The 57,671-nt window shown below is 51.8% G+C and carries 36 protein-coding genes (2 of these 36 only partly in view); 10 read left to right on the top strand and 26 right to left on the bottom strand.

From position 1 onward, the window contains the following. From ACFOLF_RS07565 to ACFOLF_RS07590, 6 genes are all read right to left on the bottom strand, one after another. Positions 1-599 carry the 5' portion of an extracellular solute-binding protein gene (locus tag ACFOLF_RS07565; protein ID WP_210037835.1) on the bottom strand. It extends 22 nt beyond the left edge of the window, so only the first 599 of its 621 coding nucleotides appear in the window; it begins with the start codon at positions 597-599; its stop codon lies beyond the left edge, outside the window. Between the two features lie 411 nt (positions 600-1,010). Further along, the gene (locus ACFOLF_RS07570) at positions 1,011-3,086 is read right to left on the bottom strand and encodes an S-layer homology domain-containing protein (protein ID WP_210037836.1); all 2,076 of its coding nucleotides are present in this window, start codon (positions 3,084-3,086) and stop codon (positions 1,011-1,013) included. Between the two features lie 77 nt (positions 3,087-3,163). After that, entirely contained in the window at positions 3,164-7,213 is a 4,050-nt protein-coding gene (locus ACFOLF_RS07575) for a fibronectin type III domain-containing protein (protein WP_210037837.1), read from the bottom strand. Between the two features lie 50 nt (positions 7,214-7,263). Further along, positions 7,264-10,341 carry a hypothetical protein gene (locus ACFOLF_RS07580; protein WP_210037838.1) on the bottom strand — a complete coding sequence of 1,026 codons (3,078 nt, stop codon included), beginning with the start codon at positions 10,339-10,341 and terminating at the stop codon, positions 7,264-7,266. 373 nt (positions 10,342-10,714) lie between these two features. Next, the gene (locus tag ACFOLF_RS07585; protein WP_210037839.1) at positions 10,715-11,671 is read right to left on the bottom strand and encodes an NAD-dependent epimerase/dehydratase family protein; all 957 of its coding nucleotides are present in this window, start codon (positions 11,669-11,671) and stop codon (positions 10,715-10,717) included. Between the two features lie 73 nt (positions 11,672-11,744). Beyond that, positions 11,745-12,488: an MBL fold metallo-hydrolase gene (locus tag ACFOLF_RS07590; RefSeq protein ID WP_210037840.1), complete on the bottom strand. Its 744-nt coding sequence runs from the start codon at positions 12,486-12,488 to the stop codon at positions 11,745-11,747. A gap of 153 nt (positions 12,489-12,641) precedes the next feature. Between ACFOLF_RS07590 and ACFOLF_RS07595 the strand changes: the two genes are divergently transcribed. Beyond that, entirely contained in the window at positions 12,642-13,589 is a 948-nt protein-coding gene (locus tag ACFOLF_RS07595) for an NAD(P)-dependent oxidoreductase (RefSeq protein ID WP_210037841.1), read from the top strand. 51 nt (positions 13,590-13,640) lie between these two features. Here ACFOLF_RS07595 and ACFOLF_RS07600 read toward each other — a convergent pair whose 3' ends face one another. The 3 genes from ACFOLF_RS07600 to ACFOLF_RS07610 all read right to left on the bottom strand — a co-directional run bounded on the left by ACFOLF_RS07600 (position 13,641) and on the right by ACFOLF_RS07610 (position 16,316). Continuing rightward, positions 13,641-14,033 (bottom strand): MerR family transcriptional regulator, encoded by a 393-nt coding sequence (locus tag ACFOLF_RS07600; protein ID WP_210037842.1) that lies wholly within the window; start codon positions 14,031-14,033, stop codon positions 13,641-13,643. Positions 14,034-14,095: 62 nt separating this feature from the next. Then, positions 14,096-15,049, bottom strand: a complete 954-nt coding sequence (locus ACFOLF_RS07605; protein WP_210037843.1) for a cation diffusion facilitator family transporter — start codon at positions 15,047-15,049, stop codon at positions 14,096-14,098. A 253-nt stretch (positions 15,050-15,302) separates the two neighbouring features. Next, entirely contained in the window at positions 15,303-16,316 is a 1,014-nt protein-coding gene (locus ACFOLF_RS07610; RefSeq protein WP_210037844.1) for a serine hydrolase domain-containing protein, read from the bottom strand. Between the two features lie 268 nt (positions 16,317-16,584). On the opposite strand from ACFOLF_RS07610, the gene ACFOLF_RS07615 reads away from it, so the two are divergent. Both ACFOLF_RS07615 and ACFOLF_RS07620 read left to right on the top strand, forming a co-directional pair. Beyond that, a complete protein-coding gene (locus ACFOLF_RS07615; protein WP_210037845.1) occupies positions 16,585-17,733 on the top strand; it encodes an NAD-dependent epimerase/dehydratase family protein in 1,149 nt (382 codons plus the stop codon). Between the two features lie 19 nt (positions 17,734-17,752). Next, positions 17,753-18,916 (top strand): glycosyltransferase family 4 protein, encoded by a 1,164-nt coding sequence (locus tag ACFOLF_RS07620; protein WP_210037846.1) that lies wholly within the window; start codon positions 17,753-17,755, stop codon positions 18,914-18,916. Between the two features lie 137 nt (positions 18,917-19,053). Here ACFOLF_RS07620 and tatC read toward each other — a convergent pair whose 3' ends face one another. From tatC to ACFOLF_RS07675, 11 genes are all read right to left on the bottom strand, one after another. Next, positions 19,054-19,782 carry a twin-arginine translocase subunit TatC gene (tatC, locus tag ACFOLF_RS07625; RefSeq protein ID WP_210037847.1) on the bottom strand — a complete coding sequence of 243 codons (729 nt, stop codon included), beginning with the start codon at positions 19,780-19,782 and terminating at the stop codon, positions 19,054-19,056. Beyond that, positions 19,782-19,997, bottom strand: coding sequence for a twin-arginine translocase TatA/TatE family subunit (tatA, locus tag ACFOLF_RS07630; protein ID WP_210037848.1), 216 nt, complete (start codon positions 19,995-19,997; stop codon positions 19,782-19,784). The genes tatC and tatA overlap by 1 nt, the downstream gene beginning before the upstream one ends. A gap of 20 nt (positions 19,998-20,017) precedes the next feature. Next, entirely contained in the window at positions 20,018-21,658 is a 1,641-nt protein-coding gene (locus ACFOLF_RS07635) for a PhoX family protein (protein WP_379114030.1), read from the bottom strand. Positions 21,659-21,868: 210 nt separating this feature from the next. Beyond that, positions 21,869-22,390, bottom strand: a complete 522-nt coding sequence (locus ACFOLF_RS07640) for a DoxX family protein (RefSeq protein ID WP_210037850.1) — start codon at positions 22,388-22,390, stop codon at positions 21,869-21,871. A 365-nt stretch (positions 22,391-22,755) separates the two neighbouring features. Beyond that, positions 22,756-27,780, bottom strand: coding sequence for an InlB B-repeat-containing protein (locus ACFOLF_RS07645; protein ID WP_210037851.1), 5,025 nt, complete (start codon positions 27,778-27,780; stop codon positions 22,756-22,758). 208 nt (positions 27,781-27,988) lie between these two features. Then, positions 27,989-29,500, bottom strand: coding sequence for an MGH1-like glycoside hydrolase domain-containing protein (locus ACFOLF_RS07650; protein ID WP_210037852.1), 1,512 nt, complete (start codon positions 29,498-29,500; stop codon positions 27,989-27,991). A gap of 364 nt (positions 29,501-29,864) precedes the next feature. Further along, on the bottom strand, positions 29,865-30,782 hold the full coding sequence (locus tag ACFOLF_RS07655; RefSeq protein ID WP_210037853.1) for an NAD(P)/FAD-dependent oxidoreductase: 918 nt from the start codon (positions 30,780-30,782) through the stop codon (positions 29,865-29,867). A gap of 227 nt (positions 30,783-31,009) precedes the next feature. Beyond that, entirely contained in the window at positions 31,010-32,434 is a 1,425-nt protein-coding gene (locus tag ACFOLF_RS07660) for an apolipoprotein N-acyltransferase (protein WP_210037854.1), read from the bottom strand. An 80-nt stretch (positions 32,435-32,514) separates the two neighbouring features. Beyond that, on the bottom strand, positions 32,515-33,411 hold the full coding sequence (locus ACFOLF_RS07665; RefSeq protein ID WP_379219431.1) for a helix-turn-helix domain-containing protein: 897 nt from the start codon (positions 33,409-33,411) through the stop codon (positions 32,515-32,517). Positions 33,412-33,529: 118 nt separating this feature from the next. After that, on the bottom strand, positions 33,530-33,916 hold the full coding sequence (locus ACFOLF_RS07670) for an iron chaperone (protein WP_210037856.1): 387 nt from the start codon (positions 33,914-33,916) through the stop codon (positions 33,530-33,532). A gap of 155 nt (positions 33,917-34,071) precedes the next feature. Continuing rightward, positions 34,072-34,911: a MurR/RpiR family transcriptional regulator gene (locus tag ACFOLF_RS07675; protein ID WP_210037857.1), complete on the bottom strand. Its 840-nt coding sequence runs from the start codon at positions 34,909-34,911 to the stop codon at positions 34,072-34,074. A gap of 187 nt (positions 34,912-35,098) precedes the next feature. On the opposite strand from ACFOLF_RS07675, the gene ACFOLF_RS07680 reads away from it, so the two are divergent. The 4 genes from ACFOLF_RS07680 to ACFOLF_RS07695 are packed head-to-tail and all read left to right on the top strand — an operon-like array spanning position 35,099 to position 39,273. After that, positions 35,099-35,959: a cell division protein FtsQ gene (locus ACFOLF_RS07680; protein ID WP_210037858.1), complete on the top strand. Its 861-nt coding sequence runs from the start codon at positions 35,099-35,101 to the stop codon at positions 35,957-35,959. Then, on the top strand, positions 35,956-37,758 hold the full coding sequence (locus ACFOLF_RS07685; RefSeq protein WP_210037859.1) for an ABC transporter ATP-binding protein: 1,803 nt from the start codon (positions 35,956-35,958) through the stop codon (positions 37,756-37,758). The genes ACFOLF_RS07680 and ACFOLF_RS07685 overlap by 4 nt, the downstream gene beginning before the upstream one ends. After that, positions 37,736-38,500, top strand: coding sequence for an energy-coupling factor transporter transmembrane component T family protein (locus tag ACFOLF_RS07690; protein WP_210037860.1), 765 nt, complete (start codon positions 37,736-37,738; stop codon positions 38,498-38,500). The genes ACFOLF_RS07685 and ACFOLF_RS07690 overlap by 23 nt, the downstream gene beginning before the upstream one ends. Positions 38,501-38,523: 23 nt before the next feature. Beyond that, complete coding sequence (locus ACFOLF_RS07695; RefSeq protein ID WP_210037861.1) at positions 38,524-39,273, top strand: PHP domain-containing protein; 750 nt, start codon at positions 38,524-38,526, stop codon at positions 39,271-39,273. Positions 39,274-39,703: 430 nt separating this feature from the next. Here ACFOLF_RS07695 and ACFOLF_RS07700 read toward each other — a convergent pair whose 3' ends face one another. Beyond that, entirely contained in the window at positions 39,704-44,614 is a 4,911-nt protein-coding gene (locus ACFOLF_RS07700) for an RHS repeat domain-containing protein (RefSeq protein ID WP_210037862.1), read from the bottom strand. Between the two features lie 96 nt (positions 44,615-44,710). After that, a complete protein-coding gene (locus tag ACFOLF_RS07705; protein ID WP_210037863.1) occupies positions 44,711-46,894 on the bottom strand; it encodes a hypothetical protein in 2,184 nt (727 codons plus the stop codon). Positions 46,895-47,434: 540 nt separating this feature from the next. Here ACFOLF_RS07705 and ACFOLF_RS07710 point away from each other — a divergent pair. Next, positions 47,435-48,517, top strand: coding sequence for a threonine aldolase family protein (locus ACFOLF_RS07710; protein ID WP_210037864.1), 1,083 nt, complete (start codon positions 47,435-47,437; stop codon positions 48,515-48,517). Positions 48,518-48,654: 137 nt separating this feature from the next. Here ACFOLF_RS07710 and ACFOLF_RS07715 read toward each other — a convergent pair whose 3' ends face one another. From ACFOLF_RS07715 to ACFOLF_RS07725, 3 genes are all read right to left on the bottom strand, one after another. Next, on the bottom strand, positions 48,655-50,376 hold the full coding sequence (locus tag ACFOLF_RS07715; protein ID WP_210037865.1) for a cellulase family glycosylhydrolase: 1,722 nt from the start codon (positions 50,374-50,376) through the stop codon (positions 48,655-48,657). 281 nt (positions 50,377-50,657) lie between these two features. Continuing rightward, positions 50,658-52,268 carry a response regulator gene (locus tag ACFOLF_RS07720; protein WP_210037866.1) on the bottom strand — a complete coding sequence of 537 codons (1,611 nt, stop codon included), beginning with the start codon at positions 52,266-52,268 and terminating at the stop codon, positions 50,658-50,660. 21 nt (positions 52,269-52,289) lie between these two features. Beyond that, positions 52,290-54,011, bottom strand: coding sequence for a sensor histidine kinase (locus tag ACFOLF_RS07725; RefSeq protein ID WP_210037867.1), 1,722 nt, complete (start codon positions 54,009-54,011; stop codon positions 52,290-52,292). 262 nt (positions 54,012-54,273) lie between these two features. Here ACFOLF_RS07725 and ACFOLF_RS07730 point away from each other — a divergent pair, with 262 nt between their 5' ends. After that, complete coding sequence (locus ACFOLF_RS07730; protein ID WP_379114116.1) at positions 54,274-55,131, top strand: ABC transporter permease; 858 nt, start codon at positions 54,274-54,276, stop codon at positions 55,129-55,131. A gap of 36 nt (positions 55,132-55,167) precedes the next feature. Then, positions 55,168-56,046 carry a carbohydrate ABC transporter permease gene (locus ACFOLF_RS07735; RefSeq protein ID WP_210037869.1) on the top strand — a complete coding sequence of 293 codons (879 nt, stop codon included), beginning with the start codon at positions 55,168-55,170 and terminating at the stop codon, positions 56,044-56,046. 61 nt (positions 56,047-56,107) lie between these two features. Here the strand turns inward: ACFOLF_RS07735 and ACFOLF_RS07740 are convergent, their stop codons facing one another. Next, positions 56,108-57,671: the 3' portion of a beta-galactosidase gene (locus ACFOLF_RS07740; RefSeq protein WP_210037870.1), read on the bottom strand. The gene runs 413 nt beyond the window's last position; only the last 1,564 of its 1,977 coding nucleotides appear in the window; its start codon lies beyond the right edge, outside the window; its stop codon occupies positions 56,108-56,110.

Consider the following 57,671-nt stretch of genomic DNA (forward strand, 5'->3'; position numbering starts at 1 on the left):
GGGTAAGGCTCTCCAAAATGGTCAAAAATGTCTTTGTTGTAATACAGCACATGCTGGTTGACGTTGAAGGGCAATGCGAATATTTCTTCGCCCTTCCCTCTGGTCACTTCCTTGATGTAGTTGTACGCGACCGGCTTCAACCGGCTTTCATCAAAATGATGCCGTTTGATCAGCTCCCGCAAATCCTCGAATGCGCCGGTCCGGACAATCCGCTGCGACACGCTGCTGAAGAGGATGTCCGGCGTGTACGTGGACAATACCTCTTCTATGGCGCTTCCTTCCACAGGCTTGATCCGCTCGATCGTCACATTCGGATATTTTTTCCTGATCGGATCGGCAATCATGATCTGGAATTCGACGTCCGTGAATGTCGCCCCCAGACTGACGAAGCTCAGCGTAAGCGGCTCATCGCCCAGCTTCTTAAAATCTCCTGCCGGCTCTGCCTTCGCGCCTGATCCGGCAGTGACCGTTTCATCTGCGTCCGTCTTGTTTGAATCCGCAATATTGCCCCCGCCGCCTGCCGGTTGATTGCCTGACGAGCAGGCCGCCAGCAGAATGAGGATTATAAGAACCTGGACGCCCGTAAGGATCTTTTTCATATCCATCTCCGCCTTGTCGTTTTTAAATTTAAAATTCCGCGCAGCCTGCCTGCATGGTCTGGGCGCCCTGGTGGGCTGACCTCTGCCTTGATCTCTCCTTTCCCATGTCATAAGTTACAACTTGGAAGAAACAGCCCTCGCCATCCTTTGGCGGCATAGCAAGCTTCTTCCCTCCATCCTTATAGACATTTATAATGTGAAGCTTATAAATGCTATAAAGTCAAAAAAACCGGAGACGCCCTGGGGGCAATCTCCGGCTTTCCGGTGGATATTTTAATCCAACTATTCCAACTGGTATTAGTGAATTTAACATCATTGCTTCAAGATGTCAACCCATAATTATCCAAGTTTCCATTGTCAATGTTTGGATTATGCTTTGCTTCGGCTGCCGACACTTCCTAAAGACCGAGCTTAATCTTCTTCCTGCAGCACAAAATTGTAAACGGCTGCGGCTGCTTCGGCGCGGGTTGTCAGTGCTTTTGGCGAAAATGCGCCGTCTGTCCCTCCTTTTATTAATCCTTGATCCGCTGCGAAGGCAATATACGGTTTGGCCCAGGCGGAGACCGCACCGAAGTCCCTGAATGCCGCTGTCCATGTACTCTCCGGCTGCCAGGCTGCCCCGGATGTAAAAATCGATGTCCGTACGAGAATCGCCGTCATCTCTTCGCGGGTGATCGCCCGGTCCGGCTCAAAACGTCCCTTATCGCTGCCGGTGATGATCCTCGCCGCATAGGCCGCCGCAGCAGCGTCTCTATACCAGGCGGAAGCGGGAATATCGGTGAAAGGCAGGTCCATCGCTGCGTTCGCGCTGTGCAGGGAAGTCAAAGGAACGGCTCCGGCGATCATCCTGACGAACTCGGCTCTGGTGACCTGACGGCCCGGCTGAAAATGATCCCCGTCCACACCCTGTACAATTTGCTTGGAGGCGAGCACGCCAACAGGCTTGGCGAACCAGACTCCAGCCGGCACATCTATGAACGATGGCCGGTACTCCATCGCTCCATAAACGCTGAAATGCTGCAGCTGCACAGTCACAGTATCATTGACATCGTTAACCCGCCCTCCGGCATATTCCCATTTGCCCGTCTCTTCGTTCAAACGGTAAACCCCGGTGTATTCCCTGTCCATCCGTCCGGCTTCATAATGGAACGAGGCCTGAACCGGCTTGGGAAACTGCTCAAGCATGAATGGTTCACCGGTTTCAGGCAGCAGGGCGAGCTCCAGCCGGTACAGATGTCCGGCAGCACGGTAACCGGCTCCCGGGCTGGATACGGTAATGCCCGGCAATTCGCGATCGGCCTCCTGCACCTGAAGGGAGATGCGAGCAGCCGGAGTCACGAAGGATTTTGGAGCGGCATTGATTAATTCCGTGAATACCTCAGGCGGGATAATGAGGGTTATTCCTTCGAACAGGATCTCCAGACTGTTCTGCCCAAGGAGCAGTCCCGAATCGGCAGGAAGCGTCAGTCCAATTATTCCGCTGCCGGGGCGCAAAGTAACTTTGTCATCCAGGGCAATTTGCAGATCCGTTTCATCGACAATTTGGAATCGTTGATCAGCGGCAGCGGCATTTGAATTTTCCCCGTTGGCTAAACCAGGTACCGTCTCAGTACCATTTCCATTTTCTTCACCAGTTCCGTTTCCGTCGCCTTCACCGCTATTGCCATCTCCGCCGCTGCCGTTTGGCGGATCCAGGATCACCCGAAGCTCATTGCTGGGGGCAGACTCGTTGCCTGCGGCATCCTTGGCCTTGACGGTAAACGAATACGCTGTCGATGGGGACAATTCCGTAATCTCCGCTGCGGCTGCGGTCCCCGGAAGCGTTCTGTAGAGCAGGCCGTCCTGGAAAACCAGATAGCCGGCAACGCCGACGTTATCGGCGGCAGGCTCCCATTCCAACTGGACGGTTGAAGACGTTTTTGCGGCTAATCTGATTTCCGGCGCCGAAGGGGGAATGCTGTCCACTGGACTGTCCGCCGCTTCGATTGAAACGGTTACCGGCTGCGTTGTCGTATGGCCCTGAATTTCCTGCGGCGGCGAATGCCGGTTGACCGCTTTAATCCCGCTCAGCTTGAGCACGACGTCCCCTTCACCGAGGGCCTTGAACGGAATGTCGGCAATCGGCTGATAGGCAACCAGGCCATCAGCCGGCTCCTCGTTAATCAGCGGGAACGATTTGCGGCCGGAAGGCTCGGCGTAATCGTTTTGCATATAGGTAAAAGCGCCGTAATAGCGAATGTCATCCATGCTCATCTCCGCCAGATCGGCGTTATATTCAACGGTATACTGCAAACCAAACAGATTGACCGCCTGCCCGGCGTAGACGGTGACGATAAACGTATCGCCCGATTGAACCGAGGTCTTGTCCACGGTCATCGCAATTTCCGTCTTGACGGCCTCCGCGGCATGAAGCCGTGCTTGCGGCAGAAAGGACAGGAGCAGCGCGGCAATCGCCGCTGTCTTCATCAGCTTCCTCAATGAATTCACCACTTTCTTCCAAGGATGGTTCGCTGCCCGGATCCTGCAAGGAATGGGGATCGGCTCGCGATCCCCGTGTTCTCCAGCTATCTTGCGAGTAACTTGTCAGCCACGTAGGCTATATCGTAAATATCGATCAGTCCGTCCAGATTCATATCGTATTTTGGATCATATTTCGCAGGATCTCCGAATGCTTTGGCTACGATGGTCAAATCGTTGATCTGCACGCCGTCATTGCCGATGACATCGGCGGAGACAATGACATTGTAGGACGCAACGTCTTCACCCAGCGCGAACAATTGATCATTCTCATCGGCAATTGTCGAGCCCTTCTTCAGCGTGAAGGCATTCTTCGCATGGACATCCTTCGCTTTGAACGTGATGGCAACCAGCGGAACATCGCCGGTTCTGCCTTCCGGCTCGCCAAGCAGCGTGGACACGATGCGGATCCTGCCGCCGCTTACCGTCTGGTTGAAATAAGGCGTGGAGTTCCCTTTGAATTCAGCTGTCGGCGCGATCGACACAATTTCATACGCCTCAGGATCGAACGTTACGGACAAGTCATATCCGTACAGCCCGGATACCTCCATCGCGGAGATAACCAGATCAAATCCTTCACCATGCTCCACAATATCTTTGGATGGGGTCACTTCCATCACAAGACCTTGCGCAGGCGCAGGCTCAGTTGTCGCCTGCAGGGCATTCGACGCTGCGGACAGATTGCCTGCCGCATCCTTCGCTTTTACGGTGAAGGTGTAGGTTGTAGCCGGCTCAAGTCCGGTGACTGCCGCATGTGTATCGGCTGTTATGCCGGCCTGCTCGCCGTTCTGGTAGATCACATAGCCTGTCACGCCTGTGTTATCGGCTGCAGCCTGCCATTCAAGCGCGATGCTCCGGGCGGTTGCCGATACGGCGGCAAGTCCGGCAGGCGCCGCAGGCGGCGCGGTGTCTTCACCCGGTTCTCCGATGATAATGACGGAAGCATAAGGTTCGGCTACCCCGAGCCCGCCTGCCGTTACCGTATACGTTCCGTCTCCATCAATTGTGAAGGTCAGCAGGAATGTGCCCCCGAAGCCGCTTGTCACCTGGTCGGCGAATACAAGGCGGCCTTCGGAATCCTTCACGTCCACGGTCACTTCCTGATTCGCTCCCGAGGAGACTTCGCCCCGGACTACAACTTTGCCGTTCGTATTGTTAACCGTAGTTTCCAGCACAACCGCTGCCGGCGGCGTCATGGCTTCGACAGGACCGCTCGGAGCCGAAATATTGTTTACGCTGTCCTTGGCCGTAACCGTAAAGACATAAGACCGGTCCGGTTCCAGGCCGCGGACGGTGAAGGAAGTATCCGCCGTTGTGCCCGCCGCTTTTCCGTCCGCGTAGACGGTATAGCCGGTAACCGTATCGTTATCGGTCGAAGGCGACCAGGACAAACTGACCGTTGTCTCGGTTACCCCTGCAACCTGCAGCGATGCCGGTGCCGAAGGAGCCGCGATATCGCCTTCGATGCCGTAAAATTCCAGCTCGGCGACATTGGCGGAGCTGCCGTCCGGTCCAAGGTAGCGCAGGAACCGGAACCCGTGCGGATCACTGATTTCGACTTCGTTCCAGCCATCCTCCGGAACGCCCCGGATCGTGAGGATGGTCGTATATCCGCCGTCCCGGGTCAGCGAGCCTTGAAATTTGCCCCCTGTCATCCGGTCCGGATAGTCCTTTCTCGGATGGAATTTCAGCTTTGTTACGCGCTTGGCGGTCCCTTCTCCGAGATCAAGGCCGGCATAGCTTCCATTTGCAGCCGCTGCATCAAAATAGCTGTCCGCGCTGCCGTCAAACGCCTTGTCGAACGAAACGGTCCCGCTGTCGCCGCGCGAGGCAGATCCGTAAGGGGTGCCCGACAGCTTCATGTGGGCCGCATCCGTCGTGATCAGCACCCCATTCGATGGCTCCGAAAGGTTGCCGGCTGTATCCTTCGCCCGCACAGTGAACGTATAAGGCGTTGATGCGTCAAGACCTGCAACTGTGAATGAGGCTGCGCCGGTTGTCGTTCCTGCTGCCTCATCACCCTTGTAAATGACGTACCCGACCGTCGTATCTTCGTTATCCGTAGATGCGGTCCAAGCGAGCGACACCACATTGTCTGTTGCGGAAGTGGCTCGCAGATTGCCAGGTACAGTGGGAGCTTCCGTGTCGGCTTCGCCGTAACCATTGAAGGTTATGCTGTCCATCCAGACGACGGCGGGAGCATTGGCGGTAAAAGCGATCCCTACCCGGGGGCTCGGAACATCGCCGGTCTCGAATTTTACGTCAAGCGTAATCCATTTGTCTTTCTCCAGATTTTTTGTTTCGTAGAAGCCGCCGTTATAAGCCCAGCCTGCTCCGAACACCATCGGCTGAATGACAATGTCATCCTGTCCGGATGGAACATAGAAGCGGAAGGAAACGGTCTTCCCGGGCTTGATTCTGGGGTCCGGAACATCCCAGCCGATTGTCTGTGCTGTTCCCCCGCCGGACAATGTGATCTTGGCAGCCCCTTCGCCGGCAAATGTGTGCGTGCCATCGAGAGCGATCGCCGCATTTTGTCCGTCGAGCAGCCTCATTCCCTGCAGATCTTCATTTTCAAAATTGTAGAGCGAGTTGTCGGCCGGCTGCGCATCTGTCGTTACCTCGACAGGCTCGCTCGCCGGAGAAATATTCCCTTCCGCATCCCTGGCTTTGACGGTGAAGGTGTATCCGGTCCCCCGCGTAAGGCCCTTCACGGTGAAAGTCGTGCCGGAGGTCGTTCCTGCAGGCGTCCCGCCCTGAAACACGTCATAGCCGACGACGCCGACATTGTCGGCCGCGGGCTCCCAGCCCAATGTCACGGCGGAATCGGTTTTCTTCACGACCTCTACGCCTGCCGGAGCCGACGGGGCCTCATTGTCGAAGAAAGCGGGCGTTACGGCACCGAACGTTGTGCCGATCCGGATTTCGTCGATCGAATAATCCTCCGTTCCTCCGCTTGCGCTCGTCGTTGAAATCATGCCAAATCCAAGATTTGCGTCCGTCGCAGCCTGAACGTCCGGGGCAGCTGGCGCATCCCCGCCCGGCTCTGCCGGATTGACATATAAGCTGATCCGGTTCTCGGCGCCGAGTTCGAGCTTCATGACAAGCAAAGCCGCTTTCCCGACTTCCAAAGGCACAGCGGAGCGGTAAACGGTTCCGTTCACCTTCAAGGACCAATAACGAATATTATTGTCCGTGGATTCGCTTCCGAAGAAACCCGTTTCGAGCTTCGTCGACGGCCAATCCGTACCTATTGCGAGCGAGCTGTCTGTCATGTTGTCCTTGCGCATCAGAGCGCTAATCCACAGCGCCGTGCCAGGCTTTCCGATTTTGCCGTTCTCCAGATAAGCTGCGAACGGTCCGTCGGCACTGAGGCTCAGCCCCCGGACCGCAGTCAGGTACGCTTTGCCGCCGATTGCATAGCTGCCGGTTTGATACAAGCCGTCATACACCAGCGGGTTATCGCCGCGCACATTGTACCCCGGCTCATCGGCATTGCCGTTTTGCACCTCCCAGCCCTTCGACCAGCCTTTGCCGCCGCCTGCTCCATGCAGCACGCCTACCGCGGATTCAAAGGAATCCCGCGCAAGAATGATACCTGGCCCCGTATCTGCTGCTGCCGGAGTTACGACTTTCACCCCGGTGCTGTCAGCAGAGCCATCCGCCTCCGTTACGGCTTCAACCGCCCCGCTTGCCGGCGAGGTACGGCCTGCGGCATCGAGTGCAGCGACGCTGAAGACATAGGACGTGGACGGCAGCAAGCCCGTCACAACAAATTGGGTATGGTCCGTCGTCCCCGCGGAGGCGCCGCCATTATAAACCGCATACGTGACCGTGCCCGAATTGGGGTCCGGAGCGTTCCAGGACAAGCTGACGCTCGTGCTTGTCGTCCCCGCCACATGCAGACCTGCAGGCGCTGCCGGCGCTTCGGTGTCCGGCGCATCTTCGTCCTCGGATGGTATCCCAGAGACGGCGTCACCCGGGACCGGCGCTCCGGTTGCGGTCCCCCCATCGGCAGTCACGGCTCCGCCGAACATCGAGAACATCAGAGCAACTAACGTCACATAAACCAGTGCGATTCGAAACGATCGCTTCATCGCCACATATCCCTTCTTTTATTGAAATGGTGGGTTTGTCTGTTCGGGTCTTATCCGCGGATATCGTCGATGTTCAGACTTTCATAAATTTTCGAGCCTTGAAGATTGAGCAGGGAATCCAGCGTGCTTGATTCCAATACGACGTTCTTTGCTTCCGTTACGTCTCCTCTGCGGTACATGAGCGAGAATCCCGGGAATTGGCCGGCCATCGTCGGCGACATGATCGGCCATTTTTGCCATTTCGTCGGCCACGAGGGTCCGCCTGTCGCAAACATATCCAGTACATCGATTCCCTGCAGCGAGGAGTAGGCGGATATCATGAATGGTCCTTCCGCACCGTAAGGAGTCGGATTCGTCCAGGTAATCTCCGAAATCATCGACGGCTGGTTATCGTTATGGACAACCTTCACAGGGTTCATGTCGGGATGCTGGACAATAGGAGTTGGAATATAAGTATCGCCTGCGTGAAGCGTCCAGTTTTCATTGTTGAACGCGGTATGGCTTGGCTCGGTATAGGCATGCCGGTCGACCATGTCGGCGGCCGCATACGTATAACGTTCCAGAGCCTCCATCTTGGCCGGATCTGCCGTGATCCAGTTGCTGGCCGTAATTATGCTTTGCGTGCCGATATCTTCCTTGTAGAAACGGTTCATATCCTCGTAGAACAGCCGCTGTTCCTCGGTGAGAAAACGAAGAATGTCCCGCCTGCGCTTATCGTCTCCGCCGTTGCCTGTCGCCCACGGAAGATTGGAAGCGCCTTCAACCTCCATCAATCCATTCTCCGGCTCGTCATTCCAGACCTTGCTAAGCGGTCCCCAGGCGTCATAAGCGGCATCCAGGCTGCCATATTCGTCCTTCAGCCAACCGCCGAACATTTTGGACAGCTCGCGCCTGATATTGTCGGGGAACTTCCAGTCCGAGAAGGTAAAGAAGAAATAGCTGTCCTCGTTCTGGGTCTCGATGATCGCAACCGCCGGATCCTTGCCGAGCGGAAGCCCGTTCTCATAGGGATTCGGCGTCAGCAGAAGCTTCCGGACTCCTTTTTTGTACAGCTCCTGCTGCGTTTTATCAAAGAACAGAAGACCGAACGGCTGCTTGTTCCAATCGAAAAACTCGTCGCCAGGCTGTTTAAAGGCCTCGGCTTTGGTCATATCCCACCAAAGCACGAAGTAATAGCTCAGGTTGACATAGATGCCTTCCTGCTTCATCGCGTGTACAAAATATTGATAGCGGTCAAGCGCTTTGTCGGTAATTTCGCCGTTCTCATCAAATATCATGCCGTGTATCCGCACCATATTGACGCCGCGCTTCGCCAGCTGCTTGGCAAAATAATCAACGTCGCCTTTTTCCAGATTGATCGTTTCCGCTCCCGCATTAACGGCCCAGAAACGGGCTTCCTGACCGTCGCCAAGCAGCAGCTTGTCTTTTTGCCGCTGGACATAACCGGATTGGCCTGCCGTATCTTCGTTCAAGTAACGCAGATCAAGCGCAGCATTGTCGTTGAACGGATCGATATCCGGCTCGAATGCCCAGAATCCTTCTTCCGCGCGGTTCAGCTTCTCGCCTGGACGCAGCAGGCCGCTTGGCATAAACGGCTGTTTGGATAGAATGAAGCTGTCGAACGCGGCGTTGGAATTCTCCGCTTCCTGCTGGAGCTTGATTTCAAGCAAATGCTTGCCTTTCGTCAATGTTTCGCTGCCGGCGGATATCCAGTTCGCCTCTGTGAATTGCCGGAAACTGACAGAATCCAGAAGCGTGATATCGCGGCCGATGGATTTCCATTCCCCGCCGTCCCATCGGTAGTCGAAAGGACCGTGCAGCCAGAATTTGCGGACAAAAAACGTATATGCCGCGTCTTCGGGCACTTCAACTTCATAATTGGCAAACGGCGGATTGTCCGGGTCTACCGCTACATTCGAGATCGCCAGCCAGTCGCTGCCGGACAGCAGATGACGCGTCTGCGGGAACGTATCCGCCGAGAAGTCCGCGGTTGCAGGGAAGTTCGTTTCCACCGCATCCTCTCCCTCCCACCATACGTAGACGGGATCTTCCTCAGGCTGTGTGCCTGGTACGTAGGGGTCTGTCAGCCCTTCGCGCTCGACGAGAGTATACAGTGCATCGGGCCTGAGCGGAATTTGAAATCCGCCTGCAGCAGCCGTGCCCTGAACCTCCTCCTTCACATAGCCGTTCGGGTCCAGCGCGTAAATCCTGTTAATGTCTGTCATGCCTTTGAGCAGTACGGAAGCGTCGATATCGCGGACGTTCATCGGCCCTTCGCCGAGTGAAACGATTTTCTGCTTCGCCACGCCGTCTTCCGTCACTGTCTCCGACTCGAAGCCGTACGATTTGTCTTCCGTCACCGCCTGGATCAGCAGCTTCTTCGATGAGGCGATCGGCAGATCGTCCAGCGAGATGACCATGACCGTGCCAAAAGCATTGCCGGACTCGATGACGACATTATCGAGCTCAACGCTGCTTACGGCATTCAGAATGCCCGTAGCCCCCTGGCTTTTCGGTGTATTCAGGCGGATGACGCCTTGCCCGTAATCCCAATCCAGCTCATCCGTAACGCTTTTGATCCGCTTGTTGGTTGTGTCGATGTACGTGTCCAGGTCGGCGGTGAGCGCCTTGTTTTCCGACTCCGAATACGTCCGTGCCACCCGGCCGACATAAAACGCATACGGATTGATTTTGCTTTCCGTGGTCTCCGTCAGTCCGTACGGACTGACCTCCATGACGTTGGACAGCGGCTTCTTGCTTGTCAGGCTGTCCCATACGAACAGCTTGATTGTATGTTTTTTTGGAACGATCGGTTGATCGAACTGTGCACTGAATGCAGAAGCTTCGCCAGCAGCGGTGAACGATATCTGCTGAATGTCGGAGCTGTCGATCGTATTCTGTTCATTATAGAGTGCGGCAATCAACGTTCCTTGAAGCGGTCCGGCCGTTTTATTGACCAGCTTGCCGTGAATGACGCCTTCCGCGTCGATGCCGACATCCTCAATGGCAACCCGTTCGGCAAATCCGGCGGCTTCAGCCTGGCGGGTTCCCCCTGAGAAAATGCCCGAAGTTGCCAGCATGGACAGCACCAGGGTCAAGATGAGCGATGTCCTTCTATTCCTTTTCACATGCGCATCTCCTTCATTGTTATAATTTGGGCGGTTCCTTTCCGGTTCAACTGTTCCGGGCATCCCCCCTTCACATTTTGCTTGCGGGGTATACATTTCGTATCAGCGAAACCATCATAATCAATTATGAGATCCATCAGGTAGCGAAAATGGTATTGGCCCCGTGCGAATTCTGTCTCCCGTTTTTTCACGCAAGATCATTCCGCCGGCAATGCTGAAGATATAACCGCAAAACAAAAAGCCCGCCTTGTTAAGCGGACTTCAATCGGTCAATATTCCCGTCATTTATGACGCTCTTTCTGCTGCTCTATAACAAATCACAGGTAATCTTATTAGCCATATAATCAATTCTGCCTGTTCAGGGTTTCTGTCTTTATGAGACTTCGATTAATTGCCGTTCAATCATCCATTCGACCGATTCTTTGACCGCCTCAAGAGACGTATAGCGCGGGGCATAGCCGATCAGGCTCCGCGCCTTGTCGATGCTGCAGTTCGGACTGTGGGCGATATGGTCCCAGGTGCTGCGCGCTTCCTGCTCGGTGAGCTTGCCGCTCAGTGTCTCGAATGGCTCGAATTTCAGATTCGCTTCCCTGCCGAACCACGATGCGACGGTCTCCGCATAGCCTCTTAGGGTCAATGCGGCCGGAGACACAACATGGAAGCTGTTGCCGACCGCGGCGCTCCAGCACTGGGAGGCTTTAATGAATGCTTGTGACACATCCTCCGCATGAACATGATGAACCGTTTCGAGGCCCAGGTTTGGGATGACGACTTCCTCCCCCCGGGCGAGCCGGGAAAACACCTGCGGGTTGAAATGACCAGCCGGATTGAGCGGCGCCCAGCCTGGTCCGACGATATGCCCAGGATGGAGCACTGTAGCAGGGAAGCCTGCTCTTCTCGCCTGCTCCAGCAGGAAGCTCTCAATCTCTGCTTTCAGAATACCGTATTCGCCAAACGGCCTTCTCGGCGCTTCCTCGGCAGTCGGCACCGATACGCTCGGACCGTGTACCCAAATGGTGCCGCAGGAGATATAGTGCTGAATCTCCCCTTTCAGCGCCTCCACGAGCTGCCGCGCGCTCTCCGGCTTGAAGCAAATCATGTCAATGACGACATCGGGCTGAAGCCCGGCTATTTTTCGCCCGAATGTCCCGTCCTTCTCCTCCGCTGACCGGTCAGCGGACACATGCCGGACTTCCTTCCAGGCCTTATCGGGACGATAGGGCTCGCTTGTCCCTCTGCTGATATGAACAACCTCATGGCCAAGACGCACCAATTGCGGGATCATGTATGTCCCGACATGGCCGCTTCCTCCAATAATGACGTATCGCATAATGAACTCCTTTACTATGGATTATATGATTCTGGTGGCTGGCGCTTTCATTCAGCTCACTAGCAATGCCCGTTCAGACATGGGAAGCAATGAGATCGGTTAATTGGCCGCCCGCATTGTCGCTCAGAACCCCTCCGTGGTAGCTGATAATCGTGCGGATCTCGAAGGATGCCAGCTTGGCAAGCGAGCGGAGGGCAGTTTCCATATCCGGTGTGGCGCCCGGACTCGGGCCGCTCAGACGGCCGTCCGCAATGTTGAGCTCGTCGGCGGCGATCAGTGTTTGGCTGGCGTGATGATAGAGGCATATATGACCGGGCGTGTGCCCCGGCGTGAAAATGACCGTTACGCCTCCGGCATACGGAAGCAGCTCGCCGTCTGAGACGATCCGGCTGATTTTGGATGTAGGGGGATTGTCGAGCAAATACTCAAGCCGCTTGCGTGCCGCTTCCGGAGCGGCTGCCAGGCGCGGTCCGAATCGTTCGCGATTGAATTTGACGAAAGGACGGTCTCCTTCAATACTGCTTCTGTCCTCCTCATGGGCAAGCACGAGCAGAGGCTGTTTGGCGGCAGCCGCGATTTCGGGCATGCTGCCAATATGGTCGATGTCCTGATGAGTCAAAATAACCGTGTTCAGCTTGTCGAAATCGACACCTGCCCGACCGATCTCCGTCCGGATGCCAGGGAGCATTCCGGGCGTGCCCGTGTCGACCAGGACGATATTATCCTCGTCCCATAAGAGCGTTGGATAGATGACGCTCGAGTTTCCCATAAAATTCATCTCAATCGGCAGGGCAGCGATTCCTTCGGCAATTTTCATCGATTTTCCTCCTCGGGGGTAGCTTGCTTCTTTATTATAAACGGAGGATGGAAGAGCCACAATTCGTATTCTTAAACAGGTCTTGACATTAACACTAGTGTCAAACTTTAGAATATCCATTGAACGAACCTATTTTGACAGGAGGCATTTCCAATGAAAAGAACCGAACAAAGCGGGGAAAGAAACAGCTGGAGTGAAGGAGCCGTGAGGGTAACGACCGCAGGCACCGAAAGCACAAGGGTTACGATTATCGGCTTGGGTCCGATGGGGCAGGCTCTGACCCAGGCCTTTCTAAAAGACGGCCATCCTGTGACCATATGGAACCGGACAGCCGGGAAGGCAGACCGTCTTGTTATGCAGGGTGCTGTGCTGGCAGATACCGTTCATAACGCTATCGCTGCGAGCCCGCTTGTCATCATCTGTGTGCTGGACTACAACGCGGTGCACGCGATTCTCAGCCCCGCTGAAAATGTCCTGAAGGGACGGACTCTGGTAAACCTTACTGCCGATTCTCCTGAACGATCACGCCAAATGGCCGCCTGGGCTGCCGAGCATGAAATCAGCTATCTTGACGGAGCGATCATGACTCCAACGCCGACCATTGGTACGCCTGCTGCCGTTATTCTGTACAGCGGACCAGAGTCCGTCTATCAAACCCATCAACCCTTGCTGGCGAGCTTGGGCGGCACGGCCTCTTATCTTGGCGCAGATCCGAGCCGGGCAGCGGCATACGATGTAGCCCTGCTCGACTTCTTCTGGACAACCATGGCCGGCTATGCCCATGCGCTCACCCTGGCCGGCGCCGAGAACATTGCCCCTGGAGAATTTGCGGCTTATGCTCAGGGAATCATGGCCATTATGCCTGATATCATCAATTACTCGGCAAAACATGTAGAAGAAGGACACTATCCGGGCGACAAATCGAACATCGCATCGGCCGCGGCAGGTATGGAGCATATTATCCATGCGGCGCAGCATCACGGGATGGATATCAGCGTTCTGAGCGCTGCCAGGGCCGTTGCGCTGCGTGCCGTCGATGCAGGCTACGGAGCTGACGATTTCTCGCGCTTGACGGAACTGTTACGGAAACCGACTGTGTAGCCGGCCGCTGAAAAACAGGCTCCAGTCCTTCATATGGACCGGAGCCTGTCATTATTTTGAAGCTCCCATATGCTCCATTAAGTTCAATCTTTGTTTTTCCCGCATTTTTGAGGTTTGTCTTTCCAGCCGCTCTTTCACGACTTCCAATCCGCTAATTTGTCTGTTGATTTGATCCAGCTTCGTTTGATAGGCGTCCAGCATCTCTTCACAAAATTCGTAATCGTCAGGAGTGCTGACCTCGCCTTTCAATATGTCCTCGATTTGCTCCGTTGTCAGCCCCAGACCCAAATAGAGCTGGATGATTCGTATACGCTCAATGGCAGATTCGTCGAACTCCCGATAATCATTGTCAAGACGGGCAGCGGCGATTAATTTTTTCTTCTCATAATGCCTGATGGATCGGGTGCTTGCACCTGTCCTTTCAGACAATTCGCTTATTTTCACTTAAACGGCCTCCTTCTGCTTCGCCTGAAATAATAAATCGTATCAAAGCTCTGCTTCTGACATCAGCACTTCAGTTTCCCGTGATGAATATTTGCCGTCTCCACCTGGATCGTAGTGTGTTCAATATGAAATTTATCCTCCAGCACATGGATGGCATTTTGCAAAATGTCCTGACTGTCCTTCCGGTCCTCAATCAGAACATGGCAGCTCAGCGAATCAAAACCGGAAGTAATGGTCCAGATGTGGAGGTCATGCACATCCTTAACCCCATCGATTGCGAGCAGCGTTTCTCTAACTTCGGATTGATCGATAGCAGTCGGGGTTCCTTCCATTAATATGTGAAGCGTATGGCTGATAACCCCCCATGCGCTTTTCAGGATCAGCACGGCGACAAGAATTGATATGATCGGATCTGCAATGTACCACTTGAATGCCATCATCAGAACTCCCGCCATAATCGCGCCCACGGAGCCCAAAGCATCGCCGAGCACATGGATATAAGCGCTGCGGAGATTGACGTTGTTCTTCACATCTCCTGAACGCATCAGCGCAAAGGCGCTTCCGACATTCGCGAGGAGCCCGATTGCCGCGATAAGCATCATTGGCCCGCTTGCCACCGTCGGCGGGCTGCCAAACCGCTGGATGGCTTCCCATACGATAAAGGCCGCAATGACAAACAGTGCAACACCATTGAAAAGCGCAGCCAGTATTTCAAAGCGGTGGAAGCCAAATGTCCGCTTCGAAGACGAGGGTCTCGCGGCAAACCACAGCGCAACCAGGCTTAGCGCAAGGGCACTGGCATCGCTGAGCATATGACCTGAATCGGACAAAAGCGCCAGGCTGTTCGTAACAAGTCCCCCGAAAAACTCCAAAAACATGATGCCGACCGTAATGGACAGCGCGATCGCAAGTCCTTTTTTATTGCCCGCTCTGGCGTGGTTGTGATGGTGGCCGTGATGTCCATGGTCATGGTCATGGCCATGATGATCGTGCGCATGGTGGGAATGGCTGTGCATGGCAGTCGTCTCCTTTGTAAAAGTTCAAATGATCGCAGTGCTTTTATTATTTTCTACATATGAGCATGTATTCATATAATATTATGCTATTATTTCCCTCAGTGTGTCAAGTACTGTATATTTAGAAGAAACAGCAGCAGCCGTCTTTTGGCGGCACCGCATATGCTTCAGCAATATAAGCAAAAAAACACCGCCGTCGCGATGCCTTTTCAGGGCGGTACTCATCATCGTCATCGATATGCTTTAAAAGGCTTTATAACAGGATCTCATCAATCTTACGTGCTATCATTCCAGCACCTTTACCGATATTGCCGATTATATGAGCATGTATTTTTTCTTTCGCATACACGGATGATTGCATGATGACTCCAGGATCGCTGCCCATAACATAATATTTGAAAACAGCATTATCATATATTGATATCCATACACCATATCCATAATACGTGTGCTCGTCTTCTTTTACATGAGGCGTCAGTAATATAGGAGTATATTCAGAGGATAGAAGCTGATTATTCATCAATGCCTCCCAAAACCTGACCAAATCATAAACCGTAGTAAATGCTCCCCCATCAGGTCCGCCTTTAACTGGAACTGAATACATATTAGTCCTCCATGCTTGATCATAATCTATATACCCGATTGCCGTTCGTTCAGGCAGCTGATCCATTCTAAAATATCCCGAGTCCAGCATCCCGCACTGTTGAAATATATTCTTCTCAACATACGTTGTAAAATCCATCCCCGTCATGTTCTCAACAACCAGACCTAATAATATATATCCTGCATTACTATATGAAAAGTGATCGCCAGAAGAAAACTTCATGGGTCCATTCTGGAACAAAGGCAAAAAATCCTGAGGCGATTGAATGCTGTACATCGGCAATACCTTCCACAATTCCTCATAATCATTCATAACCTCTTCATCAAAATAATCCGGTATTCCTGAAGTATGGGTTAAGAGATGGTGTATGGTAATGTTCGGATCAAAATTTGGAAAAGGGATATGAATGCAATCTCTCAAATGTGAATCAAAAGATAAAATTCCATCCTGGACAAGCTGACAAATCGCTACAGCAGTAAAAATTTTACACCCTGATGCCATCCCGAACCTTGTATTCATTGTATTTTGGATTTGCTCGGACCGGTTCGCATATCCAAATCGCTGTTCAAAGATTTTTGTTTTATCCCTGACCAATACTGTTCCTGAGAATGGCAGGGTTTCATTATGCTTCTTCAGAATTTCTTCAATTTTCGAAAAATTCATGGAACCTCTCCTTTCATTTATGCGCTGCTCACACATCTGCAGGACAAACCAGTCCATCTATCATACTTTTCATTATAATCTGACTGCCCACAAATTGGTAAATATGAATTATAATTGAGTAAGGCCCGGCTTCCAGCATAAATCGATTTTTAAACGGCTGAGTGCCAATTTTTTTATTTATATTTAATATTTCAATGTTACACTCTTACTGTAAAGTGATGCCGTCACCACCTGATAATTGTAAAATACCAAGGAGGAATCATTGATCATGAAAATCGTTGTAGCAGGCGGAGACGGATTTTGCGGATGGCCGACGGCCCTTTATCTATCGGCCAAGGGGCACGAGGTTACGATCATCGACAATCTGAGCCGCCGCAAATGGGACGAGGAGCTCCGCGTAGATTCGCTGACGCCGATTGCACCGATCGAGAAGCGTATTGCCCGTTGGGAAGAGCTGACGGGCCGTTCGATCGGGCTTTATGTCGGCGATTTGAATCATTACGATTTTCTCAGAACAGTGCTGCTTCAGACGAGGCCTGACGCTTTCGTTCATTTTGCGGAGCAGCGTTCCGCCCCCTATTCCATGATTGACCGGGAACATGCGGTGTTCACCCAGGTGAACAATGTAGTGGGCACCTTAAATGTGATTTATGCGATTAAAGAAATAGTACCGGATTGTCATATTATTAAATTAGGCACGATGGGAGAATACGGAACGCCGAACATCGATATCGAGGAAGGCTACATCAAGATTTCCCATAACGGGCGTGAGGATCTTCTTCCTTATCCGAAGCAGCCCGGCTCCATGTACCATCTCTCCAAGGTCCATGACAGCCACAACCTTATGTTTGCCTGCAAAGTGTGGGGACTGCGGGCCACCGATCTGAATCAGGGCGTCGTGTACGGTCTGCATACCGATGAGACCCTGCTTGATCCGCTGCTTGCCAACCGCCTGGATTATGACGGGGTATTCGGCACGGCCCTTAACCGTTTTCTGATTCAAGCGTCCATCGGGCACAATCTGACCGTATACGGAAAAGGCGGCCAGACGCGGGGATTCCTCAACATCAGGGATACCGTTCGATGCATTGAGCTTGCCGCGGAGAATCCGGCCGATACCGGAGAGTTCCGGGTATTCAATCAATTCACGGAGGAATTCTCCGTCCTGGAGCTTGCCGAGATGGTCCGCAGAGTTGCGCATGACGAAGGAATCCATGTTCAGGTTGCGCATCTTATGAACCCCCGCGTCGAGAAGGAAGATCACTATTATTTCGCGAAGAACACCAGGCTGAAGGATTTGGGACTGGAGCCGCATCTGCTGTCGGATGAAGTGCTGCGGGGAATTCTGAGGACCGCCTTGGAGCATAAGGACCGCATTATGGTCGATCATATTCTGCCGAAGGTGACCTGGAACTAAAGATAGGGAGTCTATGCCGATGAAAATCGTCATCATTACCGAAACGTTTCTTCCCTCTACGGACGGAATCGTTACCCGCTTGTGCGCGACGATCCGCTGGCTGCGGGAAAACGGGCATGACATCACCGTTATAGCGCCGGACCTGGGCGTCTATGATTTTGAAGGAGTCCGCGTGGAAGGGATTCCGGCGCGATATTTCTTTCTCTACCGGAGTAAAAAATTGGCGATGCCAAACCGCAAGGTAGGCCGTCTTCTGCGCGAGCTTCAGCCGGATCTGGTCCATGTGGTCAATCCCGCCGTGCTGGGCGTAGCGGGAATTTATTACGGCCGCCGGCATCGTCTGCCTATGATTGCCTCCTATCATACTCAAATTCCGAAATACGCGGATTACTACCGTCTGCCTTTCTTGAAGCCCGTCTTGTGGTGGTGGTTCCGGACGCTTCATAACCGTGCCCATCTCAATCTGTGCACCTCGCAATCCGTGCTGGACGAGCTGACCGCCAAAGGCTTCCGCAGCGTTCAGCTGTGGAAGCGCGGCGTCAGCTCGGATGAATTCGGCCCGGACCACCGTAATCACGATATGCGGGATTTATTATCGAATGGACAGCCCGGAAAGACCATCCTGCTGTATGTAGGACGTCTCGCGGCGGAGAAAGAGATCGAGCGCATTCGGGAGGTTCTGGAATCTTCACCCCGGTATTGCCTGGCTCTCGTCGGAGACGGCCCCCACCGGGCTTCTCTGGAAGCTTATTTTCAGGGAACGAATACGACCTTTACAGGATTCATGCATGGTGAGCAACTGTCTCAGGCTTATGCCTCTTCAGATATGTTCATCTTCCCATCCACAACCGAGACGCTCGGACTTGTGATTCTGGAGGCCATGGCTTCCGGACTGCCGGTTATCGCAGGAATTAGCGGACCGACATGCGAACAGATCGAGGATGGGGTGACAGGACTGCTCTACGATACCGGGCGTCCGGGGGGACTCACTGAAGCGGTATCCAGAGCGGCGGACCCGGAACTTCGTGAACGGATCTCCGGCAGCGCCAGCAATGCGGCGCGCCGTTTCGGCTGGTCCGAGCCTTCTGCTCAGCTGTTGAATTATTATCAGCATGTCTTGAAAGAGCAGAAAGAAACAGCCGGAGGTGCCGGCCGCAGGGAGCTTGCCGATGAGGATGCCTAGCTGCTGAGTGCAATGGCAGTCTGATCTCTAAGCCTTTTGCAGATACAGCGTGTTCAGCCGGAATCCCTGCGGCACACCGCACACAAAAAACAGAGCAGCCAAAATCCGGCTTGCTCTGTTTTTTTAATCCCTTATATTCAGCTCGCCGCATTCTGCAGATTAAGCTGTTTCCTGTAGACAACCCTCGAAATTGTTATGCTGATTTCATACAGCAGGAATAGAGGGATGATTACGATAACATCCGACAGGATATCGGGAGGGGTGATGGTAACGCCCACGATCAAGAGAATAAAGTAGGCCATCTTTCTGGCCTTGGCCAGGCGCTCGGGATTAAGGATGCCGAGCTTGGTCAGAAACATCACAGCTGCCGGCATCTCAAAGAGCAGGCCGAATGGAAGAGTCATATGGATCATAAATCTGAAATATTTCTCAGCCGTATACATGGTGTCAAAATCCGCCTTAGCCATTTCATTCATGAAATGCAGCACCATGGGAAACAAAATGAAATACCCGAAGCTAAGACCAATGATAAACAGCAGGCTGATGCCCGGAATAAACCATAACGTTGAGCGCTGGATATTGGGCGGGATCGCGGGCTGGAGAAATTTCCAGGTCTGGTAGGCGGCTGCAGGCAGGGTGACAGCAATGGCTGCAACGCCTGTAATCATCAGATAAACCCAGATTACGTCGGATGGACCAAGCACCACCAGCTTCTGATCCAGATTTCTGACCAGCCACTGGTAGATATCCCGGACATAGATGAACGCTGCTGCCATAGCTGCGAGAAAGGTGATCGCCGTCCGGATCAAGCGGGAACGCAGCTCCTCCAGGTGCCCGATTACATTCAGATCGTTTGGATTGCGCATTATTTATTCTGCGGTACAGAAGGCTGCACAGGATCGGCATCCCTCTGTTTCTCGTCTTCTTCCCCGCCAACCAAATTCCTTGTCGCTCCTTTAAATTCGCTCAGCGTGCGACCGAAGGCGCGGCCAAGCTCGGGGAGCTTGGATGGTCCGAAGATAATAAGCGCGATAATTAGAATCAGGACCAAACCGCCAATACCAATGTTTCCGAAAGGCATATTATCCCATCTCCTTCACATTATTTCCCAAGCTTGAAGCCGCTTATCGCCACCACAGCAGCGCGAGCCTTGGGGTCGCCGCTGCGATGCGGCCAGCGGCTTGTCGGCTTCTGCAAATCTTTCGTTTCTTCTCCAGGATGCTGGATAGACAGAAACAGGGTCTGCTCGTCCGGTGTGAAGAACGGACCTGTCATTTCGCTTTCCACTGGAGCTGAGGCGAATTGAAGCGCAATGCCTTTGCTTGGACCTGAAGTCGGAATGACGAACAGGCCGTTGTTCATAAAGGATTTGTATACGCCTTTGTTTTGGCTGGTACTGGAAATGTCGGTTACCACCCAGAGATCCCCGTCTGAATCGAATACCAGGTTGTCCGGCGAGCTGAAGCCCGATTGTCTGCCGCCGGCGGCAAAGATCTCGAAATCAAAGTCAAGAGCGCCAAGATCGTTGTTCGCTTCGAAAATTCTGGTAATGTGACCATGTATGTTGCCATGATTATCATTATTCGTGTGTGCGATAAACACCGTGTTATCGAACGGAGAAATTTCGATATCCTCGGGACGGTCTGTCGGCGTTCCCCCTACCAGCAGAGACGCTTCCTGGCACAAGGTAACGACATCGCCTTGCGTTTTGAATTTTGCCTGGATATCCGCTTTGCCTTCAGCTGCTTTTAATACCCCATCCAGCGTGATAGGAATCCATTTGCCCGTTTTCAGGTTTGCGACATATAGAGTGCCGGATTCCAGAAGAGCGGAGTTCGACCGGCCTTTGGATTTATCGAATTTGCCTTTGCTGATGAATTTGTAAACGCAGGCGTCTTTCACATCGTCTCCCATGTATACAACTACACGTCCGTCTGCCGCAAGCCCCATCGCGGTATTCTCATGATTGAACCTGCCGAGGGCCGTATGCTTCTTCAGATATGTTTTGTCGAAGGGATCGATCTCAACAACCCATCCGTAGTGAGTCGAGGGCAGCTTGGACACTTCGGCGGTATCCGCATAGTTCTCTTCGCAGGAAAGTGCCGTGTTCCAAAGCGTCACGCCGCCGGAGCAGTTCGCGAACGTGCCCTGCGCGGTTGTCGCGCCGCCAAGCGCCGCTGTCCCCCTGGCCGGTCCGGTCAATTCAAATTTAGTGAAGCCATTGATGCGGCGGGCATGCTTGGACTTGGTATCCATCCTCCACGTTCCGTTCTCATCGCGGTAAATTTCGATGACAGACATTCCCTGGTAATAGAGGTTCTTCTGGACTTGATCGGCTGTCATCTTGCCGTCTTTGATCAGGCCGATGCTAAATACGCCCGTATACTCGTGATTGTTCACCAGAAGGCCGCGCACATTCGAGCCTTCCAACGGGAAGAAGGCATTGTAATCGGAGCCGTCACCGAACTTTTCGCCGGCCGGGTTGATGACATCGTCCATGGCAGCGATTACATCGTATTTGAAGCCTTGGGGAAGAATCAATTTGTCTTCTTTGGAAGGAGAGATCGGCTCAAAGTAACCGCTGACCTTATTTGTTTTAAATCCGAAGAGATGGCTGGCGGACGAAGATGCGGCATTTACTTTGCTATCCAGCGTCCCGAGTCCCGTTGATGCAACTGCCAGAGCCGCTGCTCCTTTTCCAACATAGGATAAGAATGTTTTACGGTCGATATTAGTATTCAACGCATTCACTCCTCCAAAGAATTGATTAGACCTAAGTAAAACTATACTTCTGTTTTGTAAGAGGAAGGTTATCTCCATGTGGTAAATATGTAAATGTTTGGATTGGTTATCACTTAAAGTGAAGACCAGGAGATCGGTTTTTTTGTATAATTAAAAACCACTGGCGTTAAAATCCACCAGCGGTCCTCAAGGGCGTAATCTATACATTATTCACTCGGTTTTATAAGCTTTATGAACGGACCTCATCGAATATTTATTGGTGATTTTTGCCCGAAGGAAGGGAATCACCCACCGGTCGAATCCGAGCTTTGCCGCGTTCGAAGACGCCGCAAGAATCAGGATTTCCAATAGAACCATTTGCGGCCCTGTGCTTGTAGTTCCCGAAAACAGATAAGAGAAGTTCATAACTATCCCCATCAACGCGGCAATTGAAGTAAACATGCCAATTATTAATCCAAGCCCGACTAAAAATTCTCCCCAAGGAACCAGAAGATTAAATAGACCCGCATTCGGGATTGCAAAATAATTCAGAAAGTCAGCCCACCATGGCTGTACGGCGGGGTTATCACCGTTCGAATGATTGACGGCGGCTCTTAGAAATCCGGTTGCGTCAAATTTCCCGCCGGAGATCTTGTCCCATCCGGAAGCTAACCACTGCCAGCCAAGATATATTCGAATAATGGTCAAAAGACAGGAAGCCATGACACTTTCTCTCCAAAATTTAATAATCATACCAAAACCTCCCCGCATGTTAATTGGCTATTGTTCCCTGCGCATACCGCGTTTAAGTCGACTCGTTAAGCAGCCCTTATCTAAGTAAACGACATAAATACAGAAGCGGTTTGATCGGGAAAAAGCTCCCCTATTTTAAGCAAAGGCTTCATGCGACAACCTATCAGAATACGGGCAACTGAAACCGTAAAGGGAAGAGCTCCGAAGAACAGGTTTTTGTCGACATTCCGGCGAACAGCGGCTTGGCTGTTCGCCTTTGCTTTTTCGTTAACCGAATTCTCGTAAAGTATCTATATTGGGACAAAAAAAATGACAAGCCGGATCGTTGGATTCGACTTGCCATTATATGAATTTGGAGTACTGTCTTATTGATCCTGATTCATCAGGGCATTTGCGTCGCGAAGCAATACATTGGCCGCATCGACGGTAATATGCTTGTTTTTTTGCGCTTGAACATGTGAGATGAAGCTGTCGAGAGAACTGTGCTCCAGCTGCTTCAGCAAACTGTTTTCGATGCCGCCATTGTTAATCCATCCGGTATCGGCGAATCGCGTCACCAGCTCTTTCATGGAGGCGATGCTGGCGGCCGTCTGGAACTCGACCGTTGCATGCGATGTATTGCCGGCCAGATCGGTTGCCGTTACAGTCATAGTGTGCGCGCCAAGCGGCAGCGTGTACAGTTGAATCGACATTTCCTGCGGTACAGTTTGACCATCCACCGTAACTGTCGTAAGGGTGGTATCAACCCCGGCCAACGCATCGGTCACATTAAATTGCGGCGTCAGCCCGGCTGAATCGGCGTAAACTTTGCTTTCCGGCTCCGTTACCTGGATTGCCGGGGGAGTCGTATCCTGGATCGCTTCCGCGGATAAGCTCGCTTCCCCATAGCCGTCTGCCTGCTTCCAGTTATCCATCGTGCCGCTCCACATGAGAACGCCGGTGCGGCCGCTGCCTGTATCGTCGTCATTCGCACCGATATCAAAGCCTATTTTCATATTCGCGCCCGGCGTCACGCCGAAGGTGCTCCACGGGATCGCCATTTCGGCGGTATAGCCCGTATCCGTGATGCTGGACTTCGCTATTACGCCATCGCTGATTCTCCACGAGGTAACCGTCGTGTCCCCGGGTCCGACCGCCAATTGACTGTCCTTGGCGTCGTCCCAGCCGTTTCTCCCGTTGGCCATGTCCACGTAAACCTCCACGCCATCGTTGCCGAAGGCATCCTGACCGGAAATAACGCTGGCATCCGTTACATCAGCTCCGACATACAGGTATTGATCGTCCCATAGCAGACCATACTCCAGCGTATTATTCGAATCTCCGGGCAGGGTAGCGTCGTGAATGGACCGGGTTACGCTGTCAGCCAGCACGCCCGCCCAGCTCGCATCATCCAGCTTCCCGTCCAGTTCCGGCGCCGCGGACGTCCGGTGCGCGGAAGTCTGCAGCGGCTCGTTGTACGCAACATGCAGGAGCTTGGAGTCGGTGTGTCCGCTGCCATCGTCCGCAGCAACAGATATTTCATTGTTGCCGGGAGCGAGTGTCACCTGTGCGCTGAATTTGCCCGCGCTGACAGCCTCCGTAAGCGCTGCGCCTCCATTCACTTGAAGCTGCACCGACTGCGCATGGGTAACACTGCCCGAAATCGTATAGGAATTGTGAGTAACAGTCCCATCCGCCTGATCGAGCGTAATGACCGGATTCGCCGCGTCTGCCGGGTCAACAGGCCATGTTACATGGCTAAACTGCGCGGTGGTGTACTTGTTATACTGATCGTCGGTGCCTCCCACGGCAAACAAACCTGCCGTCAGCTCCGGCGAACCGGCGTCCGCCCAGCCCCAGAAGTCTCCCTGCGTGAATGGCGTCCAGTTCGCGCCGTCTTCAGAGGAATAGGCGGCGATGCTCCATGGATTCGGTCCTCTTGTTATTTTCATCCATACCGGTAGAGTTACCGGCTGCGAGGCAACATTGTCGGAATAGTCGCCGCCCTTGCGGAAACGTCCCACCAGCTGGCCGTCCTGCACGAAAATATTGGCGTAAGCGGCATTCAGGGCCGTGCTCGTCCGAATCTGGATACCGGCCATGCCGTTCGGATTCTCCACCGTCATCGAATCCAGCTTGGCCACGATTGAGAAATTGCCCTTCAGCCCCATTTCGTACGTATAGCGCATCGCGTCCGGCGCCGACCAGAAATTGTAGCCCGAGCCTCTTAGCGTATATACGCCGCTGCTGTCAACCGTCGTACTGCCCGCATTCGCGGTTAATATATCCTGACTGATAATACCCGATGCCGACTGGAAGTTCGCGGTAATCGTCTTGTCCGCATCCATTGTAATATCGGCCGGATTCGCCGTTCCCGTCAAGTCGCCGGTCCACCCGGTGAAAATATAGCCGGTTTGGGCGGTTGCCGTCAGCGTGACGGTACTGCCTTCCGTGTAATTGCCCGTTGCCGGACCCGCGGTGCCGCCTTCGGTCGCGTTCAGCGTAAGCGTATGGGTCGGGATTAGAGAGAAATTGGCCGTGATCGTTTTGTTCCCGTCCATCCCAACCGTTGCCGGATTTTGCATTCCCGTCAGATCGCCGCTCCAGCCGTCGAATACATAACCGCTGTCAGGCAAAGCCTCCAGGGTTACCTGTTCCCCTTGCTCGTAGGCCGCTTTCTGGGGGCTTTGCAGCACCTGCCCGCCGCTTGCATCCACATCAAGCGTATAGGTCGGGGCTGCTTCGTAATGAGCCGTGACCGACTTGTCCCCATCCATCGTAAGGACAGCCGGATTGTCCGATCCGCCAAGATCGCCGCTCCAGCCCGTGAAGCGGTAGCCGCTGTCCTGAACTGCGCGAACCGTTACCGCTGCGCCCTCGTTATAAACGCCCCCCGGAGGGTCAAAAATGAGGGTGCCATGATCACCGCCGCCGGCAAGCGTATGAGTCGGCACCGCGGTAAATTCCGCCGTAATCATTTTATCCGCATCCATGGTGACTGCCAGCGGGTTGGCCGTGCCCGCCGCGTCCCCGCTCCAGCCGGTAAATTTGTAGCCAAGATCCGGCGCAGCGCTCAGGCTGAGCGGAGTTCCTTCCACGTACGATCCACCGGATGGGCTGATCCTGCCGTGCTCCGCCGCCGTCGTCAGCGTATGCAGCGTCGTGGGAATGAGAGGCAGAATCGATGCCGCATTCCGCGTCGCAATAAGGGTGACAAATTCATTGGTCGTATTCCAGGTGTCGGTGTAGCGGTACAGGGCCGGATAATCGGACAGAGCGGGGTACTGGTTGTTCACCCGCGCGCTGTTCCAGGCATCGTTGAAGTAGCTCGGGAATTTGCCGTCCTGCAGATCGGCGTTCGGAATTCCCGGAACCATCTCCTTCCAGCCGTCATTGCCCGCTTTATACTGCGTCCACTCGTATTGCGAAATTTCATGCGTCAGCCAGTGCGGGCTGCGCTGCGGATTGCCGAGCCCGCTGATGTAGGAGTTGCTGAGCGGGTTGGAACCGAGCAGGTAGTTCCAGGTCTTGACGATCTGATCCCGGTATTTGTCATCATGGCTTACGCCGTATGCCATCATCATCGGGAAGGCAATCTGGCTGCCCGAGAAATACCAGCCGACCTGTGAATACGTATCGTCGACCATCGGCACGCCGTACGGCTGATCATGCGACGCGCTCATCGCCGTATCCGCCCAGTCCAGAATCGCGTTGTACGCGTTCTGCCGGACCGTCGCGCTCAGATTCGTATCCTCGTAGAGGGAAAGGAACACTTCCATCCACGGTCCTTCATTGACCCAGCCCCACTTCTTCTGGGCCGAGCCGAGCGGGGAAGCAGGCATCTCGCTCGTAATCCAGTCCAGATACTTGGACTCTCCCGTAATTTTGTGCAGGTTGGCTGCCGCAATCAGCATTTCGTCCGACCAGGTATGCGGACCTTCGTCCGTAAAATGATCATCCTCCGGCTTCCAGAAGCTCGCGTCGTCCTTATGGGTTTCGAACGCATTGAACGCCCGAAGGGCCGCCTGCTTGTAGCCTTCCATCCTGTCAGGGAAATACTGCTGCATGAGCGGCGAATTGTAGGCCATCGCCAGAGCGCCCGCACCATAAAGCGTCTCCGCCTTCAGCGGACCGTGGGCCACATCGAAGAAGATTCGGCCTGTCTGGCCTTCAGGCGGCGTTCCCTGCTCGTAACCGTCGCTCGCCGGATGGATATACGCGGCAAGAGCGCCGTCTTTAGCCGTGTTCATCACCGCTTTGTCCAGAAAATCCAGCTCGTAGACCAGTTCGTCCAGATAATCGGGGATTCCATTGCCTGACTCGGGAATTTCCAGAGATTCCCCCTGCGCCTCAATCTGATCGGGGAACAGATTAGCCGACGAGAGCATGGTGCTGACCGTAGCGGCAACATTCCACGGATATTTGCCTCTGTCTCCGGCATCCATATGTCCGCCTGTCAAGTCGACATGCTGCCCTGTCGCTTCGTCGATAGCATCGTCCAGATGTGCGGCGGGGCGGTTCCAATGCGTGACGTTCGGGTCGTCCAGCCCGTGATCGCCGTCGCGCTGCATCGTAATGCCGCGCGTCAGTGTATAGCCGATAGCATCCTTGTAAATCGAGCTGCCGATCTTAAAGGAATAGGAGCTGCCGACGCCCGGGATATACAAATGGTATTGTCCTTCCGCATTGAAGGAAGAAAAATCGAGCGAATAGAGATCGCTTTTTCCCCATTTCTCATCCGCTCCCGCTTCGTCGAAATGAACGCTCCCGGTGTAGACCGCAGCGCCAGTGCTTTCGTCGATCACCTGGAACGCCGGCGTGTCCGCGAAGCTGATTGAGCCTTGTCCCGTCCACCAGGACAGATACGCCACCTTCGGGCCGTCCGTGATATATCCGACCTGGTTCACATGAATGACGTCATTAGGCACGGAAGGATCGAAGGTTGTCGTCATGGGATCAACATCGACTACGGTCGGATTGACCGTTACCTTGTAGGTCTTGCCTTCCTTCAGCTTTTTGGAAGCAGGGAGCTTCAGATAGATCCGGTAAATCTCGTTCAGGTGAGCGACATTGGAGCTGCCGAGCGAGTCGCTGTAGGGGCCGTCCTCCGGAAAATATCTGTTGTTGACGAGAATCGGTGCAACCGGAACGGAAAAATCCGGATCGTCGCTGCTCGTAATGGAATAATGGCCCGTATTCGAAACATGGCTCGCATTGTATGGCTTCTCACGCAAATAAAGCTGTATCCAGCCTGAATCGACGACGCTTGCCTGCGCGGCGGTCAGCACCTTCTCCACCATACCGCGTTCGTTCAATGCGAATGCCTGACCGGCCATTGCCGATGAAAAGACCGCGATCAGGGTAAGGATTACCAATAACCGCTTGTACCTTCTGCGCTTTAACGGATACATAATATAAGTTTCCCTCCTTCAATATAGTGCCACGGCAGCCGGCTCTTCCCTCTTCGCTGCAAACCCTCTTCTTACGCTGTCTGTTGTAACTCCGCTGCCTAAACATGAACAAGCGACCTTACGATTCAACGATGATAGGGCGTTCTTCATCACCTCCCCGGCGAGTAATCTGTTCCATGAATATCCTCCCCGGCAGGGAGAATTCCGGTTACTTGGGATGGATATAGACGGTCTCCTGCCCTCCATCCCATTTCACCACAAGCTCCAGAGCAACATTGGCGGCTGCCGTAAATTGCGGCCGCTCCGATCCCGAGGCGCGTTTCGAACAGGACAAATCAATCAGACCCTCGCGCCCGAAGGGATATTGCGACACGCCGTGAGCCTCCAGCAACCGGATGTCCCACACGAGTCTGGCTTGACGGGCATCGGGCTGAAGGCCAAAAATATATTCAAACAGGACGGCGATAGGCGGCAGCCCTCCCCATCCAACGAAATCCGGCTTTGCCGGATTTCCCGGCGCCGCTTGCTCAGGCGCATAATTTTCCCATAGGGTCCCTGTCGTCTTGAATACGTCCACGACCTGATCGAGATGGTTCCGGGCGATCTCCTGCGCAAGCGTCTCATAGCCGGATTGGCGAAGGCCCCGCAGCACCATATAATTCGTCGGCGTCCATACGGCTCCCACCCAGTAATCGCCGGCCGGATTGTACGCCGGATGATCCGCTGACAATGAAGGCACACGGTGCGGCCGGTTGAACGCAAGAGGATCGGCAAGATGCCGGATAAAACGATCCAGTCTGTTAAGCGGGACGATTTCGGCCAGCAGCGCCCAATACGCGCCGATGTTTTTCAAGCCGGTGAGCTTCCCATCCGGCTGTTTGTCGTAATAATATGCGGTGCTCTCATCCCACAAGCAATCATTGACAAAATCGGCCAAACGAACCGACTCACCGGCTATGTCCTGAATGTCCTGTTCTCTTCCAAGTACAGACGCCATGGATATCAGCAGCTTCGCGGCAAAAAGCTGAAACAGGCAGCTGTCGCACCAGACCAGATGGTAGTGGAAGAAGTTGTCCTTCTCCAGACTTGCGCTCCCCGGGAGTCTTGGCAAATTGTCGGCGGAGCCCGACCAGCCATTGGCCCAATAAGTGCCGTCGGGCCAGGTCCGGTAATTTCTCAGCCAGCGGTGATAGGCAACCAGAACGGGAAATACAGCAGCCAGGCGTTCAACATCCGACGTAGTCCGAAAATATTCCCACTCGGCCCAGGGCATGACATTAGGTCCCGTGCTGGACGGATCGAAGCGGTGAAATACGTCCGTTCCATCCTCCTCCCGAATTTGCCGGCAGATGAAACCGTCAGGATGCTGCTTGGCATAGAAGTTGTCCAGGGTACGCTGAAAGTCAAACACGCGCCGCCCGTAAGCAGCAAACAGGACAATAAAGCTGCTGTCGTACATAAACAGATCATCATTAAATGCGGTATCGATATAATTCGCTATGAATCCATTGTCCTCATTCGCCTGACGGAGATGCCCGAACGCGAGTTCCCAGGCTTTCCAATACGTCCTGATTGCGTCCTCATGTCCTTCCCAGAATGGCTGGGGCAGTTTGGAGGCTGAATCCGCGAATGAGGGAAGCTCACTGTGCTCCAACCTCATCCGCAGAAACCGATTTTCATTGACCAGCTCACTTGTGACGTACCTGTCATAATAATTCACGGCTACCGGAGCCTCCTTCAAAGGTTACTTTCTTCAGCAGTTGGCTTTGTTCCCTATCTATTAAAATTTTAATTCCAGCAGATTATCCATTCAATTCAAATATCCATCGAAAGATTATGGTAAGTATGACAGTTGGTTCAAGCAGATGGTGATTGATATAAGCATTTTTGATACATATCTATATAAAATGAAAACGGGGGCCGAACCATCATGGCCCAGTTGGTGTATTCAAGGCTTGTCAATAAAAAAATACGACTGAACAAAAGTTCAGCCGTTGGTTCAATTCCTGTATAAAGTCCCTTTTTCAAAAAACACCGTTCCCCAAGACACTGGAACAGCCTCCCCTTGCAGAGCTTCTGTGCGTTCAATTTCCTTTCAATCTCCAGGCCTCTGAAAGCAGTTCGCCGTTTATGCCCGCAGCGGCCAATGATCCCATTGATGCCGCCGTAATCGCCTGATACAGCTCCGTAGCCGCGTCGCCGGCACTATAGACACCCGGCACGTTTGTTTTGCCTGAGGCATCGACGATGATCGCCCCCGCTTCCGTGGCCTGACAACCCAATGCTTGCGGCAAGTCGGATCCGGGAACGAGCACAGGCGCAAAGAATATTCCTTTGCATGGAACGTCATTGCCATCCTCCAGCATGACCCGCTTCACCATACCATCGCTGGATTCGATATGCTTGATCGGCGAGTCAAATACGGGAATCTGATGCTGCTTAAGCTCCCCGCGTTGTTCATCCGTCCATTCATCAGGTCCGTTGGTGCAAATTGAAAATTGATTCGTCCATCCCGATAACATTTTAGCCGAATGCAGCGCCCTGGCACCCTTGACAATCAGCGCAAGCGGCTGGTCCCGCAATTCCCAACCATCGCAATAAGGGCAGACAAAGGCACTTTTGCCATATACCTCTGCTAACCCGTCAATTTCGGGAGGGAGGTCCTTCATGCCTGAGGCAAAAAGCAGTTTTTTGCTCCGATAAGCTGCTCCCTGGGCCGTTGCGATATGAAAGTCCCCATCCGTTCCCGTGATCGTTACCGCTGTATCCTCCGCGAAGTGGATGGAGGGATAGACGCTGATCTGCTCCTTCGCAATTTGCCTGAATTCGTGAGGACGGATGCCATCCCTGGTTAGAAAACCATGAATTTCGCGGGTAACCCGATTGCGCGGCCGTCCATCATCAATAACAACCGCGCTTTTTCTCGCTCTTCCAAGCACAAGTGCTGCGCTTAACCCGGCAGGCCCGCCGCCAATAATCCCTACATCGATAAGCTTCTCCATGATAGCCTCCCTTTGAGATCTTGATGATCCGCAATACGATTCACCTGCAGCAAAAAGTCCCACTATTAACTTCCCGCTCATATGAAGACTTAAAATATCCATAATATCTATATTAGTCTCAAAAAAATAACCATTGCTTATAACTGCAATGTTATTTTCTTTGGCCGAAACGGTTCAATGAATCATTTAGCTTCGGCATTTATAGACTTTATATATCTATAATAGATCTAATAAGCATCCTCGTCAAGTTTTGCTCTGTTCGGGGCAAATCTTTTTAGAAAAGTAATAAAAACCGCTATTATTGCGCCTCCTAGAATCAACCAGCCGAACCAGTCTCCCCATCTGCTGTAAAGCGTCTTAAGCGGCGAAACAGGAACGTCGGCAACGACGGAGGCATCCTTATAATCAAAAGTTGATTGCTCCGCCAATATCCGGCCGTACCTGTCCGATACCGTTACCAGCCCCTCCTTGGACGGGCGGACTACGGCGAAGCCATTTTCGATCCCCCGAACGATGGCCATCCGGGAATGAATCCGCTCGGATCCTTCCCAATCCCATGCCGGCACCAAAAGCATTCCGACATGCTCTCTTCCATACTCTCTAATCGTTCCCGGGAAATCCATGTCCTTGCAGATGACTGTGCCTATTCGCCGGTTAAACCCGTTAAACCGCGCCGTTTCATGCCCGGCAACGAACCCGTCTTCCAACCCGGAAACCAAATGAATTTTGTCGTAGTCCACAATCTTTTTGCCGTCAGGGGAGAAGATCCATGATTTATTATAGATGCCATCCTCTTGCTTCAGCTTTACGCCGACTTCCAGGAAAACCTGGTTATCCGACGCCGATTTGGAGAATATCTCCTCCATCTCTTGTTGATCGGCAGATGCTACAAAAACCAACTTCTCGGGAAGAACAACAAGCTTGGCACCCTGATCCGCCAATTGCGCAACATGGTTTACATATTCCTTTATAAATGCGGTATTCTTGCCTGAATCTATCGATTCCTCGAAGGGAACCGTATAATTGGAAGCCGTCAACCCTACCCTCACGGCTTCTTCGGCATGCGGAGTCTGAATACGGAAAGTCCCCCACCCCGCAGCTGCCAGGATGCTCAGAATAAGAATAGATGCTCTCATCGACCTGGCCCGGTTCCAATCTCTTTGCCTTAGAAGGTAAGCGATGCAGGCTGGAAATAGACAAACAAGAAATACGATGCCATATATGCCGGATATCGACGCATTCTGCATCAGGAACAGATAATCCGTTTGGGTATAAGCCAAGTTGCCCCAAGTACCTTGGGGAGAAAACAGCGCAACCACGAACTCGAACGCCGTCCAGCCTATGGGAAATAGCCAAACAATCGTCGTTTTGCGTACCCAGACCATGATCAGGGCAAAAACCAAGGCAAACAGCAGATGATATCCCAGGAAAAACGGAACCGACACAACAAAGCTCTCTGCCTTCCACCAGCTCATGCTTCCTGACCAATAACTCAGCACCGAACCCATGAACAAGAATCTGCCGGACAATCCGGGACCGATCACCATAATGGGAAGCGGGGCAAACCAGGCCAGCCAGCCGTAATCTCCTGAAAAATAGAAGCACACTGCGGACAACAAAAATGCAAGCAACAGATACACGGGTTTATACATAGTCTCACTCCTTGCTTTACAGCTTAGAGGAACCGGATACTGTTCACTTGACAATTCTTGCTAATGTAAGCCTTGGAATTTTACCTTTTTTGGACAGGAATATGGATATCAATGACCCGTCCACCCTCAGGATCAAACCGATAAAGCTCCAGTTCCGGCCCATATACAAGCTCAAACTCGGCCTCCGAAAGCCAATTTCCGACCATGTACTTAAACAAATGCGGCAGATCCGCAAGAGAGCCCCAGTGGGAACAAACGGCATAGGTTCGTTTAGGTATGCTGAACACTTCCCAATTACCGGGTAAGCAGTGTGGATGCGCCAGATCCGTCAATAGACCTGCCAAATAATCGAAGCGTGTTCCGCCTGTCGGAATAATCACTCCGGCCTGCTCCTGGTGAAACTCTACCGCAGGATGAATGGACCTCCATAAACATTCGATTTCTTTTTGATTGTGCTCCATGCTGAATGACGCAGATATATTCAGACCCTTCAGGCGTAAACCGGAGACTTGCAGTGAATTCAGGGAGATTATGCGGACATCGGGAGTTGTGGGGAAGGAGGCTGTGGAAAACAATTCGTTATCTGTGAAGGAGAGCATGGGGTAATGAAAGGTTGACAATCCGCGAATCCGGTATTGCTCCGGCGTTATTCCGGTCACCTGCTTGAAGGAACGCGTAAACGCTTCATGACTTGCAAAACCCAGCTCCACCGCAATTTCAATGATCCGTTTATTCGATTCCAGCAATTCCATGGCCGCTATGGAAAACCGGCGTTTCCTGATATACACTGCCGCGGGCTCCCCTGCCACCATACGAAAGAGCCTGTGGAAATGCCAGGGGGAGATATGTACATGCCCAGCTGCAGTTTTCAGCGATAATGGGTTAAACAGATTATCTTCGATAAATAGAATGGACCTCTGGATCATGTTAATATAGCTCATCTGGCACACCTCCGGCTTTGCAACTTCGAAATACATGCGGGAAGGGCTGCTTCACGAAAGCGGTGAATGTCCTGCTGAATGCCCCCGGGCTCGGAGCTAAATATGAGGTCTGCAAACGACAAACTACAGACCGCACCCCCTCCCGGTTTCAACCCTATCGTTTTTTCTGTTTGCCTTCCAAATTTTCTTTTGCTCGATACTTGGCAAGCTCGCTTACCAATTCCAACGGGATCGGTTTATCTGCAGGAAATTTAATCGTGGTTTTGGATACCTCGTAGGGCGACAATTCTTGTTTGAAAACTTCAAATACTGTAAAAGGCGGCGGAAATGACAACGAATAATGATCTTTATAGGCGGAGAAATAGATCAACATCCCATGATATTTAAATGCCGGCAGTTGATAGCTTATCACTTCCTCCGCTTCAGGCACGGCATTTTTAATGGTTTGCCTAATTTGTTCCAGCGAGTCTTGAATCTCCTTTTGAAAGCTGCCGAAATATTCGTCTACCGTTTGAAAATTGCTTTTTTTGGTGGATGACATATTTGCCTCCTCGCGCAGTAAAGGATTGAAAAACACAGGTAAATTATAGCATAATGAACCAGTTTCGATTACTTCCAGATTGCTGTTTATCCGTAAATGGAATAAAGGGCTGCTGTATGCAGCCCTCTGTTTGCTTCATGTGCGCTCAGCGCGCTCTAGCGTTTGTATTGCATCGACGGCGCCAGGCGCTGTCTTAAATCATAGAGCCGATGAAGGCTGGCGAGTGCCCGCTCCTCGTCCTGCTTGGCCATAGCGACGGTTAACGAATCGACCAGCGCAACGGGCGCCACCATCGAATGAAACTCTCCGCTCTCCCCCCGGCAGGTATAAAGAACAGCGTCGGCCAGATCCACCAGCTCGGACACCATCGCATCCGTCACCAGGACGGAGGGGCAGTTCGCCTGCCGCGCCAGTTCCAGCAGCACCTTCGCTTCCGGGGGAGTATTGGCGAAGCCAAACACGATGAGGACATCGGATGCGCCAAGCTGGCCGGCCCATTCGAACAATTCAGACCCGCCGCGGGAAATATGATTCACCCGGTACCCGAACCGGTTCAGCCTATAATAAAGCAGCTCGCAGAGCGAATGGGAAGGTCCCGAGCCATACACGAATATCTGCCTGGCCCGGATCATGCTGTCGACGGCAAACTGGAAATCCTCGCGGGACAGCCTCTCCATCGTGATGGCCAGATGACGGATTTCCAGCTCCAGCATTTTGCCGGCCAGATCATCGTCGGCGACCTTGCGCAGCTTATCTGCCATTTTGCCTGCCGGCGTCGGCGCGGCATCGCCTTGAAGCTGCCGCTTGAAATCCTTGAAATTGGCGTAGCCCGCAGACTTCCAGAACCGGGATACCGTCGCGACGCTGATGCCCGTCTGCGCGGCCAAATCCTGTTCCGTCATATAAGGGATGTTCTGCAAATGCTTGACGATATAATCGGCGATCTTCCGGTGGCCTGCTGTCAACCGCTCAGCCTCGAACCGAATTTGATGCATGGCAATTCGACTCCTCTCTTACACGTTCTACCATAACCCGAAGGAAATCTCAACTTGTTTTGATAATTTTATTTCATATTTTAAGTTTATGAAATATTTTTTACAAAACGAACACACTGCGTTAACGCTCCCGTGATGCTCCTCTCTTATGATTGCATGGAACGAACTATGGGAGGGTGAAGAAAGTATGGAAACCGCAGCGTACAACCGGAAACCGCAGAATCAGTCCCAAAATTTAATGGTGTTTGTCTTATCGATGGCGCTCTTTGGACTGGCCGATCTGGTCACGGAGATGATTCCCGATGTGGAGATCGGTCCGATCGAGATCGGCATCCCGTACTTTGGATTCGTCGGGCTCATTCTTGTCGCCTTGTTCAACCCGCTTTATGCGGCGCTTGGGGCCGCGGTTGGCGAAGTCATCTTCGGCGACCTGCTGATGGGCGATTTCGGGGGCATCGGGGAACTCGAAGGGGTGCTGACGCTGTTCATCGGCTTGTACATTGCCGGCTTGCTGGTGAACAACTCGAAGAACAGGCTCAATATTGCGATAGCGGGCATGATCGGCATCGGCATCGAGCAGCTGCTCGGGGGAGTAGCCGATGTCATCAAGGTTTCGGTAGGCGTCAGCGAGCTTGAGGCCGTTGAAGGGCTGCCTCAAAGCATCGTTCTTTTGGAGCTGGTGGAGAATGTGAACGAATGGATCATATCCGGCATTATCGTCGGCATCCTCCCTGCCATGTTCATGCTTCCGCGGCTGCACGGCAAGCTGGAGCCGCTGCTGGGCATCAAGCCGCGCACGAATTCCTCCTACCGCGCCGCGGCGGGCAGTCTGCTCGCGCTCAGCGCAGGCATCTTCATCATCGCCGTATTGTTCGGCGTACTGGGAGAATCGCTGGAGCTTGGCGCCTGGGAGCCGGACTTCATCGATCAATACGGCGGAGGCTTCGTCTGGGTCGGGATCGGGATCGCCGCTCTCGTTGCAATCGCGGTGATGCTGATCGCCTTCTCCTCCCGCAAGAGCATTCCCCGGCAGGCCGAAAAGCTATGATCGCAGCTCCCATTATTGAAATGTCCGGGGTCTCGTTCCGTTATCCGGGCGATGAAGGAATGGCGCTGCGCGGAGTCCATTTATCCATAGGCAAAGGCGATTTCATCGCCATTATGGGCAGCAACGGCAGCGGCAAGTCAACCCTCTGCAAGTCCCTTAACGGGCTTATCCCGCATTATTATGCCGGAGATTTTGAAGGGTCGGTCTCGGTGGGCGGCACCGACCCGATGACGCGTTCGGTAGCGGAAATGTCCAGGCTTGTCGGCTATGTGTATCAGGATTTTGAGAACCAATTGATACGGCCCACCGTCTTTGATGAGCTGACGTTCGCAAGAATGAACTTCGGTTTTGCCGACTACAAGGTAAAGGCTGAGGAAATGCTGTATCGATTCGGTCTCGAGCCGATCCGCAATAAATACATTTGGCAGCTGAGCGGAGGGCAGAAGCACAGGGTGGCACTGGCAGGCGCACTCGCGATGGAACCGGAAATTGTCATCGTCGACGAGCCGGCCGCCCAGTTGGACCCGCTGAGTGCCGTCCATATTTATGACACGCTCAAAACGGTCAATGAGCAATTCGGCACAACGGTTATTGTCATTGAGCACCATACCGAATTTATTGCCGATTACTGCAAGCATGCCGTTCTGATGGAGCAAGGATCGGTCGCCTGGAAGCTTGAGACGGCAAGTGCCTTGAACGAGGTGGAGACGCTGCTGGCGCACCAGATTCATCCTCCTCAGGTGACGCAGGCCGCATGGCGGATATATCCGGAGCGCAAGCCCTACCCGATCAGGCTCGAGGAGGCGAAGAAATGGTTTGCGCCGGACCGGTCTTCCGATGCCGCTGCAGCCCCTGGTAGCGCAGCTGCAGGCGATGACGCTCCCCCCCTGATCGAACGGGCTGCCGTCGCAGAATTCCGGCATGTGACCCATCGATATATGACGGTCGAAAAAGGAAGGAACACCGTGCTCAGCCAAATCGACCTGACCTTTCGCGAAGGGGAACGGGTTGCGCTTGTTGGCGGCAACGGGGCGGGCAAGTCCACGCTGCTCAGACTCATCACCGGCCTGGCAAAACCGTCGGAAGGCATGATTGAAGTTTTAGGGCGGGATACACGTACCGTTACGCCCGAAGCGCTGGCGGAATCGGTCGCTTTCATCTATCAGCAGCCGGAGGAAATGTTCATCGCCGACAACATCCGCTCGGATATCGCCTACTTCCTGAAAGCCCGCAAAACCGCCGATTACGAGGCCTTCGTTGACCGGATGATCGCGCAGTTCCGCCTGCAGGACATTCAGGACAGGGATGGCCGGCTGCTCAGCGGCGGCCAGCAGCGCAGGGCGTCGCTGGCCATCGGGATCGCGATGCGCCCGCAAATTCTGCTGCTGGATGAGCCGACAGCCAGTCTCGATATATCAAGCCGCAAGGAGATCACGGGCATGCTGGAGCGGCTGGACACTTATGTCAAGACGGTTATTGTCGCGACGCATGACATGCAGCTTGCCGCCGACTGGGCCAATCGCATCATCGTGCTCCAGCATGGCCGGGTGCTGGCGGATACGGACGGCCAGGCGCTGTTCGCCGACCCGGCCTTGATGAGGGCGGCCAATCTTCAGCCGCCGCAAATCGCGCTGCTCAGCCAGGCGGCCGCCCTCCAGCCGCCGGCGCTGAGCGTCGAGGCGTTCTGCCGTCGGTGGCCCGCAGGAGGAAAGGAGGCGAACGATTATCGACAAGCTGTTGCAGCGACTGTCGCTGGAGCGATTGAAGCTGACGCTCATGAACATCGCCTACGCCAATAAGCAGACGTTTCTGACCCGGTTCGACCCGCGCATGCTGCTGCTCTGGTATTTGATCTTCGCCACCATGCCCTGGTTCATCTATAACCGGACGGTGCTGGTCCTGCTGTTTCTCACGATGCTGGTTCTGGCTGCCGTCTCCCGCGTCAGCGGTCTCATAATCGCGCTGATGGCGTTCAGCACCTTCTGCAACCTCATCTATCTGGTCGTTCTGGCGCTGGTGATCGGCGGAGACCTTGAGGCTTTCGCATCGATGCTGACGCTGACGTTCAAGCTGCTCGCCGTCGCGCTTGTCAGCGTCGCCGTATTCGCCAGTCTGGACCCGGAGAAATTCAGCGACGCCCTGCTGAGCCTGAAGGTTCCGGGGCAGGTTTGCTTCGGCATCTCCTACGGGTACCGGATGATACCGATTCTGGTGGAGCAGTATCAGCAGATTATCAGCTCTTTCCGGTTAAGAGGGCGGATGCCGACAGGCGGAAGATGGCTGCGCAGCCGCAAGCTGTTCTACCTGGGCCGGATCGCCGTTCTTGCTTTTTACCCCATGCTGCTGGGCACGGCCAAGCGGACCCGCACGACCGTCGAGGCGCTGGAGATCAAAGGCTTTACGTACGCCCTGCACAACCCGGAGGCGAAACGGTTGAAGCTCTCCTATCTGCGGCTTACCTACCGGGACGCGCTGTTCGTCGCCGGAACCGCATTGTATTTGACCATCATCTTTGCTATCGGACGGATGTTCCCGATTTAAGGCGGAAAGAGGCGAAACACACGATGTGGATCGATTTTCACACGCATACGAAAATGTCAAAAAAGCTTGAGTTTTCCATGGACTATTTTCATAAAATGATTCGCAGCGCCCGCCGGAACGGGCTCGACGCCCTGGCGCTCACGGAGCATTTCAACACCCTCCATTACAGCCGGATATATGAGACGCTGGACCGGCATTATCCCTACAAGCATGACTATTATGATGTGGATGGATTTAAGGTTTTTACCGGGATGGAAATCGATATTATCGAGACGGGGCATATTCTGCTGATCGGCAACAAGGCGCAAATCCGCGTGATACACGATAAGTTTGCGGATCGGCTGGAGAAGCCGCGTTTTCCAACCTTCGACGAGGTGCTCGATACCGCGGACTCGTTCGCCGTGCTGAAGATCGGCGCGCATCCGACGAGGAACTCGACGCCCCTGCTTCACCTGGGCGAGGAACGGCTGCGGCGGTTCGACGCGTTCGATCTGAATGGCAAGGATCTGGCCAAGCAGCCGGATACGCAAGCCAGGCTAAGCGAGCTTGGCGCCAAGCTGGGCAAACCGGTCGTGTGCGGCAGCGATTCGCATTTGCCGATCCAGTTCGGCTGCGTCAGGAACAGGCTCTTCCGCGATTGCCTGACAGCCGAAGACATCCGCCGCTGCCTTCAGGAACGCAGCTACGAGATCAGCGTCTCCAGCTACGCCTCGCTCAAGGTGTTCGCCGCACGCATGACCAAGCGGGCGATGAAGCTGGCCGGCCAGTGCTGATCAGGATAACCGCAACGTGTACGGCATTTCCCTGCTCTGGTGCGTCATTGCTGGCAACTGCAAGTCTCAGGTTATGTTTGATGTGAACGAATGAAAGCCCGGTTGAAATTAACCGGGCTTTCATCCGTATATGATTTTTCAATGATCACTCTCTGCAGCATAACCGGGCATTCCGGCCCATTCTCTACCTAATGAGGAATCCATGTAGCAGCTTATCTCCCCATCAATCATCTTTGTTTTTACTTTAGGAGGACTTATTGTCGATTAAGACTTTATATAAGTAACCGACAATATATTCCCGTTTCGTTTTCTCTTCCAAATCTCCATTTTCGACCAAGTCGTCAATAGCCTTACTTATAATCTCCCATAAACGGGTCTCTTCATATTCCAAGTATGGATGGCTCATACCATAATCCTCTCCAAGTATAATTTATTTTTTATTTTTATTCTTGTTTCCATTTGGCCATATTTGTTTTCCATTAAAATCTACTTCCTTTACCTTTTTCCCTTTGCTGTCACTTAAATCCCAATGATCCTTATGCAGTTGATCTTTTTTCCAGGTAAGCCCTGTACTTTTTTCCTTATACCCTTGATTCCCCCTTTGCTTTATAAAGTCATTTGGGGACTCGCTAGGTGTTGGTATTGGTGGAATAACTATATCTTCGGCAGGAGGAATATCTGCTTTTTCAGAGTTGAATACATTTGCTTTTGCATCATCAAGGGCTTTCGAAGCATACGCTCCAACAACAACCGTCGCAGCAACAACTCCAGCGACAAGCGCATATACAGCAACTCCTTCGAGTATACATGCATCCCAAAAACAATGTCCACTAGGGTCGCTATAGCGCAAGGGATTATTTGCCGTATATACGTATAGATTTTGAGTCAATGGATTATTAATCTGCCCTTCATACGTATCCTCCGATATAAACCTTCCCATGCTCGGATCATACCACCGCGCTCGTAAATACTGCAGCCCCGCTGTCTGATCCCACATTTCCCCTGAATATCGGAACGGATTCGCGATTGTTTCCACGGTGGTCAGTGGATTTCCCCACATGTCATAAGTATACCGGTTCAGACTGGTATTCCCTGTGCTGTCTCGTAATTCAACAACATCTCCATGCCCATTTTGCAAGTAGTAGTACTTCCCACTACTGCCGATTCCCGCAACCAGTCCTTGTCCACGGATATACTGGGCTTTAGCAGACACAACGCCATTGATCACCTTCCCTTCAGCAACCACCTGATCCCCATCATAATAATAACGAACGGTGGCATTGTCTTCCATCCGCTCTACCAGCAGGCCATCCCCATTATATTTATAACTTACCTTCTCACCGGTATCCTTGGCAACACTGGTTAATTGGTTCCAGTCATCATAAGCATAAGAGGTATCTCCTAAAGCGACGTGCGCATTCGTTTCGCTTTGCAGCGTCAACCGGTTGCCTCGATTATCATACCCATAGGTCTCCATGAACTGTGTCGAGGTTTCGATTCGGTTCAGAGCATCATACGTGTAGCCAAACGTCTGATCGGAGCCATCTGGGCCATCCGGGCCAGATGCACCATTTTGTTTGGCGACTTGGGTGAGCATATTCATGTTGCCATCATAGCCATAATCAAAAAAGTTTAGTTCTACCCCATTGGATTTATTTTGCGTCAACGTATCTATGGAATAACCGTCATAGGTATAGGTGCTGGTATTTCCATTTAATTGCTTGATATTCTTTAGCATATTATTATTATAATATTCATACTCCGCATCAAATTTGGTCATGGATGGCCCCACGGTTTGTAATCGATTCATACCATCGTACGTGTACACATTCCTGTAACCAAATGGATCTGTCATCGTTTCGCGAAGACCCTGACTATTATACGTATAAGTTATTTTTTTCTTGTCAGGGAATGTTACGTCCGTTAGCTCCCCCGTTGTAGGTTTGTAATTATAACTGGTCAGACCTGTACTGTCGACCATCATTTTGCGTCGGCCAGCTTGGTCATATCCATAACCTATCATATCAAACGGACTGTTTTTAAAAATAAGAAGATTTCGATTGTTATACTGATACGTAAAAAGTTGCCCTTTTTTATCGACTGATCGTTCTATGTTATCATTGGCATCGTAATAACTTTTCTCTACTTGTCCGGTTTGGTCAGTTTCCTTAATAAGCCTTCCTAGTTGGTCCGCCTGTTTATGGATCGACCTTCCGTCCGGGTAGAGAATTGTCTTCAGATTACCAGCCAACGAATAAAAATACGATGTCGACTCCTGCTTAGGATTGGTGACTTTGGTTAGCCGTCCCAAGGCATCATTCACATATGAGGTTGTATATTGCGCGTCGGTGCTTACTACGGTATTCCCCATGTAATCATACTGCGTCGAATTAACGTTCTGAAACCCCTTCCCTTCATTTATATCTATCTTCGTCGCTGTTTGTCTACCCAATAAATCATAGTAGGACAGCGTCTGAATCCCTTCCGGATCCGTAGTGGTTATTGTACGTTCAATTTTATCATATTTCACGTTGGAACTGGATACCTTAGGAGTCGGCAAATTGGTTTTGATTAATTGATTCCACGCATTATACTCATACGTTGTTTGGTGGCGACCTGCCTCCTCTTCCAGTTTAAGACGTCCTATATCATCATACTTATAGCTAAGCGACATGGTAGTACTAGTGGTATCAAAAATACCTTCAAATATTTTCCGGCCTAATGAATCCCAACTCTGAGTACTCCGAACACCTGTCTCATCCGTTGTTCTCACAGTGTTATTCGCATCATCGTATGTAGCGATTTTGCTCGACTGATCCGGATTTGTCATAGTGATTAACCGTCCCAGCTTATCATACTGGTAGCGAGTCGTGTATTCTTTCCCATCGGTATAGGAGGTGACCCGCCCGGTTGTCGGGTCATAATCCAACTGTTGAATAATGGTATTGGTTTGCTGATCAGCATTTGTGACATTGATGGATTGCTTCGTAGGAAACGCGCCCGAGTAGCCATATTCCGTTAGATAGACGGAACTCTGGTTGTCATCATAAATAGTTGATCTCTTGATGTTTCCGTAAATATCGATATCCTCATATTTCGAATGTGCAAGTAATGTACCTGTTTGATCTATAATCGTGAATTCGGTAATCGTCCCTTTATCATTTCGTATATAATCTGTGTTGCGGGTTACATTCGCATTAACCTTCTCCGAAACGTTTTTTAGTAAATGTGTCGTTGGGTCATACGTATAATTGGTCGGAATACCCATCACATCGGTTCTCATAAGGATATTCCCATAATCGTCATAGGCGACTTTATCGATAGCAGGTGTTCCGTTGCGATCCCCTTTACGATATGTGCTTGTGGTTTGAATAGGTAACGTTATTTTGCGTACGCGATCATATAGATAGGCTGTGGTCCTGCTTTCATCCCCAGCTGACTCAACGATATTCTTGGCATAGATTACAGCAGGTGTATCTTCGTCAATAAAATCTTTTTCGTAATCATACTTGGTTGTAAGATAGCCATTGCTCATCGTGCTTCCAAAACTGGCGATATCCTGACCATAAGTGCTGCTCATATCGGATTGATAGGTAAAGGATGATTTATTGTAAATACCTGTTTCTATATCTTTACTAGATGCAACATCTTCTCGAGAAGCAACTCGATACTCTTGTTCAACCGCTTCTTTTCCGATAGGCCGTGTTACTGGTTGTGGTTCATAAGTATAAGACGTATAGGCTCCTGTTGGGTAAGTAACCCTACCCAGCAGCAGATAGGCATTCTCCCTTAAAGGAGTCGCATTTGTTACGCTAAACTTCGTGTTTCGTTCTTCATACCAATAACTTGTTTCTCTACCAGCTTGGTCCGTTACTTTAGTCAATACTTCAGTATCTAGTGCCTCATAGCCAGGTCGCGGATTGTATCTCGTAATAAAGCTTTTATTATATCGCACTACCTGATCTCCCTGACGAAGAGTAACACCTGAATCATCGTAGTCAATATTGATAGAGTTTTGAATGGCGTCTGTAATTGATATAAGGACCTTTCCATACTTTCCTTTTTCAGCATATTTAAATTGGATTGTATTGTTGTATGGGTCCGATATCTGGATAAGTCTACCATCTTGTGCAAAGTACTGTGAAATCCCTTCTATAGATCTCACAACCGTCCATGACTGTTCTTCATTGACAACTACAGATTGGTCGGCTCCGATATAAAGATCCTTCCATGGATAACCAACTAGACTATAACCAGGTAAGCCATTTCCATTGCCAATCTCGTAGGTCCCTTTACGTCCCAAACTTAAATAGCTGGTATTGGTATACGGTTCCGTTTTTATATAAGGAATATCCCATGACCAACCCTTTCCGATAGGGTATAACTTTTCTTCATATGTTTTTGCAGTTGCTACGTCTTTCCATGCAATGGTTGGAGGGTATGGTATTTGGGATTCATCCTTCATATATGCATTAGGATTTGGCTTGATGTACTGAACTTGCCGATTGATAGTGCCCCCCGAATCTGGATTAGACCAATTGGAACTGAACCCCTCTTTACCTGCGTGAACATTAATATAACCAATCCATCTATCACCATCGTAAGTATCGAATAACGAGTTATCATTTACATTTAAATAAGTCATACGAAGCGTTCCTGAATAATTTAGTGATTTAGATGCTGCTCCCGTATTACTGTTGTATGTTTCTGTATATACATCAGCATCGAAATATATGGCACAGAGACAATTTTGGCCAAAACCCAATTCCTTCTCGTACAAGTTAGAGGAAGAAGAATCGTAGTAGCGAGTTAAGCTGAAAGAAAGCCCATTTCTTCCAGGTAAAAAGAGGTCCTCATGATCCAAGGATAGACTACCATTCATAGATGATATGCTTTCTTCGCCTTTGTTGATTTGAAAAGGGGCCTGCGTGTTTTTAACGCTCAAGTTCTTAATAGCGCTTAACATATCGGGAGTCGGAGTCGGAGTGGCATTGATCGCAAACGCGCTCAAATTTCTGCCATATACGGAATCTGAAACAGTTGGTTTTCCATAGACAGATCCGGTTACACCCCTGTACACGACATCAACAACTTGTGGCATGAGGCCGAGTACAATCCCACCTTTCTCGTCAAAGATAATTGGATTGGGTTGATGATCTGCTAAGACAGGGTCGGATGGCGGAATCATACTCACCGATTCGTTATTGAATTCGTTACTTATTATGCTACTTAGTTTTGTAACGGATTTGCTGTTCTTCTTTGAGATCGGTTGAGCAGTAGAAAAATTTACACTTGATACGAGTATAGAAATAATTAGTAGAACACTGATTATTTTTTTCATGCTCTAATCCTCCCAGTATGACTATAAATAAAGATTTGCTCTGTAATTGATTGAAATGGATGGGGGCATATGGTTTCCTTACCTATCTCGTATACCTCATGCATTTTGATAAATGATTTCAGTTAAATTCCCATTCTCATCATAGTGGTAGGTCTGAATCACTTTTCCAGTTGGTTTCACTATAGGATTTTTTATAGTGAAGGGATTTGATATTGTCGAACTATTATCGGCCAAAACGTCCACCTTAATCCGAGCCTCTGTGGAAAGATTGAATCTGGATAAGTCAACATGTATAGAGAGGTTCGTCGGATCAGATCCTATTTCGGGTTGTCCATAATAAATTATTTCAGGCCATGTGCTCCCATTGTCCATAGACAGACTCACTATTATGTTTCTATTCTCACTTGTACTTGAGTTCTCTGTGGGAAGTTTAAATTTCATGTCATACTCTCCACTTACTACCTCACCAACTGAGGGAAAAATAATGGTCAGAGGGTTGCTTATCGTGAAGGGATCTGACACCATCGAACTGTTATCGGCCAAGAATCTAACCTGGATACGAGCTTTGGTAGTGAAACTAATATAGGATATATCGACAGGTATGGAAATTTCCATCGGATTAGATCCTTCTGTTGGTTTCCCAAGATAAAGTAATCTAGGCTCCCAAGTATTCCCATTGTCTAAAGATAGGCTCACTTCCATGTCTTTATTCTCACTTGAACTTGCATTACCTCTAAGAAGTTTAAACTTAATATCACACTTACCGCCTACTACTTCACCTGCCGATGGAGAAATAAAGGTCAAAGGATTTTTTATAGTGAAGGGATCTGACACTGCCATACCACTGCCGCCCAAATCAACCTTAATACGAGCTTGTGTTGTGAAACTAAATTGGGATAAGTCGACATGCACGGTAATGTCCGTTAAGGTGGATCCAATTATTGGGAGGCCACTATAAATTATTTTAGGCCATGTGTTCCCGTTGTCTAAAGACAAAAACACTTTTATGTAGGAATTGATCGTGATCCCCTGAGGGAGTTTAAACTTCATATCATATGCACCGCTCACTACTTCACCAACTGATGGAGAAACAATGGCCAAGGTATTTTCATTTAGCTCGTACGTATAAGAAATGATGAGACTGGCAAATCCGGTAGCATCCATATAGAGTAAATTGTCAGTAGGAAGAGAGAATGAATTCACTCCTCCTTGAACATAATATTCTGTTCCTTCAGTAATTTGGGGAATACTAGCATCAATAGAACGAGACGGAGTATAAACATGCACATTAACTAAACCCCATCCTGCGCTAATATAGATAATTGAACTTTGAACCGTTATTCCTTTTGCAATACCGATATCATAAATCATGCTTCCGTCATCATATGACAACAAATCCGACGTCCAAAATCCTGCAGCATTTATGGATATTGGATATGTCATGGACGTGGTATTCGCTTGACGCACCAGATACTTCCGGTTTCCTTCCGTTATCAACGTTTGTTTGACCTCTCTCGTTTCACCCGATGCGTCTTTAAGCCATACTGGCATCAGCTTCACATTTTGACCTTCCAAGTCTTTGCTTAATTGACCCACAACTTCATAACGGAAAGTTGTTGGCGCATCACTGCTCTTTAAAATAACATTCTCTTTAATTCCCTCCGCTCCCGACTCCAACTGTACATCCGTATGATCCCAAACATTGGTGTAAACTACTTTGTTCTTTGACTCTTGATCAAGCTTGCCTACAGAAGAATGGGATAGGGCAGGGATCAATTTTAATTCATTCGTTCCGGAATCGATCGCATAGCCCTCTTGAATATCGCTCGGTATGGCGAGATGGAATGGAAGTTTGTCAACCTTAAAATCGGATACATTTCCAACAGCGGTTGTTGTTGCTTTTTTCGATTTTGTGGCTGTGATGGTGGGATCAATATCTGATAAATTTCCTTTGCTGTCTTTATAATGAAGTTCTTCAGAAGAGATTACAGCCATGTAGGTGCCATCCTCAAGCTGAAAGTGCTTCTCGTTAGATTTTCGCTCTGTCTTTATTTCTTTTTTTATTTTTTTACTTCCCAGCTGACGTTTATATTTGACATTATCGGTGGCAATTTCCGACTTTTCTGCTGCAGATAATGTCGTTCCGGCATCAGAGAGAATTACTGTTTTTTTTGTGGATGGGCTGTCGCTTTTTTGAACTGGAGCCGCAAGTGCCGTCTGACTCAAAAGAAAAAGGGAAAGGATGCTGACTGTGCTGAATTTCCGTATGAACTGTTTCATTCTACAAACATCTCCTTATCATATTAGCAAATTGTCGAGCACATTCTGACCATACATCTGAATAATCTCCCTACCACATGTGTTTTCTTGGTTTCACCCCAAACTAAAACTGATTGAGTACAGGAACGATAGCTTTCAATTCTTTTAGCCAACGGATTCAAAATACCACATACACGTCTCTGCATTCACTAGGATAAAACGTCGAATGATGTCGAAATAGAATAAGTTTCCATGAATTTCCTAAAAATGATAACAGTTGATTCAGAGATTGCAAGACCCAAAGGACCTTCGTCAATTGAAGTTGAACTCCCGGTTGAAGGCAACGCATTGGTTCCAAGAATTACAGTAAATACCGTTTAAAATCATGAGAGGTTCTTTCATAAACTTGGTACGGAGGAGCAAGCCCAGCTCAAATTATTACTTATCAAGCTGTTGAAACCCGTCGGGCGGGATGCATCAAAGAGAAAGGAAGTGTGATATAGTAATCGGTGCAGGCAGGCTGGAAAAGCCTCTGACTTAAAGTTAAAGGAGTTTTCATACATGACTGAATCCTTAACAGCAGCCTATAACCAGACCAAATATAAATTGGGCAATCACGGCAAACGCGATATCCGGGTATTAAAAGAGGCTTTTCAAGACATTGAAGGGCAGCTGGAAAGCGACAGATATGGCACGGGAAAGATCATTGAGGATTTTCAAGCGAAGATGGCGGCTTTACTGGGAAAAGAGCATGCCGTCTTTTTCCCGAGCGGAACGATGGCTCAGCAGATTGCTCTGCGCATTTGGTGCGATGAACAAGGCTTCAGGAAAGTTGCCTATCATCCGCTGAGCCACCTGGAAATCCACGAAGAAGATGGCTTGAAGGAGCTGCATCGCATCAAAACGGTTCTGCTGGCTGACAAAAGCCGCGTCATCGGGCTGGAAGATGTCGTCAATATGGAGGAGGGCATAGCTTGTGTCCTGCTGGAGCTGCCTCAGCGTGAAATCGGCGGCCAATTGCCAAGCTTTGAAACGCTTTGGCAGATTTCGGAATATTGCCGCGACAAAGCCATTAAGCTGCATCTGGATGGGGCACGCCTTTTGGAAATCCTCCCCTTTTATCAAAGGTCGGCCGCTGAGGTTTGCGCTCTTTTTGACAGTGTCTATATCTCGTTATATAAAGGAATCGGCGGGATTGCAGGAGCGATTCTGGCAGGAGATCAAGCCTTTATAGCGAAATCCAAGGTTTGGAAACGGCGCCACGGCGGCGATTTGATTAGCTTGTATCCGTATATCGTCTCTGCGGATTATTATTATAATCTACGCTCACCTAAAATGGGGCAGTATTTTGAAGCAGCAAAGGAGCTTGCCGCCCTGTTCAATTCCTGCCACGGCGTTTCGACGCTGCCGCTTATGCCCGTTTCGAATATGTTTCACGTCCATTTCCATCTGGCCAAAGAGCAAGCGGCATCTGTTCTGGCAGAGGTTCAACAAGCCACGGGTGTTGGCATCACGAGCTATTTGACAGAAATCGATGAACATACCTGTTCCTGCGAAATCAGTTTGGGCGATTTGTATGCGGAACTGCCAAGAGAAGTCGTCATCAAGGCATTCCGGGTGCTTGATGAAAAAATGAAGCAATAATTCGTGATTCCTTGCTTTGTGACGTAATGGAAAAGAGGAGCTTCCCTAAAGGAGGCTCCTCCCTAATTAAACCTGGTTGTTCGCACGAGAAGCGCTACATTTCAACAAAGTCTGAGCTTGATATACAGGAAACAGCGTCAAAGCTCCGCGGCGAAACCGACGATGGCATTTCCGTTCTTCGTAATCCTGTATTCAACGGTTTTGCCGCTCCAAAAGTGGAAAGTCAGCACGACTTCGCCGTCATTCACTTCATTAAAGAAGTTTTCCGTGAGCTCAATCCCGTTCGTGTCGTACGAAGGCGAGAAGACGTACGCGAATTCCTTGAAAGACGTCCAGTTCTGCGGGCCTGCGTTGCCTCCGGCAGCGTATACGGCTTCCATCGTAGCGAGCCGGTCGCCGTTGAACGCAGTCGGGATCGAGAACTCGTTCGTTGTTCCGGCAGCGTTCTGCAGCACTGGTGTATCGTAGACGATTACGTCAAACGTCCAGTCCTCACCCTTATTGAAATCCGCAGTGATCTCAGCGTTCTCGCCGTAGGCGCCGGACGCCGTCAGCCTGGAGAGTAAGCCCGCCTTCACCGTCAGGAGCTCCCCTTCCAGCGAATAGTCGCTGCCTTTGCGAAGCGGCCTGCCATCATGGCGAAGAGCCGTCAGCCGATTGCCGTTCAATTCGAGCCGAATAACAGCGTCCTGCACTTCCGTGCCCTTGGTCAAATAAATCAAATCGGATTCCGCGGCTGCGGAGCGGCCCTTCCAACTGGCTTTCAACATGCCATATAGCCGCGGATCATTCCATTGCAGCGCATTGCGGTCGAGATGCTGCCCGTTGTCCCACAGCATATGGGTAATGCCTCTTTCTTGAATGTAATGAAGCAAGAATTCGAAAAACTTAAGCTTCTCCCCTTGTTCGATCGTACCCGTATTTTTGTCGAAGCCGAGCAAACCGTATTCGCCTAGAATGACGGGAATACCCTTGGAAACGAGCGTATTATAAACGCGGTCGAACGTTTGGACAATGTCGTTTTTCGTTTCTTCGTTGAAGCGGGTGAAGCCGGCAATGTTGACGCTGAACGGCCAAAAGCCGTAATAGTGAACGGTTGCAATCAGGTTCGGGTCGTCGAGCGCGTCGAACGTGTCCACCAGTGCGTCGAGCCGGTCCTGATTCGCGTTTGTCTCGAGCGTAGGCAGTACGAGCGGGCGCTCGGAGTTGTTGCCGCCGGAGGTGCGCACAATCTCATGGAAGGATGCATTCAATTCTTGCAGCATCGCGAAATGAGCTTCGCCGCTTTCACCCCAGCCGTCAGTGAAACGAGGTTCATTGATGCTCTCGAACGACAGCTTCTTCGAATAGTTTTTGAACCGCTCTGCGATTTGCTTCCATGCTGCGTTATAACGGGCAAGCACAGCGTCATGCTCCGTACCCATCCGGTTAACCCACAGCCAGGAATCGTGGTGCAGATTGATCATGACGTACAATCCGGCGTCCAGAGACCAGTTCACGACCTCTTCAACGCGGTCCAGGAATGCTGGTTCAATCATGTAGTCCGGCGCCTCGCCCATCCGCTGATCCCATGTGATCGGGATGCGAATGCTGTTGTATCCTTGCGAGGCGATATGCTTGATGAGCTGCTTCGTCACGCGCGGATTGCCCCACGACGTCTCGTCAGCTCCGGTTGCGTCGAATGTATTGCCGAGATTCCAACCGGGCTGCATGGCTTCGACATACGATTGAATCTTGCTCTTCGGAACGGGGATCGCTGGCCGCTCCTGCGTGGCCGCGCTGGCGAAAGAAGGAACGAGCATGGTCAACAAAACCGATACCGTCAGCAATATACGAATGAGCTTGCTGGATGAAAACATAATTCTGAATACCTCCTCCTGGATTATGTTCTGAAACAAAATGCGGGTCAGGTTGATCAGATACTCTGGCGTGCTCCTCCTCTTTATGAAAACGTTATCAAAAACCAGTGGCAGTGATGATTTTACCGGATTATGGGTTTTGGAGAAACCCCGATAATTAGTGGATAAATCAGATGAAAATCGAGACTCAGGTGTTAGCAGCAGAGGGGAATTAATCAATCACTGGCCTGGTCGTCAGCTGCCTGGATGCGGTCTTCTCAGGAAGGAAAATCTCGCCCATGCTAGCTGCGGTCTCTGTAATCCTGCGGCGTAATGCCGAATTCCTTTTTGAACACCTTGATGAAATACGGCGGGTTCGTGTAGCCGGTCTGCTCGGCAATCTGATAAATTCTGCAGCCGGTGTTTTTCAGCAGGTACGCGGCTCTCTCCATCCGGTACCGTAACAGGTAGTCGCTCAGCATGCTGCCGGTCTCCAGCTTATAAACACGGGACAAATAGACCGGATGCAGATGAACATGGACCGCAATCGCCTGCAGCGACAGGTCGCCAGCGAGATGGTCCTCGATATACTCATGCACCTGCTTAACGACACTGCTGCGTGTATTCTTAACCTCGTTCTCCATGTCGGTCCGGATGCGCTCGACCGATGTTCGGGTCCATTCCTGCAGCTGAGCCACGGAGCGTGGTGAACCGCTCCCCGCGAACATTTCGAACTCTTGCCCGATCAGGTTTTCCAGCTTGCGGCCGTTCTTGTGAGCGATATGGGAGAGCACCGCCGCGATGGCGAAGAACGTTTCCACCAGATGCTCAAGCGAGCCATCGAACCTCTCCTGCAGCTCCTCAAAAATGTGGCCAAGCTTCTCTTCCGCCGCTTCCCACCTTCCGGCTTCGAATAAATGGATGAGCGCTGGCGGTTCATACAGGCTCTTGAGCGTATTGACCGTGCCGGAATCATCCTCGCCTTCCCTCAGCGCCAGGAAGAATCCCCTTTCCGAACCGACTCTCCGGCGCAGCGACGCGACAGCGGATGCGTACTGATCGCCTAACTGCGCCGGAAACCGTCCCCATGCGCTGGCTACCAGGCTAATCGTGCCTTTCAAATACAAGCTGACAACCTTCTGGAACTGGGCGGCGATGTGTGCGATCTGCGCATGCTGTTGATTCCGGTCACCCTTTGCTTTCACGACCATTACTAAATTTTCATTCCGGTCCTTTGCGGTCCACAGGCGGAAATCGTTCCCGAACATCTCCTCCGCCATGTTGCCGATTGCAAACTCGAAGAGGGACAGGCTTCGCGGATCGAACTGTGCGAATTCGTCTTCGAGACGGATCAAGAGCACTGCGGTTTCATCCCCCATTGTATAGGGCAATTCCAGGAGCTGAAGCTTTTCTTCCAATACATGTGAAGTGTATTCTCTACCCTCCAGCAGTTCACGCAGCAGATGTGCGCGCATAAGCGGCAGATTCGCACGCAGTGCACCGACGGCCCGTTCATACGAGCTGATGGCCGCCCACTCGGTCCTGATCTGCTCGATCGCACCCTCGACGGAAGCCCGCAGGTCTTCGTCCCGCACCGGTTTCAACAGGTAATCCGACGCACACTGGAGCAGCGCTTCCTTCGCATAATCGAATTCGGAGTATCCAGACAAAAGAATGGTTCTCGTCCGCGGCCAATCCTGCCGGATCCGCTTGATCAGATCAATGCCCGTAATGCCGGGCATCCGGATGTCGGTTATCACGATATCAACAGTCCTGCCTGACAGAATGTCGATTGCCTTCTGTCCGGAATATGCCTTATGCACCTTGTCGATCTGCATCTCCTCCCAGGGAAGCGTGCCCGCAATCCCGTCCACCACGGACTGTTCGTCGTCGACAATCATCAGCTCATACATACACCTGCACCTCCGGTAAAATCATGCTATTCTTGCGTCCATCTTCGGCCAGCGAAAGCTCACCGTAAGTCCGCCATCTGCAGATGGCCTGATCGATAGTGCCGCCTCCTGGCCATATTGATAGACGAGCCGCTGGTTCACGTTCCACATGCCGCAGCCCATCTCTTCATCAAGAGGCTGGCTGATTTTTCTTCGCAGCAGCTCCAGCTCCTTTGCCGGAAGGCCAACGCCATTATCCTCCACCTGAACTTCGTAGTACGCCTCTGACTCTCGCCCTGCGATCCGGATCCGGCCTTCACCTACCTTGGGCTCGATGCCGTGAACGATGGCGTTCTCGACGAGCGGCTGCAGCAGCAGCCTTGGTATCACGATCGGAAACATCGAATCCGGCACATCGATTTCGTAACGGATCCGCTTCATGCGCAGATTCTGGATTTCGAGGTAGTTCCGAAGAAGGCTTATTTCCTCTTCCAGACGCGGCGTCTGCTTCTCGTGCCGGGTCATATAGCGATAGTATTCGCCGAGATTAAGCGCCATTGTTTCCACTGCCACTCCCTCGCCGAGCCGCGTCATATTCTTGATGTAGTAAAGGCAATTATATAGAAAATGCGGATTAATCTGCGCCTGGAGCTGTTTGAGCGTCGCTTCGCGGGACCGCAGCTTCTCGGTATAGACCTTCTCGATCAGCTCCTGGATCTGCCGCGCCATCGCGTTGAAGCGCTCGTACAGGATGCCAAATTCACTCCGCGGCCTGTGCGTGATCCGCGCAGAAAAGTCGCCGATCCGGAGCCGCTGCATGTTGAGAAGCAGCTGCCTGACCGGCACTTGGACATTGCGGTACAGCATGAGCGCTGCCCCAAGCCCGAGCAGAAGCAGCAGCGTCAGGACGATGTAGAAGGAATTCCGGCTCTTCGTGATGGGCGACAAAATTTTCTCGAGCGGCACATAATCGACCAGATACCAGCCCACGCTGTCCAGCGCAACTACATTCACCACATACTGCTCACCCTTGACCTTCTTCAACCGGTTAAACGCTGGCTGCGTACGGTCTGAATCCAGCATCCGGCTAAGCTCGACGAGCGTATCGTCCTTGTATGTGCCGAACCTGATCACGTCTCCGCCGTGACGGTAAAGGAACGGGTGCCGCTCGCCGTCCGTTTCATAAGCACCGAGCATATCCATGATTCGTTGCGCCGGGAACCGGGTCTCGATAATCAGCTTGGCTTTCAGCGGATTGTCCGAGCCCCCCTGCGGCTCAGCTGCGTACCAGACAAACTCCTGCCGCTCTTTCTCGTATTTCCAGCCCCGTCCGACATTTCGTTCCAGGTATCCGGATTCATAGCTCACCGTATTGTCCGTCGATATGACATCCTTGATCTGCGGCGCGTACACCGAAATCCGGTTGATCCATCCGCTCATGGCCTGTTGGAGGCTGATCCGGTCAAGAACCGTATTTTTGACCCGGATGACATCCGTATAGTTGGGATAAAGATCGATATACCGGTAATCGTTTAATGAACGATCCCGGATCAACATGATGGAATAAGCCGCAATCTCTTCGATCTTCTTATCCATCTGACTGGCAAAGAAGATCAGTTGGTTCTTGTTTGACTGGTAAATCTCAGCTTTCACCACACCTACCGTCTTCTGGTTGGCATACGTGTAGAGCACCACAATCGGGGTCAGCAGCAGCAATATGAGCAGCATCAATTTCTTATAGACGGTCAAACGCACGTTTCCCATCACGGTCTCTCCATTCCCTGCAATCGGTTAACAAAGTAACATCATTCTTCACAGGTTGTTCTGGATTATGAAAGCGCTATCTTATTACAATGGAAGTAATCGGCATAGACCGCCTTCACTGCGGCCATTCATCCCTCTAAAGGAGCGACCTCCCATGCATGCAAGCACAGGCAACCCGCAACCGATTAAGGCGCCAGCGGCGAGAAAAGCTGCCAAGGTCAGGAACAGGTGGAACTTCAAACGGACATGGCCGCTGCATTTCATGATGGTGCCCGGCGTGATCTTCACCCTTATCTTCGCGTACCTCCCGATGGGCGGCATCGTGATGGCGTTTCAGGACTTTAAGCCGTGGCTCGGCTTCTTCAAATCCGAATGGGTTGGCATGGAGCATTTCCGCTATATGTTCCAGCGTCCCGACAGCGTGCAGGTCATTATGAATACGCTCATCATCGCGTCACTCAAGATCGTCTTCCAGCTCATTACCCCCTTGATCTTCGCCCTGCTGCTGAACGAGGTACGCGCGATGGGCTTCAAGCGCTCCGTACAGACCCTGGTCTACCTGCCTCACTTCTTGTCCTGGGTCATCCTCGGCGGCATCCTGCTTGACATGCTGTCCCCTGAAGGCGGTCTTGTCAACCGAGCACTCGGCGTTTTCGGCATCGATCCGGTATTCTTCCTCGGCAACGGCGACTGGTTCCGCTTCACTGTCGTCGTCAGCGACGTCTGGAAAGAATTCGGATATGGCACAATCGTTTTTCTGGCTTCGCTAGCCGGCATCAATCCTTCGCTCTACGAAGCCGCCGAAGTGGACGGCGCCGGGCGCTGGAAGCAGACAGTATACATTACGATTCCTGCGCTGATCCCGATTACCATTGTGCTCGGAACGCTGTCACTGGGCAATATTCTGAATGCGGGATTTGATCAAATTTTCAATCTGTATAACGCCCTTGTCTACAGCAAAGGCGATATTATTGATACTTTCGTCTACCGGATGGCCATCCTGAACGGCGAAATGAGCTTTGGCACAGCCGTCGGCCTGTTCAAATCGGTCATCGGCATGGTTCTGATCATCTTCGCTTACCGGCTGGCTTACAAATTCGCGAATTACCGGATTTTCTGAATTACCTGTTTGCATGTATAGAAAGGAGGTCGTCATATGCGCCGCCAGTCCGTTTCTTACCGGATTTTCTCCGGCTTCAACTATGCTCTTCTGCTTGTCGTCAGTCTGCTCTGCATCATGCCGCTCATTCATATTCTGGCCGTTTCCTTAAGCGGCAAGGCGCCGGCAAGCGCCAACCTCGTCGGCTTGTGGCCCATCCAGTTCACATTCGATGCCTATGAGAAGACACTCGTCAACGATAACTTCCTTCGCGCGCTCTGGCTGGCAGTGGAGCGGACGGCGCTCGGTACCGGAATCAGCATGCTGGTCATCTTCCTGACCGCCTATCCGCTCTCGAAGGAGGATTCGTTCTTCCGCGGCCGGTCCGTCTATGCCTGGTTTTTCGTATTCACCATGCTGTTCAGCGGCGGAATGGTGCCATCCTACATTCTCATCCAGAAGCTTCATATGATGAACACGATGTGGGCGCTCGTTCTGCCGACCGCGGTCAATGTGTGGCTGCTGATCCTGATGTTGAACTTCTTCCGTACCGTTCCCAAGGAACTGGAAGAAGCGGCGCTCATCGACGGGGCCAGCCATCTACGGACGCTCGTCAGCGTATATCTGCCGATTTCGCTGCCTGCGATCGCAACGCTCTCGCTGTTCAACATGGTGGGCCACTGGAACTCATGGTTTGACGGTATGCTTTATATAACGGAGTACGACAAATACCCGCTTGCGACGTTCTTGCAGACGATCATCGTACAGCAGGACCTCAGCAAGGTCAACGTCCGGCCAGAGGATCTTGAGAATATTGCCCAGCGTACCGTCAAAGCGGCGCAGATTTTCATCGGCGCACTGCCGATCCTGCTGGTGTATCCGTTCCTGCAGCGGTACTTTGTCAAAGGGATCGTGCTCGGCGCGGTTAAGGAATAGAATGGTGAAGGAAACCGCCGGTCTGCTGCATGCAGGCAGGCGGTTTTTGTTGTGTATAGGCTTAAAACCCGATCCTTGGAATCTCCTCGGCTTCTTCGCGGGTCGGCTCCAGCCGCCCGTCCGCAATCCCGTAAATGCGTCCATGGGTTGCGGCGACCCGGTCGGTAAAAGGCTGATAAGGCCGATGGCAGACATCGACGGCGCCAATCTGGAAGTTCTCTCCATCGAAGCGGCCCAGCAAAGCCTGGTCATTCAGAATAAAATAATGTACCCCGACGAGATCCGTCATGGCGGCCGCATGCTCCACATAATGGCTGTACGCCTTGCCCCGCTCCTCTTGGTTCGTTACGCCGCGAAGACCTGTTGCCAGCAGGCCGGCGTCAGGCGCTCCGAAGTGAAATTCACCAATCATGACAGGCAGCCCGGTAAGTGCTGCGATCTCGTGAATTTCGTCTGCATCGGGCTTCATTTTGTAGCAGTTTATCGAAAACACGTCGAAATGATGGCTTCCCTTCAACAGCTTCGGGGATGAAATCCATGCGTAGCGCATGCCGAGATTCAAATGGTTCGCATCCGCTTGGCGGCATGCCATGGACGGGATGGCATTATATTCTTCGATCATGAGCTCCGTAAACAGATCGAGATCCTCCGCTGCGCCTGCCAATGCAATGACTGAATCAGCTTCGAACGGCTGCAGCAGCCCGTCGAACGACATGAGTGCCGTTCCCCATGCCTCGTTGAGCCGGCTGATCTCACCTTCATAACGTTCCGACAGGAACCGGATCAGCTCCCGCTTGCTTTCGAAGGCAGCATCCAGTTCCAGCAGCTTCGCCGCCAGATTAACATCGCCTGCGAATGCCCAGAGCGGTTCATTACGCAGGAAATATCCGATCAGATACGGATCGTCCGCGTATGCTTTCAACTGCTCTGCAAACTGCTCAGCCCCAGCGCGGAACTCCTCGCTGAACACATCCGGAAAGTCGCGAAAGATCGACCGCTGCGTCATCGGAAAATGTTCCAGCGGCAGCACATACGGCATCGCCGCCGCCCGGATGAACGCCGGATCGGACCAATTGCCCACCGTATTAAAGCCCCATCCCAGCAGCCGGCTGCGGGTGATAAGCGCCCAATCCTCGTACCATGTGCGCCCGAAGGAGCGGATCAAATTGGCAACGGCATAGTTGAAATAGCGGCCGTTCATCAGATCGCCCCTCCCGTCGGTCACACTCCATGCCTCCGCATAATCACCGTCCTGCGGCGGCAGCCGGCTAAGCAGCGGCTCCATGCCGTCGACCTTCATGGACTCGCCGGGATTGACGCAGTCCATGCCGAGGCTGTAGAATGCGGAGCCGTCCGGATCGACCAACCACCACCTCCTGCCGTCATGCTCCGTCCGGAAATAGCCGGACGCCGCGAACATCTTGCCCTTCCAGCCGCCGAACCGGCTTCTCTCCGCAGCTGTGCTGGCTGAACTGCTTTCCCGTTCGCTCTGCAGATAAGTGGCGAGCTCAACCGGATCCGCGGTTTTCCCCGGCCAGCTCTTGCGCGAATACTGTCCCAATTCGTCCACAAGGCTGATTGGCTGCAGCTTATAATCGGGCTCCGCGATAGATAGATGGACGTTC

This window comes from Paenibacillus sepulcri (genome assembly GCF_042647105.1).
Lineage (GTDB): Bacteria > Bacillota > Bacilli > Paenibacillales > Paenibacillaceae > Paenibacillus_Z > Paenibacillus_Z sepulcri.

Coding starts and splice junctions, on each gene's coding strand:
- ACFOLF_RS07575 (WP_210037837.1), bottom strand. CDS start 7,213: ATGAAGCGATCGTTTCGAATCGCACTGGTTTATGTGACGTTAGTTGCT.
- ACFOLF_RS07585 (WP_210037839.1), bottom strand. CDS start 11,671: ATGCGATACGTCATTATTGGAGGAAGCGGCCATGTCGGGACATACATG.
- ACFOLF_RS07590 (WP_210037840.1), bottom strand. CDS start 12,488: ATGAAAATTGCCGAAGGAATCGCTGCCCTGCCGATTGAGATGAATTTT.
- ACFOLF_RS07595 (WP_210037841.1), top strand. CDS start 12,642: ATGAAAAGAACCGAACAAAGCGGGGAAAGAAACAGCTGGAGTGAAGGA.
- ACFOLF_RS07605 (WP_210037843.1), bottom strand. CDS start 15,049: ATGCACAGCCATTCCCACCATGCGCACGATCATCATGGCCATGACCAT.
- ACFOLF_RS07610 (WP_210037844.1), bottom strand. CDS start 16,316: ATGAATTTTTCGAAAATTGAAGAAATTCTGAAGAAGCATAATGAAACC.
- ACFOLF_RS07615 (WP_210037845.1), top strand. CDS start 16,585: ATGAAAATCGTTGTAGCAGGCGGAGACGGATTTTGCGGATGGCCGACG.
- ACFOLF_RS07620 (WP_210037846.1), top strand. CDS start 17,753: ATGAAAATCGTCATCATTACCGAAACGTTTCTTCCCTCTACGGACGGA.
- tatC (WP_210037847.1), bottom strand. CDS start 19,782: ATGCGCAATCCAAACGATCTGAATGTAATCGGGCACCTGGAGGAGCTG.
- tatA (WP_210037848.1), bottom strand. CDS start 19,997: ATGCCTTTCGGAAACATTGGTATTGGCGGTTTGGTCCTGATTCTAATT.
- ACFOLF_RS07640 (WP_210037850.1), bottom strand. CDS start 22,390: ATGATTATTAAATTTTGGAGAGAAAGTGTCATGGCTTCCTGTCTTTTG.
- ACFOLF_RS07645 (WP_210037851.1), bottom strand. CDS start 27,780: ATGTATCCGTTAAAGCGCAGAAGGTACAAGCGGTTATTGGTAATCCTT.
- ACFOLF_RS07655 (WP_210037853.1), bottom strand. CDS start 30,782: ATGGAGAAGCTTATCGATGTAGGGATTATTGGCGGCGGGCCTGCCGGG.
- ACFOLF_RS07660 (WP_210037854.1), bottom strand. CDS start 32,434: ATGTATAAACCCGTGTATCTGTTGCTTGCATTTTTGTTGTCCGCAGTG.
- ACFOLF_RS07665 (WP_379219431.1), bottom strand. CDS start 33,411: ATGTATTTCGAAGTTGCAAAGCCGGAGGTGTGCCAGATGAGCTATATT.
- ACFOLF_RS07670 (WP_210037856.1), bottom strand. CDS start 33,916: ATGTCATCCACCAAAAAAAGCAATTTTCAAACGGTAGACGAATATTTC.
- ACFOLF_RS07675 (WP_210037857.1), bottom strand. CDS start 34,911: ATGCATCAAATTCGGTTCGAGGCTGAGCGGTTGACAGCAGGCCACCGG.
- ACFOLF_RS07680 (WP_210037858.1), top strand. CDS start 35,099: ATGGAAACCGCAGCGTACAACCGGAAACCGCAGAATCAGTCCCAAAAT.
- ACFOLF_RS07685 (WP_210037859.1), top strand. CDS start 35,956: ATGATCGCAGCTCCCATTATTGAAATGTCCGGGGTCTCGTTCCGTTAT.
- ACFOLF_RS07690 (WP_210037860.1), top strand. CDS start 37,736: ATGAACATCGCCTACGCCAATAAGCAGACGTTTCTGACCCGGTTCGAC.
- ACFOLF_RS07695 (WP_210037861.1), top strand. CDS start 38,524: ATGTGGATCGATTTTCACACGCATACGAAAATGTCAAAAAAGCTTGAG.
- ACFOLF_RS07700 (WP_210037862.1), bottom strand. CDS start 44,614: ATGAAAAAAATAATCAGTGTTCTACTAATTATTTCTATACTCGTATCA.
- ACFOLF_RS07705 (WP_210037863.1), bottom strand. CDS start 46,894: ATGAAACAGTTCATACGGAAATTCAGCACAGTCAGCATCCTTTCCCTT.
- ACFOLF_RS07710 (WP_210037864.1), top strand. CDS start 47,435: ATGACTGAATCCTTAACAGCAGCCTATAACCAGACCAAATATAAATTG.
- ACFOLF_RS07715 (WP_210037865.1), bottom strand. CDS start 50,376: ATGTTTTCATCCAGCAAGCTCATTCGTATATTGCTGACGGTATCGGTT.
- ACFOLF_RS07720 (WP_210037866.1), bottom strand. CDS start 52,268: ATGTATGAGCTGATGATTGTCGACGACGAACAGTCCGTGGTGGACGGG.
- ACFOLF_RS07725 (WP_210037867.1), bottom strand. CDS start 54,011: ATGGGAAACGTGCGTTTGACCGTCTATAAGAAATTGATGCTGCTCATA.
- ACFOLF_RS07730 (WP_379114116.1), top strand. CDS start 54,274: ATGATGGTGCCCGGCGTGATCTTCACCCTTATCTTCGCGTACCTCCCG.
- ACFOLF_RS07735 (WP_210037869.1), top strand. CDS start 55,168: ATGCGCCGCCAGTCCGTTTCTTACCGGATTTTCTCCGGCTTCAACTAT.